Annotated in this window: 47 protein-coding genes and 4 tRNA genes (1 of these 51 running past the window's edge); 34 read left to right on the forward strand and 17 right to left on the reverse strand. The window is 41.8% G+C overall.

Annotated elements, in window-relative coordinates; translation table 11 throughout:
- The 6 genes from FTU09_RS02635 to FTU09_RS02660 form a co-directional block, all read left to right on the forward strand.
- On the forward strand, positions 1 to 218 hold a 218-nt coding region (locus FTU09_RS02635), incomplete at its 5' end, for a zinc ribbon domain-containing protein (protein WP_179991410.1).
- A gap of 362 nt (positions 219 to 580) precedes the next feature.
- Positions 581 to 656, forward strand: a tRNA-Phe gene (locus FTU09_RS02640).
- 134 nt (positions 657 to 790) lie between these two features.
- Positions 791 to 866 (forward strand) — tRNA-Phe (locus FTU09_RS02645).
- Between the two features lie 331 nt (positions 867 to 1,197).
- Positions 1,198 to 1,698, forward strand: a complete 501-nt coding sequence (locus FTU09_RS02650; RefSeq protein WP_256732317.1) for a hypothetical protein — start codon at positions 1,198 to 1,200, stop codon at positions 1,696 to 1,698.
- A 325-nt stretch (positions 1,699 to 2,023) separates the two neighbouring features.
- Entirely contained in the window at positions 2,024 to 2,758 is a 735-nt protein-coding gene (locus FTU09_RS02655; protein ID WP_154320240.1) for a class I SAM-dependent methyltransferase, read from the forward strand.
- Between the two features lie 98 nt (positions 2,759 to 2,856).
- Positions 2,857 to 3,252 (forward strand): hypothetical protein, encoded by a 396-nt coding sequence (locus tag FTU09_RS02660; protein WP_004974410.1) that lies wholly within the window; start codon positions 2,857 to 2,859, stop codon positions 3,250 to 3,252.
- A gap of 105 nt (positions 3,253 to 3,357) precedes the next feature.
- Here the strand turns inward: FTU09_RS02660 and FTU09_RS02665 are convergent, their stop codons facing one another.
- From FTU09_RS02665 to ompR, 3 genes are all read right to left on the reverse strand, one after another.
- Positions 3,358 to 4,881: an acetyl-CoA hydrolase/transferase family protein gene (locus tag FTU09_RS02665; protein WP_004974412.1), complete on the reverse strand. Its 1,524-nt coding sequence runs from the start codon at positions 4,879 to 4,881 to the stop codon at positions 3,358 to 3,360.
- 308 nt (positions 4,882 to 5,189) lie between these two features.
- Entirely contained in the window at positions 5,190 to 6,650 is a 1,461-nt protein-coding gene (locus FTU09_RS02670) for an ATP-binding protein (protein WP_004974413.1), read from the reverse strand.
- 168 nt (positions 6,651 to 6,818) lie between these two features.
- Entirely contained in the window at positions 6,819 to 7,583 is a 765-nt protein-coding gene (gene ompR, locus FTU09_RS02675) for a two-component system response regulator OmpR (RefSeq protein WP_104852661.1), read from the reverse strand.
- Positions 7,584 to 7,930: 347 nt separating this feature from the next.
- Here ompR and FTU09_RS02680 point away from each other — a divergent pair, with 347 nt between their 5' ends.
- The gene (locus FTU09_RS02680; RefSeq protein WP_096901295.1) at positions 7,931 to 10,282 is read left to right on the forward strand and encodes a Tex family protein; all 2,352 of its coding nucleotides are present in this window, start codon (positions 7,931 to 7,933) and stop codon (positions 10,280 to 10,282) included.
- 88 nt (positions 10,283 to 10,370) lie between these two features.
- Here FTU09_RS02680 and FTU09_RS02685 read toward each other — a convergent pair whose 3' ends face one another.
- The 4 genes from FTU09_RS02685 to FTU09_RS02700 form a co-directional block, all read right to left on the reverse strand.
- Positions 10,371 to 10,682, reverse strand: coding sequence for a hypothetical protein (locus FTU09_RS02685; RefSeq protein WP_019838218.1), 312 nt, complete (start codon positions 10,680 to 10,682; stop codon positions 10,371 to 10,373).
- A 99-nt stretch (positions 10,683 to 10,781) separates the two neighbouring features.
- Positions 10,782 to 11,078, reverse strand: coding sequence for a hypothetical protein (locus FTU09_RS02690; RefSeq protein WP_004974421.1), 297 nt, complete (start codon positions 11,076 to 11,078; stop codon positions 10,782 to 10,784).
- A 199-nt stretch (positions 11,079 to 11,277) separates the two neighbouring features.
- Positions 11,278 to 12,165, reverse strand: a complete 888-nt coding sequence (locus tag FTU09_RS02695; protein ID WP_004974423.1) for an SDR family NAD(P)-dependent oxidoreductase — start codon at positions 12,163 to 12,165, stop codon at positions 11,278 to 11,280.
- Positions 12,166 to 12,472: 307 nt separating this feature from the next.
- Positions 12,473 to 13,750: an O-acetylhomoserine aminocarboxypropyltransferase/cysteine synthase family protein gene (locus FTU09_RS02700; protein WP_004974425.1), complete on the reverse strand. Its 1,278-nt coding sequence runs from the start codon at positions 13,748 to 13,750 to the stop codon at positions 12,473 to 12,475.
- A gap of 281 nt (positions 13,751 to 14,031) precedes the next feature.
- Here FTU09_RS02700 and ettA point away from each other — a divergent pair, with 281 nt between their 5' ends.
- Positions 14,032 to 15,693: an energy-dependent translational throttle protein EttA gene (gene ettA / locus FTU09_RS02705; RefSeq protein ID WP_004974427.1), complete on the forward strand. Its 1,662-nt coding sequence runs from the start codon at positions 14,032 to 14,034 to the stop codon at positions 15,691 to 15,693.
- Between the two features lie 128 nt (positions 15,694 to 15,821).
- On the opposite strand, the gene FTU09_RS02710 is transcribed toward ettA, so the two are convergent.
- From FTU09_RS02710 to FTU09_RS02730, 5 genes are all read right to left on the reverse strand, one after another.
- Entirely contained in the window at positions 15,822 to 16,163 is a 342-nt protein-coding gene (locus FTU09_RS02710; RefSeq protein WP_004974430.1) for a hypothetical protein, read from the reverse strand.
- 154 nt (positions 16,164 to 16,317) lie between these two features.
- Positions 16,318 to 16,393, reverse strand: a tRNA-Glu gene (locus FTU09_RS02715).
- A gap of 36 nt (positions 16,394 to 16,429) precedes the next feature.
- Positions 16,430 to 16,505, reverse strand: a tRNA-Ala gene (locus tag FTU09_RS02720).
- A gap of 57 nt (positions 16,506 to 16,562) precedes the next feature.
- Positions 16,563 to 18,071, reverse strand: coding sequence for a glutamate--tRNA ligase (gene gltX / locus FTU09_RS02725; protein WP_179989021.1), 1,509 nt, complete (start codon positions 18,069 to 18,071; stop codon positions 16,563 to 16,565).
- A 141-nt stretch (positions 18,072 to 18,212) separates the two neighbouring features.
- Positions 18,213 to 18,500: a hypothetical protein gene (locus tag FTU09_RS02730; RefSeq protein ID WP_154320244.1), complete on the reverse strand. Its 288-nt coding sequence runs from the start codon at positions 18,498 to 18,500 to the stop codon at positions 18,213 to 18,215.
- 504 nt (positions 18,501 to 19,004) lie between these two features.
- Between FTU09_RS02730 and FTU09_RS02735 the strand changes: the two genes are divergently transcribed.
- The 8 genes from FTU09_RS02735 to FTU09_RS02770 all read left to right on the forward strand — a co-directional run bounded on the left by FTU09_RS02735 (position 19,005) and on the right by FTU09_RS02770 (position 28,221).
- Entirely contained in the window at positions 19,005 to 20,018 is a 1,014-nt protein-coding gene (locus tag FTU09_RS02735) for a sulfate ABC transporter substrate-binding protein (RefSeq protein ID WP_070153561.1), read from the forward strand.
- Positions 20,019 to 20,215: 197 nt separating this feature from the next.
- Positions 20,216 to 21,127, forward strand: a complete 912-nt coding sequence (rsmH, locus tag FTU09_RS02740) for a 16S rRNA (cytosine(1402)-N(4))-methyltransferase RsmH (RefSeq protein WP_004974437.1) — start codon at positions 20,216 to 20,218, stop codon at positions 21,125 to 21,127.
- Positions 21,128 to 21,138: 11 nt separating this feature from the next.
- Entirely contained in the window at positions 21,139 to 21,468 is a 330-nt protein-coding gene (gene ftsL / locus FTU09_RS02745; RefSeq protein WP_104852659.1) for a cell division protein FtsL, read from the forward strand.
- 12 nt (positions 21,469 to 21,480) lie between these two features.
- A complete protein-coding gene (gene ftsI / locus FTU09_RS02750) occupies positions 21,481 to 23,304 on the forward strand; it encodes a penicillin-binding protein PBP3 (RefSeq protein WP_180051794.1) in 1,824 nt (607 codons plus the stop codon).
- 10 nt (positions 23,305 to 23,314) lie between these two features.
- Positions 23,315 to 24,808, forward strand: coding sequence for a UDP-N-acetylmuramoyl-L-alanyl-D-glutamate--2,6-diaminopimelate ligase (locus tag FTU09_RS02755; RefSeq protein WP_180079491.1), 1,494 nt, complete (start codon positions 23,315 to 23,317; stop codon positions 24,806 to 24,808).
- A 9-nt stretch (positions 24,809 to 24,817) separates the two neighbouring features.
- Positions 24,818 to 26,227, forward strand: a complete 1,410-nt coding sequence (gene murF, locus FTU09_RS02760) for a UDP-N-acetylmuramoyl-tripeptide--D-alanyl-D-alanine ligase (protein ID WP_180072750.1) — start codon at positions 24,818 to 24,820, stop codon at positions 26,225 to 26,227.
- Complete coding sequence (gene mraY, locus FTU09_RS02765) at positions 26,228 to 27,346, forward strand: phospho-N-acetylmuramoyl-pentapeptide-transferase (RefSeq protein ID WP_019836136.1); 1,119 nt, start codon at positions 26,228 to 26,230, stop codon at positions 27,344 to 27,346.
- Positions 27,347 to 27,417: 71 nt separating this feature from the next.
- Positions 27,418 to 28,221 (forward strand): putative RNA methyltransferase, encoded by an 804-nt coding sequence (locus FTU09_RS02770; protein WP_131260646.1) that lies wholly within the window; start codon positions 27,418 to 27,420, stop codon positions 28,219 to 28,221.
- A gap of 69 nt (positions 28,222 to 28,290) precedes the next feature.
- On the opposite strand, the gene ponA is transcribed toward FTU09_RS02770, so the two are convergent.
- Positions 28,291 to 30,843 carry a penicillin-binding protein PBP1a gene (ponA, locus tag FTU09_RS02775; protein ID WP_180079492.1) on the reverse strand — a complete coding sequence of 851 codons (2,553 nt, stop codon included), beginning with the start codon at positions 30,841 to 30,843 and terminating at the stop codon, positions 28,291 to 28,293.
- Between the two features lie 169 nt (positions 30,844 to 31,012).
- Between ponA and FTU09_RS02780 the strand changes: the two genes are divergently transcribed.
- The 15 genes from FTU09_RS02780 to FTU09_RS02850 all read left to right on the forward strand — a co-directional run bounded on the left by FTU09_RS02780 (position 31,013) and on the right by FTU09_RS02850 (position 49,565).
- The gene (locus tag FTU09_RS02780) at positions 31,013 to 32,071 is read left to right on the forward strand and encodes a pilus assembly protein PilM (protein ID WP_004974460.1); all 1,059 of its coding nucleotides are present in this window, start codon (positions 31,013 to 31,015) and stop codon (positions 32,069 to 32,071) included.
- Positions 32,071 to 32,706: a PilN domain-containing protein gene (locus FTU09_RS02785; RefSeq protein WP_004974461.1), complete on the forward strand. Its 636-nt coding sequence runs from the start codon at positions 32,071 to 32,073 to the stop codon at positions 32,704 to 32,706. The genes FTU09_RS02780 and FTU09_RS02785 overlap by 1 nt, the downstream gene beginning before the upstream one ends.
- Positions 32,703 to 33,410 carry a type 4a pilus biogenesis protein PilO gene (locus tag FTU09_RS02790; RefSeq protein WP_004974463.1) on the forward strand — a complete coding sequence of 236 codons (708 nt, stop codon included), beginning with the start codon at positions 32,703 to 32,705 and terminating at the stop codon, positions 33,408 to 33,410. The genes FTU09_RS02785 and FTU09_RS02790 overlap by 4 nt, the downstream gene beginning before the upstream one ends.
- Positions 33,410 to 33,934 (forward strand): pilus assembly protein PilP, encoded by a 525-nt coding sequence (locus FTU09_RS02795; protein ID WP_004974465.1) that lies wholly within the window; start codon positions 33,410 to 33,412, stop codon positions 33,932 to 33,934. The genes FTU09_RS02790 and FTU09_RS02795 overlap by 1 nt, the downstream gene beginning before the upstream one ends.
- Positions 33,935 to 33,994: 60 nt before the next feature.
- Positions 33,995 to 36,136 carry a type IV pilus secretin PilQ gene (locus tag FTU09_RS02800; RefSeq protein WP_180079573.1) on the forward strand — a complete coding sequence of 714 codons (2,142 nt, stop codon included), beginning with the start codon at positions 33,995 to 33,997 and terminating at the stop codon, positions 36,134 to 36,136.
- Positions 36,137 to 36,173: 37 nt separating this feature from the next.
- Positions 36,174 to 36,704, forward strand: a complete 531-nt coding sequence (gene aroK / locus FTU09_RS02805; protein WP_104852648.1) for a shikimate kinase AroK — start codon at positions 36,174 to 36,176, stop codon at positions 36,702 to 36,704.
- A gap of 30 nt (positions 36,705 to 36,734) precedes the next feature.
- Positions 36,735 to 37,814, forward strand: a complete 1,080-nt coding sequence (gene aroB / locus FTU09_RS02810) for a 3-dehydroquinate synthase (protein WP_179995889.1) — start codon at positions 36,735 to 36,737, stop codon at positions 37,812 to 37,814.
- A 10-nt stretch (positions 37,815 to 37,824) separates the two neighbouring features.
- Complete coding sequence (locus tag FTU09_RS02815) at positions 37,825 to 38,670, forward strand: hypothetical protein (protein ID WP_180079493.1); 846 nt, start codon at positions 37,825 to 37,827, stop codon at positions 38,668 to 38,670.
- Between the two features lie 593 nt (positions 38,671 to 39,263).
- Positions 39,264 to 43,739, forward strand: coding sequence for a glutamate synthase large subunit (gene gltB / locus FTU09_RS02820; protein ID WP_180079494.1), 4,476 nt, complete (start codon positions 39,264 to 39,266; stop codon positions 43,737 to 43,739).
- Positions 43,740 to 43,830: 91 nt separating this feature from the next.
- Positions 43,831 to 45,252, forward strand: coding sequence for an FAD-dependent oxidoreductase (locus FTU09_RS02825; protein WP_180079495.1), 1,422 nt, complete (start codon positions 43,831 to 43,833; stop codon positions 45,250 to 45,252).
- Positions 45,253 to 45,543: 291 nt separating this feature from the next.
- Positions 45,544 to 46,134: a LemA family protein gene (locus FTU09_RS02830; RefSeq protein WP_019836149.1), complete on the forward strand. Its 591-nt coding sequence runs from the start codon at positions 45,544 to 45,546 to the stop codon at positions 46,132 to 46,134.
- Between the two features lie 19 nt (positions 46,135 to 46,153).
- Positions 46,154 to 47,260, forward strand: a complete 1,107-nt coding sequence (locus FTU09_RS02835) for a YgcG family protein (RefSeq protein ID WP_180079496.1) — start codon at positions 46,154 to 46,156, stop codon at positions 47,258 to 47,260.
- Complete coding sequence (locus FTU09_RS02840; protein ID WP_180079497.1) at positions 47,254 to 47,814, forward strand: TPM domain-containing protein; 561 nt, start codon at positions 47,254 to 47,256, stop codon at positions 47,812 to 47,814. The genes FTU09_RS02835 and FTU09_RS02840 overlap by 7 nt, the downstream gene beginning before the upstream one ends.
- A 562-nt stretch (positions 47,815 to 48,376) precedes the next feature.
- Positions 48,377 to 48,889, forward strand: coding sequence for a hypothetical protein (locus tag FTU09_RS02845; RefSeq protein WP_180079498.1), 513 nt, complete (start codon positions 48,377 to 48,379; stop codon positions 48,887 to 48,889).
- A gap of 316 nt (positions 48,890 to 49,205) precedes the next feature.
- Positions 49,206 to 49,565: an antitoxin Xre/MbcA/ParS toxin-binding domain-containing protein gene (locus FTU09_RS02850; RefSeq protein WP_180079499.1), complete on the forward strand. Its 360-nt coding sequence runs from the start codon at positions 49,206 to 49,208 to the stop codon at positions 49,563 to 49,565.
- A 233-nt stretch (positions 49,566 to 49,798) separates the two neighbouring features.
- On the opposite strand, the gene FTU09_RS13900 is transcribed toward FTU09_RS02850, so the two are convergent.
- Positions 49,799 to 50,374, reverse strand: coding sequence for a pilin (locus FTU09_RS13900; protein WP_306670076.1), 576 nt, complete (start codon positions 50,372 to 50,374; stop codon positions 49,799 to 49,801).
- Between the two features lie 65 nt (positions 50,375 to 50,439).
- Here FTU09_RS13900 and FTU09_RS02860 point away from each other — a divergent pair, with 65 nt between their 5' ends.
- From FTU09_RS02860 to FTU09_RS02870, 3 genes are all read left to right on the forward strand, one after another.
- Positions 50,440 to 52,359: an acyltransferase family protein gene (locus FTU09_RS02860; RefSeq protein ID WP_180079500.1), complete on the forward strand. Its 1,920-nt coding sequence runs from the start codon at positions 50,440 to 50,442 to the stop codon at positions 52,357 to 52,359.
- Positions 52,349 to 53,497: a glycosyltransferase family 4 protein gene (locus FTU09_RS02865; RefSeq protein WP_257226847.1), complete on the forward strand. Its 1,149-nt coding sequence runs from the start codon at positions 52,349 to 52,351 to the stop codon at positions 53,495 to 53,497. The genes FTU09_RS02860 and FTU09_RS02865 overlap by 11 nt, the downstream gene beginning before the upstream one ends.
- Positions 53,498 to 53,652: 155 nt before the next feature.
- On the forward strand, positions 53,653 to 54,675 hold the full coding sequence (locus FTU09_RS02870) for a glycosyltransferase family 4 protein (protein WP_180079501.1): 1,023 nt from the start codon (positions 53,653 to 53,655) through the stop codon (positions 54,673 to 54,675).
- Here the strand turns inward: FTU09_RS02870 and FTU09_RS02875 are convergent.
- The 3 genes in view from FTU09_RS02875 to FTU09_RS02885 are tightly spaced (at most 8 nt apart) and all read right to left on the reverse strand, a layout consistent with a single transcriptional unit that may run on beyond the window.
- The gene (locus tag FTU09_RS02875) at positions 54,672 to 55,931 is read right to left on the reverse strand and encodes a CDP-glycerol glycerophosphotransferase family protein (protein WP_180079502.1); all 1,260 of its coding nucleotides are present in this window, start codon (positions 55,929 to 55,931) and stop codon (positions 54,672 to 54,674) included. The genes FTU09_RS02870 and FTU09_RS02875 overlap by 4 nt on opposite strands.
- Positions 55,918 to 57,264 (reverse strand): 2-C-methyl-D-erythritol 4-phosphate cytidylyltransferase, encoded by a 1,347-nt coding sequence (gene ispD, locus FTU09_RS02880; RefSeq protein WP_180079503.1) that lies wholly within the window; start codon positions 57,262 to 57,264, stop codon positions 55,918 to 55,920. The genes FTU09_RS02875 and ispD overlap by 14 nt, the downstream gene beginning before the upstream one ends.
- A gap of 8 nt (positions 57,265 to 57,272) precedes the next feature.
- On the reverse strand, positions 57,273 to 57,671 hold the final stretch of the coding sequence (locus tag FTU09_RS02885; protein ID WP_180079504.1) for a methyltransferase domain-containing protein. 486 nt of this gene lie beyond the right edge of the window; only the last 399 of its 885 coding nucleotides appear in the window; its start codon lies beyond the right edge, outside the window; it ends in the stop codon at positions 57,273 to 57,275.

A 57,671-nucleotide genomic window follows, 5' to 3' on the forward strand; every position in this document is an offset into this window, starting at 1 on the left:
CAGGGGTATGTTATGAAGAAGTCAATGAAGCCTATACCACCCAAATTTGTTCGTGCTGTGGCTCACGCTCCAGTAGTCCGGAAGGTAGAGCAGGACTTGGAATAAGAGAATGGCAGTGTGTGGAGTGTGGTACGCTCCATGATCGGGATGTAAATTCCGCACTGAATATTCTTGCGCTCGGGCATGAGCGTCTAGCAGTAGGAATCTCCGTCCTTTAGGTCGGGGAGGATGTCAACTAAATCCTATATTGTTTTTTGTGCTTGCACAGCCACAATTTTTAGCTAAGGTTTAAATAGCTTTGCGTAGGCATCTTCCTACTTTGGCAAGACCCAAAGTAGGCAAAAGTCTTTTGTTACCCATACACGACATCCTTGTCGTGATGGGTAACGTGGGGCATCCGTGCCCCACATTCGCGTATCGGAAGTTTGTCAAAATTTAATTGGAAAAGAACTCATTTTTAAATTTTTGGGTGATATTTCAGCAGAAATAGAATGAGGTTGCTGTAAAAGTAAACATTTGCACTGAAAAGCGAAAAAGACTATTGACGATTTACAGCTGAAACTGTTTAATACGCGTCATTGGCGTGATAGCTCAGTCGGTAGAGCAACGGATTGAAAATCCGTGTGTCCCCAGTTCGATCCTGGGTCTCGCCACCATATTCAAAACGGTTAAACGTTTTCAATCCCTGATCCCATCAGGGATTTTTTTTGCATAAAATTTATGCGATCAAATAAAAAAGTGATGATTTTTATTGACTATTCAGCCGAGATACGGCTTAATACACGGCATTGGCGTGATAGCTCAGTCGGTAGAGCAACGGATTGAAAATCCGTGTGTCCCCAGTTCGATCCTGGGTCTCGCCACCATATTCAAAAAGCCTCAAACACTGTTTGAGGTTTTTTTTTCGCCTCTAGGTTGGTCATAGAGAATTATAATTACATGCAAAGCGCATTAAAATTCCAAGAAAAATTGCATACCCATAATAGATTTAAGAAAGTGAAAAAGACCGTTTATCCGAGTCAAGGTGAGCCAAAATTGATTTTCAGGTAGGCTATAAAACGTATACGGTTGCAGTGAAAAATTTTTTTCTTGCATGGTGTAAAACTGCATTGTCCTGAAATTACATTGCGAGACAAGTTTATGAAATTTATAAAAATATATCCTTTGCTGCTGATATTGGGCTGTCCATGGAGCATGATGGTCCACGCGGATGACGCGGTGACCTTACCCACCCTGCACGTACTGGCCGAGCCAGAGTTACGTACAGAAACCGGGATTGTGCCGTATCAGAATGATGAAAAAAATCTCCGTGCTTTACAGCATCAAGTTATTCGTAATTCACGTGAAGCACAAAACTTTATGATCGACAGCTATGTGGTTGCCAATCTGGAAATTCAGCCCTTACAAGCACAACCCGACCTAAATTCGTTATCGCCCTTTCTACAACAGTATGTATTGAGTATTGCTCAGGGTTTACAGTCGAGTGATCCTACACAAGGCTTGTATATTATGTTGCAACCCTTTGGTATAAACCGTAGCAACAGTATGCAGCATATTGATCGTAGCAATAGCAACAGTATGCAGCCCATCGATCGTGATATGCATATACAGCTCGACCTGAAAAATGTCAGCATTGGTACGATTGAACCTTCTATAAATAATTTTTCTGTACCTGAGCTACCGACACCGAAAAAGTAATCATTTTTCTTTTGAAAAAATCCTTAGCTTTGCCAGCGAAGCCTATATTTGCCGCCGCGAGAAAGTGGCAAATGCCTGCGCAGTTGAAAATTGGGGCTGTTTTCAGCCTGTGAGCTAGTCATGTTCTTCAGAGATCATTACTCCGTTATATGCTCAGCCAGTCGGGAACCACCGGGTCAGTTTTAATCCTGCCCAGAGCTGGAAATTGGCTCCATACGATGTTAAATATTATCAATTGAATGATCAGCGGGTGCTCATTGCCCAGACCAGTTTTAGAATTGATCAGGTCATTGATTAAATTTATAAATATTATGAGCATCGTTAAATGAAAGATCTGTTTTCTGATGACAGCTTGCGCTATAAACAGGCCCGTCCGGCTTATTCTGCAGAAATTGTCCAGGAAATTTTAAAGCATGTACCTGAACGAACTTTTGCCTGGGATTGTGGTGCCGGTTCGGGGCAGTTTACCCAGTTATTGGTACCACATTTTCAGCAGATTTTAGCCACAGATTTAAGTCAAGCACAGTTGGATTTGGCACCGCAGTGGGCAAATGTGAGTTATCGTATCTGCTTGGCGCAAGACAGCGGATTGGCAGATGCGAGTGTGGATTTAATTACCGTTGCACAAGCGATTCACTGGTTCAATTTTGATGCCTTTTATGCCGAAGTGCATCGGGTGCTAAAACCGAGTGGAATATTTGCTGCGGTGGGCTACGGTCTGATTCAAGCTGTAGATCCTGAGGTGAATACCGCAATTCAACGCTTGTATTTTCAGACCTTAAAAGGTTGTTGGGATGCTGAACGTCGTTATATTGATGACTTATATCGCACGATTCCTTTCCCATTTCAAGAAATCGTGACACCCGAACTTTGCCTGAAATATCGTTGGTCGGCAGCACAATTGCTGAATTATTTAAACACTTGGTCGGGACTGCAGCATTATTTAAAGCAACATACTGATACGCCCTTGCTTGAATTACAACAATTGTTGCAGCAGCAACCTGCTCAGGGCTTGGAAATTCAGTTTCCAGTTTTGCTGCGTTTAGGTCGCTTGGTATAAAAAGTCAATGTATTGAGTGATTTTTGAACTTAAAATATAAGTTGGTGAAAAAAGGATGTTTCTCCACAGGTGTAATTTACCTATGTGCGAGGTGTCCAATGTTAAAATTTTCTCTCCCTATTTTATTCAGTCTTGCGCTGAGTCTCCCTGCGACTGCTTTTGCCAATCTTGATCAGCCTTTACAGGTCTTGGATGATTGTGCATTAAGTGCAGAATATGGGCAATCCAACAGCTTAAATTTGCTGCATGATCAATACCGTTTTACCGCGCAAGATGTGGTGAATCAAGTTCGAGCTGAACAAAACCTAGACTTAGCAAGCAAATTTGCAACTTTGGGTTCTCGTTTTTATATCAACCCGCAAGGTCAAACTGTGCTGCAAATTCAACGTGATGTGGTGTCTTTGGGTGTGATTGAAACCACACTCAGTGTGGATGGTTTACGCCAGTTAGGGCAGCATTTTATAGATGAATTTAAAGCTTTGGCATTTGAGTAAAATGGAGTGCGTTGTCGCAAATGACCTTGTGACAATCTAAGACATAAAAACTTAAGACATAAAAAAACGCCCTGAAAAATCAGGGCGTTTTTTATTGCACGCGAATTATGCTGGTTGCGCAGATTCTTGTTGTGCAGGAGTCAACATGTGACCGTGTTCTTCGAAGTTTGCATGCCAAGATAATGCTTCACGAAGTAGGTGAGGAGTGTGACCACCTTTTGCACATGCACGCTCAAAGTAATCATTCAATGCATTGCGGTACATTGGGTGTACACAGTTGTCGATAATCGCACGAGCGCGTTCACGTGGTGCAAGACCGCGTAAATCTGCTAAACCTTGCTCAGTGACTAAGATGTCAACGTCGTGTTCGTTGTGGTCTACATGCGCAGCCATTGGAACGATAGATGAAATGTCACCGCCTTTCGCAATCGATTTAGTCACGAAAATCGCCAAGTGTGCGTTACGCGCGAAGTCACCTGAACCACCAATACCGTTCATCATTTTGGTACCGCATACGTGGGTTGAGTTCACGTTACCGTAAATATCAAACTCAAGTGCAGTGTTAATACCAATGATGCCTAAACGACGTACTAACTCAGGGAAGTTAGAAATTTCTTGTGGACGTAAAATGAATTTGTCTTTGTAGTGTGCAAGATTACCAAATACGCGATCGCCACATTTTTCAGACAAAGTCATTGAACAGCCAGAAGCGAACTTCATTTTGCCTGCATCAATCAATTCAAACGTACAGTCTTGGAGTACTTCTGAGTACATCACCAAGTCTTCAAAGTTAGAGTGTTTGAAGCCTGTTAATACTGCATTTGCAATTGAACCGATACCTGCTTGTAAAGGTGCCAAGTTTTTCGGTAAACGACCTTGTGCTACTTCGTTTTCAAAGAATGCGATCAAGTGATCTGCAATTGCTTGAGTTTCGTCATCTGGATCGGTCACGTTAGATGGAGAGTCAAGCAAGGTATCGTTAAATACAATACCCACAACTTTTGCAGGGTCTAACTGAATACCTTTGGTTCCAATACGTTGTTCAACGTGAGTTAATGGCACTGGACCACGTGTTGGACGTGCTTCAGGAATATAAATGTCGTGTAGGCCTTCAAATTCTGTGCTTACAGTGGTGTTGATTTCGATAATGACTTTATCTGCATATTCAACAAAGCTTGCAGAGTTACCTACAGAAGTTGTTGGAATAATTAGGCTGTCTTCAGTAATTGCAACTGCTTCAACAATCGCGATGTCTGGGCGTTTTAGCGTGTTGTTACGCATTTGCTCAACAGTTTCAGACAAGTGTTGGTCAATGAACATAACTTGACCTTGGTTAATTGCTTTACGCAAGGTGTTGTCTACTTGGAACGGCATACGACGAGCCAAAACACCTGCTTCAGTCAATTGCTTGTCTAAATCATTACCAAGACTTGCGCCAGTAATTAAGTCAATTTTTAAAGGGTTGGTTTTAGCGCGTGCCACCAATGCAAGTGGAACAGCTTTTGCTTCACCCGCACGAGTAAAGCCACTCATACCTACGGTCATACCATCTTGAACGAATTCAGCAGCTTGTTCTGCGCTGATTACTTTGTCGTGGAGGGAGGCTAAACGGATGCGATCTAAAGACATGGCGAACTCTCGTAAAATACTAGACTGATACCGATTGTACCGATCAAAAAAGGTATTTTGCATAGGTGTTAGGCTAAGGTCTAATTTTTTGCCTAAATGGTGGTATAAAAATATAAAATAATACATAAATAATTGAATTTAATCGTTTATTTATATATCAAAAGGTAAATATTATAATTTGTTTGATATATTTTTATACAATTTTGATATGCACCATCTGAACTTTTTACTTTGATCGTCCATCCGATTTGCTGTTGGTCTGAAATTGGTATATAGCAAGCCAGATAGAGATCAAAAGCGTCAGCCGTTTAGAAGTGTTCACTCAAACTTTGTTTGATTTTTTCCAGCGTGCCAACATTATTTTTTTCTTCAACGATTTCAGGTTGTAACGGCAGGGTAATGATGGCTTCAAGACCACCGTGTTCACGGTTTTGAATGGTGAGCTCGCCCTGATGAATATCGACAATACGTTTTACAATTGCCAAACCTAAGCCACTGCCTTGTACAGTACGTGCTTCATTGCCGCGTACAAAAGGCTGCATTAAATCGGCAATTTGGTCTTCTGGAATGCCTGTACCGTTGTCTGCCACGCTAATCCGAATGTGTTCATCCAGCACTTCTGCAGACAACTCAATTGGCTCTGCACCATAGCGTTTCGAGTTATTAATCAGGTTGCCAATCAGACGTTTCAGCGACAAACTGCGCGCCTGAATTAAAGGTAATTCTTGTGCGTTAAAGCGAATATCCAACGGTTTAAATTGAATAATCAATTCCTGCAGCAAAACATTTAAATCGGTTTCTTGTAATTCTTCATCGGAACCATCACGCATATAAGAAATGAATTGATTTAAAATCGCATCCATATCTTCTACATCGTAAATTAAGCCTTCTTTTAAAAAATCATCATCGGGCATCATTTCGGCACTTAAACGAATCCGTGTCAGTGGCGTGCGCAGGTCGTGTGAAATACCTGCCAACATGATACGACGGTCACGTTCAGTCTGTTCCAAGGTATAAATCATGTGATTAAAGGCTTGGTTGACCTCACGAATTTCCTGCGGACCGTGATTGGTTTCTAAATAAGGTGCTTTGCCTGTTTTACTGTAGCTATTGGCGGCATTTTGCAGACGACGCAAAGGACGATTCAGCTGACGTACTAGAGTTAAAATAATTGCTGCAGCTAACAGTGGAATACCCAAAAGCCAGCCAAAGACCAATTCAGGGCTGTAGTTGGCATAGGTTTTAAGGGGTTCACGTACCCAGTTGCCATTCATTTCTGGGGTTTGAATCCAAATACGCGGGCTTGGTTTGAACTGGAAATAGACCGTGACATCCTGCATTTTTAATTCAGTTGCCAGTTTCTTTTCTATTTGTTGGGTAAAAAACTCTGCAATGACTTTTTCCCGTACATTAGGAAACTCACGTGGATCGGTTACATATTCAATGCCGACCCGATTTTTAAGCCACGCATCGACATCGACTTCGGCTTCATTGTGAAAAATGCGCAAATCTGGATTGTTTAAAATTTCCAGTTCAACCGCTAAATAGCGGGCGTGTTGTTGAATTTCAGGTAAATACAAGGTGCGCCAAAAGAACCACAACGACATAAACAGGCTAAACAACACCACAAAAACCACCAGTACCGTGGTGCGCATGGCTGCAGAGCGTGGTTTGATTTTGTCTAGAAAACGCTCCCAGCGGGTACGTTTCTTTTCAGAATACGCCACATAGTCGGTAAATTCTTGTGGGTCGATGGGTTCGAGTTTCACATCTTGTCCTGTGGCAGAGGTTGTAAAGCGAATTTAGTGAGTGAAATTTTATGATGAATATACTTGTTATTGGAATGTCTGTTCTTTAAATCTAGCACAATGATCGGTGTGCATAAATGTTGATCATTGCATGAAGATGTGAGGCTGAAGCCTCACATCATTTTCAACTTATTCCGCGCCATCTGGAACAAATACATAACCTACACCCCAAACCGTTTGAATATAACGCGCACGGGCAGGGTTTTCTTCAATTAAACGACGTAAACGTGAAACCTGAACATCAATCGAACGCTCCATAGCACCCCATTCACGACCACGTGCCAAATTCATTAACTTGTCACGAGTTAAAGGCTCACGAGGATGTTGTACCAAGGCTTTGAGTACTGCAAATTCACCTGTAGTCAGTGTCACGACCTGACCTTCACGTGTCAAAGTACGGGTCGATAAATCTAGTGACCATGGGCCAAAACCAACCACTTCCATTTGCTGACTTGGTGCGCCCGGTACTTCGCGCACTTGACGACGCAATACAGCACGAATACGCGCTAACAGCTCATTTGGATTAAATGGTTTTGGTAAATAATCATCTGCACCTGCTTCAAGTCCTGCAATACGGTCTGAGTCACTACCGCGAGCCGTCAGCATAATAATGGGCGTGTCGATGTTAGATTGACGTAAACGACGGCAAATACTTAAACCATCTTCTACAGGCAGCATAAAATCCAGCACGATTAAAGAGAACAGTTCACGCTGTAACAAACGATCCATTTGCGTTGCATCGTGGGCAGTTTTGACCACAAAGCCCTTATCTTCCAAGAAACGCTGTAACAGGGTACGTAAACGCACATCATCATCGACAACGAGAATGCGTTCAACGCGGTCAGTTTCGCTGTGTACGGCATCTGTTTTTTCAGCAGGTACAACTAAACTCATGATGTGCTCCTTTATTCTTTATTGTCATCGTAAACAAAAAGTTGAGTTGGCTTTGAGTATACGATTCATTGGTATCTATTGCCTATGCTCTAAAGCAACAAATATTGCAGATAAAATCAAGACATAGATACCAAATATATACAGCATTCCCATGCGAAAAACTGACATATTTGCCCATTTGAGTCTAACATAAGCCTGAATTTTATTTAGATTTATAAAATTTTGCCGAATTGGCAAAAATCGCCAAAAAACCACCATTTATAAAATTCATAAAACAATTGTGGATTTTATAGTCTTGGTCTTTATAATCATGGCTTTTAGTACTTATCCTTGTAGGATCACACACGATGACTGACTTAGTTCAGCAGTTAGCAAAAGAACTTGCCGTACGACCAAATCAAGTAGAAGCTGCCATCAAACTGATTGATGAAGGTGCTAGCGTTCCATTTATTGCACGTTACCGTAAAGAAGTGACGCAAGGTTTAGATGACACGCAGCTACGTCAGCTCGATACACGTTTATCGTATTTACGTGATTTATATGAGCGTCGCGAAAAAGTAATAGAATCACTCAAAGAACAAGATAAATTATCTGATGATTTATTGGCACGGGTTAACGCTGCTGAAACCAAAAATGCTTTAGAAGAAATTTACGCGCCTTACCGTCCAAAACGCACCAGTAAATCGTTTAAAGCTAAAGAAGCAGGTTTAGGCCCAATTGCAGCGCAAATTTTTGCAGAACAGGTTGAGCCAAGCGAAGCTTTAGCAGGCTTTAGTCATGCAGACTATCCTGATGCAGACAGTCAGCTAGATGCGGTACAACACATTCTGATTGATGAATGGGCACAAAATATTGCCTTAACCACAGAATTAAAAGAAATTTTTGCCAAAACAGCGGTATTAAAAAGCTTGGTTGCTTCTGAAGAGAAAAAAGAAGTGGGCAAAAAATTCCGTGATTACTTCGATTTTTCAGAAAACCTCAACAAAGTACCATCACATCGTCTATTGGCGATGTTGCGTGGTCGCCAAGAAAACGTCTTGGGCTTAAAAGTTGATGGTGAAGACAGTGCGCCTTTGGCACGTATTGAAACTGAATACAATTTAGATCAGATTCAGCCGCAAGCACGTCAGGACTTTTTAAAGCAAACGGCAAAATTGTTCTGGTTGGGCAAAGTGCGTCCACAAATCGAACATTCATTATTGACTGAAAAGCGTTTGGCTGCTGAAGCTGAAGCGATGGATGTCTTTGCAGAAAACTTGCGTCATTTATTGCTTTCTGCACCTGCAGGCGCACGTTGTACGCTGGGTGTAGACCCTGGTATCCGTACAGGTGTCAAACTGGCTGTGGTGAACCAATCTGGCGATGTGGTTGCACATAGCACGGTTTATCCATTTGCACCTAAAGAAGACAAAGCAGGCGCGATTGAAGAACTTGCACGTTTATGCCGTGAGCACAATGTTGATTTAATCGCGATTGGTAACGGGACTGCAAGCCGTGAAACTGAAGCGGTTGTGGCAGAAATGATGGCGGCGCACAGTGACTTGAAATTAACACGTGTGTCTGTATCTGAAGCGGGTGCATCTGTGTATTCAGCTTCTGAATTGGCATCGCAAGAGTTGCCAGAACTAGATGTGTCGATTCGTGGTGCAGTGTCGATTGCACGTCGTTTGCAAGACCCATTGGCAGAGTTGGTAAAAATTGATCCAAAATCAATCGGTGTGGGTCAGTATCAACATGACGTGAATCAGGCAGGTTTAGCAAAAACCTTAGAAGCTGTGGTAGAAGACTGTGTGAACTCGGTCGGTGTCGATGTCAACACGGCATCTTCAGCAATTTTGGGTTATATCGCAGGTTTGAATAAAGCCATTGCACAGCAAATTGTTGAATACCGTAAAGAACATGGCCGTTTTGACAATCGCCAAGCTTTGAAAAACGTACCGCGTTTAGGCGAACGTACTTTTGAACAAGCAGCAGGTTTCTTACGTATTCAGGCAGGTTCTGAGCCTTTGGATGCTTCTGCAGTGCACCCTGAATCTTATGGTTTAGTAGAAAAAATTGTGGCTGCCAAAGCGACCACGGTTAAAGATATTATTGGTAATACTGAAATTATCCGTTCGGTGAATGCTGAAGAATTTGTGGATGAGCAAGTCGGCTTACCAACTATTCAGGATGTTTTGTCTGAATTGGAAAAACCAGGTCGTGACCCACGTCCTGAATTCCGTACGGCTAAATTCCGTGAAGATATTACTGAAGTGGCACAGTTGACTGAAGGCATGCAGCTTGAAGGTGTTGTAACCAACGTGACCAACTTTGGTGCTTTCGTGGATGTGGGCGTACATCAGGATGGTTTGGTGCATATTTCTGAGTTGGCCAATGAATTTGTGGCTGATCCGCATAAAGTGGTGAAACCAGGTCAAATTGTTCAAGTGCGTGTGTTGCAGGTTGATGTAGAGCGTAACCGTGTGAATTTATCGATGCGTCCTGAAGGTTCGGCTGCACCTGCAAAAGCAGCGCGTGCACCACGTCGTGATCAAGAACAGCGTACAGAGCGTAAGCCACAAGCGAAACGTCCACAGCAGTCACGTCCTCAGACTGAGCGTCCACAAGCGAAAAAACCACAAGCCGCTAAACCACAAGAAAATAAAATTGGTGGTTTAGGCGCATTGTTGTTACAAGCAGGGATTAAAGGTTCGAAGTAAGTTTTAATTACGCAAACAAAAAGCTCCCGAAATTCGGGAGCTTTTTGTTTTGCAGGAACATTTTTATATACAGATTTTTTGATGGATTTTAAATCAACGGTACAATCCAACTCACCAAAATCAGCATAATTCCCAAATGTCCAAGTTTACGAGTCACTGCGACTAGTTTTGACGGTGGTGCTTCAAGTTGGCGAGCATATTCCTGAAGATTTAAACCTTGTGAGGCTTTGCTGCTAAATAAAAATACGCCCAAATCAATACAAATTAAAATCGTGCCGACATCGGCAACAACCTCTAAAAGTTCATATTCTTGCTGATAAAGCGCCGTTGCAACCTGATAACTCAGAAACAAGGCAAAGGCAAAACAGCCATACTGTAAAATGAGGGCCAGTGCTCGCATAATCCATTCAAAATACTTAAAACAGCTGTGTTATAGCATAAAAATGCGGTGCAATTGAATGTTTTGTTATGGTTGAGATTGTGGATCTTAAATAAGCAATTAACGGATTAAGCCTTGCAGAACAAAACTTGTGGCAATACTGCCTGCTGCCAATTTAGACATGAAATAACTGTAATTAGAAGAGGCAGAAACTTCGGACATCGCACCAGATGAATGCGACATGGACACGGCAAGTTGGCTGCGATAGCCCAATTCGACTAACAAGACCACCAGGCCTGTCAGTGTCATCACTTGAAATGTGTCTACATGATTGCGCGTAAGCTCAGTATATAAGTGATAAAAACTTAAGCCCGCAGCAGAAAAACAAAATAGCTTAAACAGATACAGAGTTTTCATGTGTTGTACCTTTCATTATTGTAATGTCATTTTGAATGCTATTTCTTAAACCAATATTAAAATCACATGAAAAGTTGCGGCTGCACAATTTAAAAATTGTTGAAGTGATGTTGTATTGTTGTGCGCTGTTCAACCTAAGCTGTAAAAACAAATAGGCGACCCGTAGGTCGCCTAAAGCAAAACTTGAATTGTGTATAAATTACCAGTGTTCACCTGGGAACAAGCGCGCATACGCTTTTTGTACCCAGTTCAGTTTTTGCTGCTCGCCCACAGACGCGGTAGAGCTTGGGAATAAGTTATAACCAATCGACATGAGTTTGTTGTTAATGTCTGGTGCAATCGCATAAGTGATTGAAGCCAAACGACCCAAATGTGTCGCAATTTTCTTCGGACGTTTCACAATCGCATAAGCAATTAAATCTGCCGCTTGCTCAGGTGAAAGGGTGGGCACGTACTTATAAATTTTGGTTGGTGCGATCATTGGGGTACGAACCAATGGCATATACACCGAAGTAATCGCAATTTTGTGTGTATGCGCTTCTGCAGATAGACAGCGACTAAACGCATCCAATGCGGCTTTAGATGCCACATAAGCCGAGAAACGCGTTGCGTTGGCTAATACACCAATCGAGCTGATGTTGATGATGTGACCATCTTTACGGTGCATCATCTGCGGCAAAATATTGAGTACCAAACGCACAGCACCAAAATAGTTGAGCTGCATGGTACGTTCAAAGTCGTGGAAACGATCAACCGACTCATGTACTGCACGACGGATTGAGCGGCCTGCGTTGTTAATTAAAATATCAATATGATCGACAGAGGCAAGAATTTGTTGCGATACAGCATCAATAGAGTCCATATCGTTTAGATCACAAGGGAAAACTGAAGCCTTGCCACCACGTGCTTCAATTTCAGCTTTGACTTGTTCGAGCGTTTCCTGAGTACGTGCCACCAAAAGCACATGCGCACCTGCATCGGCTAGCTTATGTGCCACGGTTAAACCAATACCACTCGATGCACCTGTAATAAGGGCAACTTTACCATTTACACGCTGTTGAAAAAGTTTCTCTAATTTTGGCTTCACGCTAATATTCCTGATTTAGATTCCTGAGTTGTCATTTTTATTGAGATTGACGATTCAAATTTCAGACTGAATTTGAACTGTTTTACTTGGCTTTATGATAGTCGATTGCACAAAAAAAGCTATGGAATAAGTGGTTGAATTTAAAAATGAATTTAGAGTAATTGCTCTATTTTTGTGAGCTGTATATCTTTATTTTTACCATGAAATAAAGCTAATGCAAAGACATACAAAGAAAAATTAAAATAAAAAAGCATCCTGTTGAAATTAATCAGCAGGATGCCAGTACAAAGTTTGAACTGATGAGTTTTTATACGGCTGCTAAAGCTTGCTCTAAATCGGCAATTAAGTCATCGGCATGTTCAATCCCGATGGATAAACGCACCATATCTTCACTCACACCAGCCGCTTTGAGTTCATCTGCACTCAACTGACGGTGAGTGGTGGTTGCAGGGTGGCAAGCCAGACTCTTGGCATCGCCAATATTGACCAAGCGTGTGAATAATTGCAGTGCATCAATAAAGCGGGTTCCGCCTTCACGGCCATCTTGCACACCAAAAGACAGAATTGCAGAAGGTTTGCCTTTCACATATTTTTGTGCCAACGCATGTTGCGGGTGATCTTTCAAACCTGCGTAATTGACCCATTTCACTTTTGGATGTGCCTGTAAATATTCCGCTACTTTTTGCGCGTTTTCAGTATGGCGTTCCATACGCAGGCTTAAGGTTTCTAAACCTTGTAAAATTAGGAATACGTTATGCGGGCTAATCGCTGCACCTGTATTGCGTAGTGGTACTACACGTGCACGTGCAATAAATGCTGCAGCGCCTAAGGCTTCTACATAGTTCACACCATGGTAACTTGGGTCAGGTGTATTTAAGGCTTTAAAACGCTCAGGATATTTGCCCCAAGGGAATTTACCGCTATCGACAATAATGCCGCCAATAGACGTACCGTGACCACCAATATATTTGGTCAGTGAGTGAATGATGATGTCTGCGCCAAAATCAAATGATTTTTGCAAGACAGGCGTGGCTACAGTGTTATCCACCACCACTGGAATGCCGTATTCGTGCGCAATTTTCGCAATCGCTTCAAGGTCAATAATATTGCCCAATGGGTTACCAATGGATTCTACAAAGACCAGTTTGGTTTTGTCATCAATCAGGTCGCGTAAGCTTTCAGGCTGTTGATAATCGAAGAAACGTACTTCAATGCCTTGTTTAGGCAAGGTGTGGGCAAATAAGTTGTAAGTACCGCCGTATAAAGTTGATACTGAAGCAATGTTATCGCCTGCTTCGGTAATGGTCTGAATTGCGTAGGTAATTGCAGCCATACCCGATGCTAAAGCCAATGCGCCAATCCCGCCTTCAAGTGCTGCAACACGTTGCTCCAATACTGCAGTGGTTGGGTTCATAATACGGGTGTAAATATTGCCTTGTACTTTTAAATCAAATAAATCGGCACCATGTTGCGTATTATCAAAGGCATAAGAAGTGGTTTGGTAAATAGGCACAGCCACGGCTTTGGTGGTTGGTTCTGGGCTATAGCCTGCATGAATGGCCAAAGTTTCGTCTTTATAGGTCATGTTTACTTCATCTTCGTGAGTTAAATTGGTTTGAGTCTAGCACTTTTAAATATGAAAGAAAGTGTAAAAATGCTGCAATATTTAGCTGTTAATTTGATATAGCAGGCAAAAAGTCCTGTGCTTATCCGCTGATCGCTAGAGTTGTAACAAAGCATGCAAGATGTTTGTGGTGTCTTATTTTTTCTCCGTATTCAGGTATAATACCCGATTATTTTTTCGCTCATTAGAGCAGGGGCTGCTCATCTGAGCCCCAGATTTGGTTTTCTATTGAGGAGTCCTACGTGGCCCAATATATTTATACGATGAACCGAGTGTCGAAAATGGTTCCGCCTAAGCGCGAAATCTTGAAAGACATCTCCTTATCATTTTTCCCAGGTGCGAAAATTGGTGTGCTTGGTTTAAACGGTGCAGGTAAATCGACTTTGCTCCGTATTATGGCGGGCGTAGATAAAGATTTCTCTGGTGAAGCTCGTGCACAGCCAGGCATCAAAATTGGTTATCTTGAGCAAGAACCACCACTAGACCCGAGCAAAGATGTACGCGGCAACGTGGAAGATGGTGTGCGTGAAGCTTTAGATGCTTTAGAGCGTTTAGACCAAGTTTTTGCAGAATATGCAGATCCAGATGCAGATTTCGACAAACTTGCAAAAGAGCAAGAGAAGTTAGAAGCGATTATCCAAACTTGGGATGCACACAACCTGAACAATCAGCTTGAACAAGCAGCGGCAGCATTAAATTTGCCAGCTTGGGATGCTGATGTTAACAAATTATCGGGTGGTGAGCGTCGTCGTGTGGCTTTATGCCGTTTGTTATTGTCTAAACCAGACATGCTGCTTCTAGACGAGCCGACGAACCACTTGGATGCAGAATCTGTATCTTGGTTAGAGCGTTTCTTAAAAGACTTCCCGGGTACGATTGTGGCAATTACCCACGACCGTTACTTCTTGGATAACGTTGCAGAATGGATTTTAGAACTTGACCGTGGACATGGTATTCCATATCAAGGTAACTACTCTTCATGGTTAGAGCAGAAAAATAACCGTTTAGAGCAAGAACAGAAGCAAGAAGAATCTTTTGCTAAAGCCTTGAAAAAAGAATTGGAATGGGTACGTTCCAATGCGAAAGGCCAGCAAAAGAAAAACAAAGCGCGTATGGAGCGTTTTGAAGAGCTTAACTCGCGTGAATTCCAACAGCGTAACGAAACTTCTGAAATTTATATTCCACCTGGCCCACGTTTAGGGAACAAAGTGGTGGAAGTGGAAAACATCAGCAAGTCATTTGGTGATCGCTTACTTTACGAAAACCTTTCCTTTACTGTGCCGCCTGCAGCGATTGTGGGGATTGTCGGTCCAAACGGTGCGGGTAAAACGACTTTATTCCGTATGATGACTGGCGAGCAGCAACCTGATACGGGCAGCGTGACTTTGGGTGACTCGGTAAAAGTGGCTTATGTCGGTCAGATTCGTGACACTCTAGATGATGACAAAACTGTTTGGGAAGAAGTTTCTGGCGGTTTAGACATTTTGAAAGTGGGCGATTATGAAATTGCATCGCGTGCTTATATTGGTCGCTTTAACTTTAAAGGTCAGGATCAGCAAAAACGCGTTGGTGAATTGTCGGGTGGTGAGCGTAACCGTTTACAACTGGCAAAAATTCTACAGCAGGGCGCAAACGTGATCTTGCTGGATGAGCCATCAAACGACTTGGATATTGAAACTTTACGTGCACTGGAAGATGCAATTTTAGTCTTCCCAGGTACAGTGATGGTGGTATCGCACGACCGTTGGTTCCTAGACCGTATTGCAACGCACATCTTGTCATTCGAAGATGAGCAACCAGAATTCTTTACAGGTAACTATACTGAGTTTGAAGAATATCGCCGTAAGAAATATGGTGATGATCTGGCAACCAAACGTAGCAAATACCGTAAAATTGGCGCTTAAGTCTAAAAACTTGAGTTCTCATTAAAAAAACCAGCCGAGAAGGCTGGTTTTTTTATATTTGCTCGATAATGTGGTCTTGTGATCAACCTAGCAACATTTTTCTTAATCTAGATGTAGACCAGTGAGGTTTAAACTTCCCACTCATGTGCACATTCACGGCACTTCCATTTTTTTTGTGACTGCATAAAGGCTTGCATAGAAATTTTGAAATCAGGCAAATCACGATAAAACAAGAAACCTGCAATTACACACAGCACAAATACCGCCACAGTAATGCTTTGTAAGGTTGTGCCTGCACCATCACCAAAAATCCACATGGCGATACTGATCAAGACAAGAAGTAATAAAACAAATACCGCTGGAATAAGCATCACCAAGCTTTTTGGCACCACAGGACGCGGTGTTGTTTGACCTGCCTGCGCAACAGGCATGATTTTTGGGCTTTGACATTTAGGGCATCGGTATTGCATTACAACTCCAAAATTCTAATCTGATCGTTATTCTAACCAAATGTACGGCAAATCAAAAACAGTCTGTCAGAAAACAGGGCAATAAAAAAGCCCAAGTCATTGCTTGAGCTTTATTATAAGATGAAGATAAGTGAATTTATATTCATCTTGAATATGGCGTCCCTACGGGGATTCGAACCCCGGTTACCGCCGTGAAAGGGCGATGTCCTAGGCCTCTAGACGATAGGGACTTGATGAGGCAACACAGGTAAAGCCTTATTTAAACTTGGTGGAGTCAAGCGGGATCGAACCGCTGACCTCTACAATGCCATTGTAGCGCTCTACCAACTGAGCTATGACCCCAGTCTGTGTGAGCGCAATATTAGGGCTATTGCGCGCACACGTCAACAAAAAAATGAATTAAGCTGGATCAATTGCATCATTTTTCGGCAATTTGATGCTTTCATTCAGTTTCTCCCAGACTTTCACTTCTTTTTTGCTTGGTCCACCAACTACTTCTAAGGCATGACGCAAACGTGCAAAAGTCAGATCAGGGCCAATGGTAACCATGGTTTGCATCACAGGGGTAGATGCAGTTGAACCTGCAATTGCAATAAAGAACGCAGGCATGAAATCACGCAATTTGATTTCCATTTGGTTCGCTAAATCCATCAGGGTTTGGCTCACCGTGTCGTTGTTCCAAGTAAATAGACTTTCTAAACGCCAAATTGCAAATTGCAAGCTTTGACGCACTTGTTCTTCAGACAGTTTTTTACTTTCAAACTGTTCCTTGCTTAAGCTTGGGAAATGGTTGAAGTAATGTGCTGACCAATTGACCGCTTCTGAGAGTAAATGAATACGTGGTTGAATTGCGGCAGCAATTTCTTCCAATTTGGCACGATCTGCTTTCCAAGCCAATAAGGTATCTAACAGCTCAGCAGGTGAAAGCGCTTTAATCCATTGACCATTCAGCCAATTGAGTTTTTCCACATCAAAGATAGGGCCGCCTAGTGAAACACGTTGAATATCAAAGTGTTCAATCATTTCGGCTAAGGTGAATTTTTCACTTTCATCTGGCATTGACCAACCCATGCGACCTAAATAGTTCAGCAAAGCTTCAGGTAATACGCCAATGTCTTTGTAGTAGTTGATTGAAGTTGGGTTTTTACGTTTAGATAATTTTGATTTGTCTGGGTTACGCAACAATGGCATGTGGCATAACACAGGCATATCCCAACCAAAATATTGATAAAGCAATTGGTGTTTCGGTGCCGATGGAATCCATTCTTCACCACGAATCACGTGAGTGATTTGCATCAAATGGTCATCGACCACGTTGGCCAAATGGTAAGTTGGCAAGCCATCTGTTTTCAGCAAAATTTGCATATCGACTTGCGCCCATGGAATTTCCACTTCACCGCGCAGCATGTCATTAAATTTACATACGCCTTCGGTTGGCACTTTCATACGAATAACATGCGCTTCGCCTGCCGCTAAACGACGCTGCACTTCATCTGCAGACAAGTTTAAACCACGACCATCGTAGCGCGGGCTTTCACCACGTGCTTGTTGTTCTGCACGCATTTGATCTAGTTCTTCGCTAGTAGCGAAGCAATAGAAAGCATGCCCTTGTTCAACCAATTGCAAGGCGTATTGCTTATAAATATCCATACGTTCAGATTGGCGATACGGTGCATGTGGGCCGCCGATATCTGGACCTTCTGCCCAATTTAAGCCTAACCAACGCAATGAATCCAAAATCATTTTTTCAGATTCAGGGGTTGAGCGCAGTTGGTCAGTATCTTCAATACGAAGAATAAATTCACCACCGTGTTGTTTGGCAAAACATAAGTTAAACAAGGCGATATACGCTGTTCCCACGTGCGGGAAACCAGTAGGAGAAGGCGCGATACGAGTACGAACAGTCATAAGCAAAAATTAATTCAAAATGTAAATTGCAACCATTATAACGAAAAAGCCCAAGTACTTAATGTTAAATTCAACATTCTGTACTTGGGCGTTTCAACTGCATTTGAAAAGGGGATCAAAGGCAGTGAATTTAATGCGGAGTTATGAGTTATCTTGCGGGAATAAGGCTTGTACAAAACGGCTAAAACGCTGATTTTGCAAGGCAAAGAAATTTTGAGTTGGAGCGACATGAATGGAAGTCAGCACTTTTAAATCATTATTTGATTCAAACTTTTGCTTGTCTGCCTGTTTTTGTTGGGTAAGGGCTTTTTCAATTAAAGACCCCTTTTCCGCAGTTAAATGGGTTTTACTTTCAGCAGATTTGATCACTGCACTGTGACCGACTGTACTTAAGCTGAGTAATACTGCGAACATGAGTTTAGATTTCATTTTGATTCCCCCTTTCCTTTATGAGTGAACTCACAATTTATAAATTGTTTTAATCACTTTAATATTTAATCACAAAAATCATAACAAAAGTAGATTTGCGTCACACTCTTAATAAGATCTTTATCATCATTTACTCACTATATACCGATTTTTCAGATGATCTTTGATTTAGAACATGTTGTAACAAACAACTGTGGAGATATCGTGAAGATTGTTACAAAAGTCACAATAAAATAGTTTTGAAGCGGGTTTGATTGCTGTGATGTCGCTTATTTTACCGTTGAGTCTAAAAACGGATCAAAGTTTTATTCACTTTTCATATATCTAATCCATAAAAAGGTATAAATTTGGAATAAACGCCGCATCTTGAATTAAATTGATTAAAAACAATTAATTAAAGCTAAATTATTTGAATTTAATCATTTTTTGCATGTTTTTTACAAATTGCGCAGCGCCTGAGCATTGCATATATTGAGCGACAGATTAAAGGTGATGTGTGCTGTAATGAAAACTCAATTGAAAGCTTTATTGGCTGCTGCGCTATTGGCAACAGGTTTTGCTGCAACGACTGCTCAGGCTGCAGATCGTCAGTTTTTAAATGTATCGTATGATGCGACCCGCGAATTTTATGATGAATTTAACAAGTCGTTTGGTCAGTACTGGAAAAAACGTACAGGTTTAGACGTCAACTTTAAACAATCGCATGGTGGTTCGGGTAAGCAAGCGCGTTCTGTGGTCGATGGTTTAAAGGGCGATGTTGTCACTTTGGCATTGGCGAATGACATTGAAGAAATTGTAAAGTCAGGTCAAATTCAAGCGGGTTGGCAAAAAGAATTTCCTCATAACTCTGCGCCTTATACCTCGACCATCGTCTTTATGGTGCGCAAAGGTAATCCGAAAAAGATTAAAGATTGGAATGATCTAACCAAACCGGGCGTACAAATTATTACCCCAAACCCGAAAACAGGTGGTTTGCCGCGTTGGGTGTATTTGTCGGCTTGGGGTTATGCAGAAAAGCAACCAGGCGGTTCTAAAGCTAAAGCGCAAGAATTTGTAGGTAAGATGTACCACAACGTGAAAGTGATGGACTCGGCAGCACGTGCATCGATGACCACATTCGCTGAACGTGGTATTGGTGATGTGTTGTTGACTTGGGAAAATGAAGCCCTTGTGACTTTAAAAACCTTAGGCAAAGACAAGTTTGATATTGTTTATCCATCTATTTCTATTTTGACTGAGCCTTCGGTGGCAATTGTAGATCGTACAGTAGAGAAAAATGGTAATAAATGGTTGGCGAAAGGTTATATCAACTATTTATATTCACCTTTAGGTCAGGAAATGGCAGCGAAGCATTTCTACCGTCCACGTAATGAAAAAGTCCTTGCAAAATATGCAGCGCAATTTCCGAAATTAAAAACTTTCACCATTGATGAAGTGTTCGGTGGTTGGGAAAATGCACAAAAAACCCATTTTGTGAATGGTGCGATTTTCGACCAAATTTATAATACTAAGCGTTAAACAGATATCCATTTTCGGCTAATCTTTTATTGGATTGGCACACAAAAAAATCTCTACGGAGATTTTTTTGTGCTTTAAAAAAGTCAAAAACGGTTTTCCCTATGGAAAGTAATATTTATCTACAAAAAGACGTTTGGAGCTTTGCCAAAACAAGGTAATAATGTGCAGTTACATTTTAGCTGTATTGATTGAACCTTATGTCGCATATTTCTGTATTACTTCATGAAACTGTTGATGCCGTGTTGGCAGATCGCAATACAGGAATTTATGTCGATGCCACCTTTGGACGAGGTGGACACACGCGTTTGTTGTTATCCAAATTGGATGCGCAGGCGCGAGTTTATGCCTTTGATAAAGATCCACAAGCTTTGGCCGTGGCAGCAGAATTGGCGCAGCAAGATTCGCGCTTTCAAATTATTCATGCCAGTTTTGCTGATATGCAGCAAGCGTTGAATGATTTGGGCGTCACTCAGGTCGATGGTGTGATGGCCGATTTAGGCGTGTCGTCACCACAGCTAGATCAGGCAGAACGCGGTTTTAGCTTTATGAAAGACGGCCCGCTTGATATGCGTATGGACAATTCACAAGGCCCGACTGCAGCAGAATGGCTGGTGGATATTGAAGAAGAAGCCTTAGCCAATGTGATTTTTCAATATGGTGAAGAGCGTTATAGCCGCCGTATTGCCAAAGCCATTAAACAGGCGGGTTATATTGAAACTACCGCACAATTGGCTGAAATTGTAAAAGTTGCCCATCCGAAGTGGGAAAAAAACAAACACGCTGCAACACGTACTTTTCAGGCAATTCGTATTGCGATTAATAAAGAATTAGAAGATATTGAAAACTTCTTGCCGCAAGCCGTTGAGGTGTTAAAACCCGAAGGTCGTTTGGCGGTAATTAGCTTCCATTCTTTGGAAGATCGTTTAATTAAACAGTTTATTCAAAAAGAATCGAGCCTGCCTGAAGATTCGGGTTGGGGCTTGCCACAACAGCAACAAGATACACGTCGATTGAAAAAAATATCACGTGTGCGTGCCAGTGATGAAGAAGTCAAAGCCAATCCACGCTCACGCAGCGCATGGCTACGTGTTGCAGAACGATTAGCTTGAAAAGGCCAATAATGAAAACTGAAACCGTTGAAAAAAATCAATCTCAAGTGCGACTGAAAAAAATGGTCGCCTATTTTATTTTATTGGCGCTGGTATTTATCAGCGCGATTATGGTGGTGTTTCAAGTGTTTGAATATCGCCATGATTATCGTGAGCTGAGTTCTTATATGCGCGAGCGAGATGACTTAAATGCCGAATGGGGGCGTTTGTTAATTGAACAGCAGACCTTTGGTGCAACTGCACAAATTGGCACCCGTGCGGTGACGCAACTGCGTATGTATTCACCGCCCGCACCGCAAACTGTGGTGATTTCTTTGCCTACAACCTCAGAACAACAATAAGGCGAGTTGCACATGGTCGATACGCGTAAAAAGCAAACCCGAAAGAAACAGCAATCGGTAACTGGAAAAAATGCCATTCATGTAGAAATGTGGCGTTTTTACTTAATGTGGGCTGTGGTACTGCTGGTGTTCGTGGCACTGGTGGGACGGGCATTCTATGTGCAAATTATCAACCATGATTTTTTACAAAACAAAGCCAATGCCAATATTTTAAGAACTGAAAAACTAAAAGCCATGCGTGGGGTGATTTATGATCGCAATGGCGTGCCTTTGGCAATTAGTACCCCAATTATGAAAGTGGTGATTGATCCACGTGATTATTTTGACAATAAAAAGCTGTTTGATGAAATTACCGCAGAGCTGGAAAAAAATCCGACCAGTCGTAAATTGCAGCGTCAATTGCCAGATAAAAACTTGAATTTAGATGAACTTGCCGATGCAGTTGGGATGGATCGCCAAGAACTGAAAAATAAAATGAACGAGCGTCCGCGTTCACGTTATTTGGTTTTACAAAAAGAAGTGCCGCCGCAACAGGCAGAGCTGATTCTAAAACGTAATTTCCAAGGGGTATATACCGAGAAAAACTATAAGCGTTATTACCCGCAGCCACAGCCGAATGCACAAATTATTGGTTTGACCAATAGTGAAGGCACAGGCATTGAAGGCTTGGAAATGCAGCTAAATACCCGCTTGGCAGGCGTGGATGGCGAACAGCAAATCGTGCGCGATAAAAAGGGTAACCGTGTCAAAGACCCAGAAGTGGTGAGAGAGGTTGAACCGGGCGAAAATATTACCCTGAGTATCGACTCACGTTTGCAATACATTATGTATCGTGAATTGACTGCAGCAGGGGTGGCAAATAATGCCCGTTCAGCCACAGCAATTGCGGTAGATGTGAAAACGGGTGAAATTTTGGCGATGACCAGTTGGCCGTCGTATAACCCGAATGACAAAAAAAGTTTGTCCAATAAAGATGCCATGCGTAACCGTGGTGCGGTGGATTCCTTTGAACCGGGTTCGACCATGAAGCCTATGACGGTGGCAATGGCACTGGAAAGTGGCAAATATTCACCGAATACCGTGGTCAATTTAAGTGGTGGTTCAATGCGGGTGGGTAATCACACCATTCGTGATACCCACAATTATGGCTCACTGACTTTGGCGGGAATTATCCAAAAATCGTCAAACGTGGGTGTGGCGAAAATTGCTTTATCTTTACCGTATGCAACCTTACCGACTTTTTATAAGCGTTTAGGGTTTGGTGCGCGTTCTGCAGTGAAATTTCCGGGTGAAAGCGCAGGTTTAATTTTGCCACCAAGCAAATGGAATGTGTCGGAAGTGGCGACCATGTCTTATGGTTATGGTTTGAACGCCACTGTGCTGCAATTGGCAGATGCCTATGCCATGCTTGCCAATAAAGGCGTAAAAATGCCGCTGAGTTTATACAAATTAGAAGAACAGCCTAAAGGCGAACAAATTGTTGATGCTAAAATTGCCGATCAAGTTCTACTGATGATGGAAGCCGTAACGTTACCCGGTGGTACGGCACGTCAAGCCAATATTCCAGGCTATCGGGTTGCAGGTAAAACGGGAACAGCGCATAAACTTCGTGCAGACCGCAAAGGCTATTCACAGACTGAATATCGTGCCTTGTTTGCTGGGGTTGCGCCAGTCAGTGATCCGCGTTTAGCCATGGTTGTCGTGGTGGAAAATCCAACAGGACAGTATTATGGTGGTTTGGTGGCGGCGCCTGTATTTGCCCGTGTGATGCAAGAATCTTTACGTTTAATGAACGTACCTTTAGATAAACCTTTAGAAACTCCCAACATCCAATAACAGGTGACGCATGTCTATCAGCTTTCAACATATTTATCGCAGTTCTCGCGTTGCAGATTGGATGACACAAGACTTTCAGGGCTTTCAACTTGACAGCCGCCATGTAACAGCAGGACAAATTTTTATTGCCCTGACCAGTTTGTCGCAGCCTGAAAAAACCGCACAATTTGCGCAAGCAGCTTTAGATCAAGGTGCTTTGGCGGTGATTTCGGAAACTGAATTGGCAGTTGCCAATAATTTGGTGGTGCCAGATGTGCGTCAGCGCATGGGGCAGTGGCAAAAACAATATTTACAAGCACGACAGCCTGTACCTTTGGCACGTGTGCTTGCAGTCACGGGTACCAATGGTAAAACCACCATTTCCCGCTTAATTGCTGAATTGTTGATGTTGCAAGCTCAACGCTGTGCAGTCATGGGCACCACAGGCAACGGAATTTTGCCCAATTTGGAAGCTTCAACACATACCACTTTAGATGCCTTGCAACTGCAAAATGCTTTATACAGCTATGCACAACAAGGGGCAAAATTTGCCGCAATTGAAGCCAGTTCACATGGCTTGGAGCAAGGGCGCTTAAATGGCTGCGATATTGAAATTGCGGTATATAGCAACCTGAGCCGTGATCATTTGGATTATCACGGTACTTTAGAGGCGTATGCTGCAGCCAAAGCCATGCTGTTTCAGTTTGCCAGTTTAAAAGTTGCAATTGTCAATTTAGATGATGAATATGCTGGGATCATGTTGCAAGCGGCGCAACAGAACCCTGCGCAACCGAAAATTTTGACTTATTCCACGCAGCAAGCGGCAGACTATCAAGTACAGCAGATTGAATACAGTCTGAATGGTGTACGTTTCCATCTACAAACTGCTACGGCAGCATATGTGGTGCAAAGTCCGTTGCTCGGACATTTTAATGTTGAAAACTTGGTCGCGAGTTTAATCGCAGCAGAGCAAGCAGGTTTTGCATTACAGGATTTAATACACACGACTGCACAACTCAAAGGCGCACCGGGGCGTATGCAAGTGTTGCGTGATGCAGAGCGTTTATTTGTGGTGGATTATGCACACACGCCAGATGCCCTAATTCAAGTGTTGCAAACCTTAAAACGCCATGTTAGCGCACAGCTTTGGGCGGTGTTTGGCTGCGGTGGAGATCGGGATCGTGGTAAACGCCCACTGATGACCCAAGCGGCATTGGACTATGCCAATGTTGTGCTTTTGACTTCTGATAACCCGCGTACAGAAGATCCTTTGCAAATTTTTGCCGATATGCAGACAGGTGTCGATTTGTCGGTGGCACAGAGCCATGAAATTCATGATCGTCGTGAAGCGATTAAATATGCAGTCAAACATGCACAGTCAGGCGATATTGTCTTGATTGCAGGCAAAGGTCATGAAAACTATCAAGAAATAGATGGAGTAAGACACTGGTTTGACGATGTGGTTGAAGTGCAATCTGCGATAGATGCACAGCATTGTTCACCTTCTGCTTATCCTGCCCAATAAGGAATTTGTATGCACACTTCCACCACCAGTACCGCAATTTTAGAACCTTGGACTGCCGAACAACTCAAACAGGCAACACAGGGTTATTGGTTCAATGGGCAAGCACCGCAAGGCGAGATTAAACGTATTTTAACCGATTCACGCCATGCTGAAGCAGGCGATGCCTTTTTGGCTTTAAAAGGTGAGCGTTTTGATGCGCATGATTTTGTGGCACAAGTAGCGACTCAGGGCTGTTCTATGGCAATTGTCAGCCAGCCTGTAGACGCAGATATTTGCCAATTGGTCGTGCCTGATACCCGTTTAGCTTTAGGACACTTGGGCGCATTTCGTCGTCAGCAACATCCTCAATTAAAAGTGATTGCGTTAACAGGCAGTAGCGGTAAAACCACCACCAAAGAAATGCTTGGTAGTATTTTGTCACGTTTGGCACCGACTTTAATTACCCGTGGCAACCTGAATAATGACTTGGGTGTGCCGATGATGTTATTGGAGTTGAATGCTAGCCATCAATATGCAGTGATGGAATTGGGCGCCAGTCATCAAGGTGAAATCGATTACACCTCAAACTTGGTGCAGCCGCAGGTGGCAGGCATTATCAATATTGGTACTGCGCATTTGGGTGAGTTTGGTGGGCGTGATGGTATTTGTCGGGCCAAGTCTGAAATTTATGCACATATTGCCTCGCAAGGTACAGCGATTGTCCCTGCTGCCGATGATTTTGCCGAACAGATTCAGCAAGCGGTTCAGTCAGAACAGCGTCTAAGTTTTGGTGAAGGCGGTGATGTGTTTGCGACAGACATTCAGTTGCAGCCACAATCGGCAAGTTTTTGTTTAAATACCACGCATGGTGTGCGTCAGATTCATTTGCCATTTGCAGGTGAACACAATGTACAAAATGCTATGGCTGCTGCTGCTTTTGCACTGGCAATTGGTGTGAGTTTAGATGATATTGTCGCAGGCTTGGAACAGGCACAGGGGGCAAAAGGCCGTTTGAACTTTATTCAGCAAGGCACACATTTATTCATTGATGACACCTATAATGCCAATCCAACCTCTATGCGTGCTGCAGGTGAAGTCCTTGCACAGCAAACAGGTGTGCGAGTTATGGTAATTGGTGATATTGGTGAGCTGGGCAATAGCGCAGCACAACAGCACTATATGTTGGGGCGTGATTTGGTGTCTATTCGTGGCATCAACTTTGTGGTGGCAGTCGGTGAATTTGCACCAGCGACCCAAGAAGGTGCACGTAGTACCCAATATGGAAAAAAATTACAGGCTTTTGTCACTCAAGAACAAGCCTTGCCGTTTTTAATTGATCTGGTAAAAACACATCAACCTCAGTCCATGAGTTTCCTATTTAAAGGTTCTCGTTATACCCATATGGAAACGTTGATGGCTGCATTGATGGAGAAAATTTAAATGCTGTTATGGTTATTTGAGCAGCTGGCGGGCTATAACAGCTCGTTTCAGGTGGTTCGTTATTTAACATTACGTTCATTACTGAGTGTATTGACTGCGCTTGGCATCGGTTTGGTGCTAGGCCCTGTGATGATTCGTAAACTGCAAGCATTAAAATACGGTCAGGCAGTCAGCTCTTATGCACCTGAAGGGCATGCCAAAAAAATGGGTACGCCAACCATGGGCGGGGTATTAATCCTGCTTTCCATTGGTATTTCGACCCTATTATGGGCAGATTTATCTAACCCTTACGTCTGGATTGTACTGGCGGTCATGGTCATTTTTGGCGCTGTAGGCTGGGCAGATGATTGGATTAAAATTCGCTACAAAGACAATGCGGGTTTGCCTGCGCGTAAAAAATTCTTCTGGACTTCGGTAGCATCATTGGGTGCGGGTATTGCGTTGTATGTGATTGCAACCCAACAGCCAAATCCTGCACAAACCGCAGATATGCTGGATGTGTTGATTCCATTCTTTAAAGATTTCAGCATTCCATTGTCGTTGATTCCACTCGGTATTGGCTTCATTATCTTTACCTATTTGGTAATTAACGGTGCCTCAAATGCGGTGAACCTGACTGATGGTTTAGATGGTTTGGCAATTATGCCAATCGTGTTGGTTGCGGCAGGTTTGGGCGTCTTTGCCTACTTAGCGGGGGATGTTCGTTTTGCCGATTATCTGCATATCCCTTATGTGAAATATGCGTCTGAGTTGGTGGTAATCTGTGCCGCGATGATTGGTGCGGGCTTGGCCTTCTTGTGGTATAACGCGCATCCTGCACAAGTCTTTATGGGCGATGTCGGTGCACTGTCTTTGGGGGCAATGCTGGGTACGATTGCCGTGATGGTACGTCAGGAAATCGTGTTTGCGATTATGGGCGGAGTGTTTGTGGTTGAAGCGATTTCGGTATTCCTGCAAATTGGCTCACTACGTATGCGCAATAAACGGGTATTCTTAATGGCGCCGTTGCATCACCACTATGAAAAGAAAGGCTGGCGTGAAACTCAAGTGGTGATTCGTTTCTGGATTATCACAATTATGCTGGTGGTTTTAGGTTTAATGACTTTAAAATTACGTTAAGCCTATCCAACCGAAAATTTTAAAAGTCGGCACTCGCCGACTTTTTTATGTCGTCCACTCTGGAGAAAATGATGAATTTGCTGATGTGTCCTGTATGTCGTCAGGTATTGCAACTGCATGATCGAACATGGCGTTGTGCCAGCAATCACAGTTATGATGTTGCGAAACAAGGCTACGTCAATTTACATGTGGTGCAACATAAGCACAGTAAAAATCCAGGGGATACACCTACTTCTGTGCAGGCACGCCGTGCATTTTTAAGTGCAGGGCATTATGCGCCCTTGCAACAGGCGGTGGTGCAAAAAATTCGTGCCTTACGCATCGAAAATTTGTTGGATATTGGTTGTGGTGAAGGTTATTACACTGCTGCCATGCAAGGCGAAGTGTTGCAGTGTGTCGGGGTGGATATTGCCAAGAATGCCGTACAAGTAGCGGCAAAATTGAATTCCGCAGTGACTTGGGTGGTGGGGACAGGAGCAACCTTGCCTGTTTTGGAGCATTGTATTGATTTATGTGCCAGTCTGTTTAGCCCAATCCCGCAACATGAAATTTTACGGGTTTTAAAACCACTAGGTTATTTGTTGGTGGTGACGCCTGCGCCTGAGCATTTATTGGCGATGCGTCAAGCGTTGTTCGAAGAGGTAAAGCCACATGAACCCGAAAAATTTATCACCCAATTACAAACTACTTTTGATTTGATTGATGCCAGCGTGGTGGAAACACCATTACAGCTCAATCAAAGCGATTTAATTCATTTAATTGCTATGACACCTTATGCCTATAAAGCCAAAGCAGAGCGCCGTCAGGCATTGGAACAGCGAACCCAGTTTGACGTGACAGCACAGCATCAAATTTATCTGTTTCAGAAAAAATAAGTTTGAATAGCCCATAAAAAAGCCCTCATCTTTGCATAAGAGGGCTTTTTTCTGACTGCTTGTCTGTGGTTATAAGACTTCGTCAATTAAGTTTTCTAAAGCATCGGGAGCAGGTTTAGGTGCTGCATTTGGTTTGGCAGGGCTGTTGTTTGGCGCGTGCATGGCAGGCGGTGCAGCGTTTTCAGGAATTAATACCTCATCGCCTGGTAAATCGTCAAAATCTCGCTCAGGCGCACGTGCTGGCGCAACAGGTGCAGGTCGATACAGTGGACGTGCCAATGGCGGTGAAGCACGATAATCCTGCTTCTGTTCTGCATTCATTTGATTGAGTTCACGTTGTGGCGCTTTGGCTTTGCTGTCTAAACTGACCCAAGCTTCAGGTGTGCCTTTGAGTGCATTACCCATAAAGTCTGTCCAAATTGGCAGCGCTGCGATACCACCGTATTCACGACGTCCTAAAGTTGTTGGTTGGTCAAAGCCCACCCAAGCCACAGTCACCAGTTTGCCGTTGAAACCTGCGAACCAAGCGTCTTTGGCATCGTTGGTGGTTCCTGTTTTACCACCAATATCACCACGACCAATTCTAAGTGCAGCACGTCCAGTACCGTGTTGAATCACGTCACGTAAAATATTGGACATATCATACGCCGAGCTAGATTTTAAAATACGTTGTGCCTGTTTGTACTGACTACGCTCTGCCAATAAGTTCGGATATTGTTCAGCTTGTGCCAGTTTTTTATTGGTGACTTCAATCACTTCATCATCTGGTGTAGTGGCTTCGGCACTTTCCAACGTTTGTTCTTTGGCATTAATACAAGCAATACACGCATATTCAGGATTAGCTTGATAAATCACTTTGCCATAAGCATCTTCAATACGGTTAATGAAGTGCGGTTGAATACGGTAACCACCGTTGGCAAAAGTGGCATAGCCCGTGGCCATTTGAATAGGCAAAACTTGTGGTGTACCCAATGCAATAGTGTAGTTACGTGGAATCTGATCTTCCTGCAAACCAAAATCCATGAATAGTTGGCGGGTACGCTCAATACCGACTTCTTGTAATAAGCGTACCGAAACCGTGTTACGAGATAAATAGAGAGCACGACGTAACGGAATCATGCCTAAATGGCGACCATCGGAGTTACGTGGTGACCATTTACCAATGGTGATTGGACTGTCATTGACCATGGTGTGTGGCGTCATACCACGCTCTAAAGCCAGAGCATACACAAAAGGTTTGATGGTGGAACCCGGTTGACGCCAACCTTGTAAAGTACGGTTGAACTTAGATTGATAGAAGTTGTATCCACCGACCAACGCTTCAATGGCGCCATTATTCGGGTTAATTGCGACCAATTGACCTTGCACTTTCGGTACTTGTACCAATGACCAAGCGGTTTTATTTTCATTTGGACGTAAACGGACAATATCTTTGACTTTTACAATCTGTGCCGCACGACTTGGCGCATTGCCTACACTGTTGGCATTGCGATAGGGGCGCGCCCAAGACATACCTGACCATGGTACAGTAACTGTTGTGCCATCTTGCATTAACGCTTCAAAAGAATTATTCAGCACTTTGCTGACTTGCGCAGGGTAGGTGTTGGCATAAGCACGAAACTCATTCAGCGGTTTGTCGTGTGCCTCTGCACCACGCCAGCCGTGGCGACGGTCATAGGCTTCTAAGCCTTCTTGTACCGCCTGTTCTGCGTACATTTGACGTTTGCTGTCTACCGTGGTGTAAACTTTATAGCCCGAATCAACCGCTTGTTCACCAAATTTACTGACCAGTTCAGCACGCACCATTTCACCAATATACGGATGTTTATTGCTGATGCTGCGGTCTGGCATATCTAAATTAATCGGTTCAGCAATGGCTTTTTGGTATTCATTTTGGTTGATATAGCCCAGTTGCAGCATACGTCCCAAAATCCAGTTGCGACGCTCCAAAGCACGCTCAGGATTTACCACGGGATTGTAGCGCGAAGGTGCTTTAGGTAGGCCTGCAATCATCGCCATTTGTGCAATCGACAGTTCTTCTAGGCTTTTGTTGTAATAAATTTTGGCAGCTGCCGCGATGCCATAGGCATTTTTACCCAAAAAGATTTTATTGACGTATAAGGTCAAAATTTCTTCTTTGCTCAGGTTTTGTTCAATTTTACGCGCTAAAAAGATTTCGGTGAGTTTACGCTTTAAAGTACGATCAGGGCTGAGATAATAGTTTTTTGCCACTTGCATGGTAATGGTCGAGCCGCCAGTTTGCACATTGGAGCCTGTTACCGCCTCGCTCACCGCGCGCCCCAAGCCTTTGAAGCTAATCCCACTGTGTTCAAAAAAAGCAGAATCTTCGGCTGCTAAGAACGCAAAAATGAATTTTTCAGGAATATGTTCGTAATCAACAGGTACAGAAAGTTTGCCACCGTACTCCGCAATCAGCTCATTATCGGCACTATAAACCTGCAATGGCTTTAGTAAAGGTGCTTTTTTTAAGGTGGTCATTTCTGGCAAAGATGGGGCAATATAGAGATACATGCCATAGAAACCCATCGGTATTGCGACCGAAATTATAATTATGATCAAAAAAAATGGATGAACACGACCCGAACAAGATAGCTTTTTCATAACAAGTGCGTTTTAATAAGCGCTAATAGCAAACTAATTGCTGGTCAGTATAGCGAGTAGATTTACGGATTGTTAGATGAATTATTGTATCCGTAAAAAATTATAGACCAGCGCGGATTAGTAGGTTAAATTTTTTTGGGGATAAAAAAATAATAGGAATGGTACTATTGTGCGTAGGTTATATCGTAAGCCAAGTAAGGGGTTAATAGGTGTAGATATTAGTTCTACTTCTGTTAAGTTATTAGAACTCTCTGTTAAGAATGGTAGATACTGGGTCGAGAGCTATGCGCTGGTCCCACTTCCAGAAGGCAGTGTGGTTGAAAAAAACATTCTCAATCCAGAAGCAGTCGGGGATGCGCTTGAACGTGCATTGAACTTAGCAAACACGCAATCTACATCTGCAGCATTAGCAATTCCAACCTCAATGGTGATTACCAAAATCATTGAAATGGATGCAGATATGACTAGCGATGAGCGTGAAGTTCAAATTCGTATGGACGCCGAGCAATATATTCCATTCCCATTAGATGAAGTCAGCCTAGACTTTGAAGTCCAACCAGACCGTTTAGCCAATCCAAACCGAGTCAATGTGTTACTGGTTGCAACACGTTTAGAAAACGTAGAAGCACGAGTAGAAGCATTGGAGTTGGGCGGCTTGACAGCCAAAATTGCCGATGTCGAAAGTTTTGCCATCGAAAATGCCTTTAAAGTGTTCTCCGATACCCTGCCAATGGGTGTGAACACCATTGGTATTTTGGATATTGGTCATACCATGACCACCTTGTCGGTACTGCAAAATAACAAAATTATTTATACCCGCGAGCAAACCTTTGGCGGTAAGCAGCTGACACAAGAAATTCAAAACCGTTATGGTTTGTCGTATGAAGAAGCAGGACGTGCGAAAAAAAGCCGTACTTTGCCAGATGACTACGATGTAGAGGTGCTCGAACCGTTCTTAGAAGCGGTGGTGCAACAAGCGGCACGTTCATTGCAGTTCTTTTTCTCATCTTCACAATTTAACGAAATTGATCACATTTTATTGGCAGGGGGGAATGCCAATATTCCAGGTCTTGCGAAGTTGTTGCAGCAAAAACTGGGCTACCGTGTGACCATTGCCAATCCATTCTTACAAATGGGCTTCTCTCCACAAATCGACATTAAAAGAATTGAAAGTGATGCGCCGTCATTGATGGTGGCATGTGGTTTAGCAATGAGGAGTTTTGATTAATGGCAAAGATTAACTTACTCCCTTGGCGCGATGAGCTAAGAGAAAAACGTAAAAAAGAATTTATTGTATTTTGTATTGCAGCGGCTGCTGTTGGGGTGTTATTGGTGGCTTTGGCGTGGTTCTTCTACAACGCGAAGTTACAAGATCAAGAACAAGCCAATCAATTGGTGATCAGTACCAACCAAAACCTAGATGTACAATTAAAATCTTTAGAAGGCTTGCAAGAACAGCGTAATGCTATTGTTGAGCGCATGAAGCTTATTCAGGGCTTACAAAGTCAGCGTCCAATTGCCGTGCGTTTGGTGGATGAATTGGTGCGTGTGACACCAAGCAATATGTACTTAACCAAAGTGAGCCGTACAGGCAATAAATTCACTTTTGAAGGCAAGGCTGAAAGTCCAAATACTGTGGCTGAATTCTTGCGTAATTTGGAAGCATCGCCGTGGTATCGCAATGCATTTATGAATTCATTCTTAGCCAAAGAAGAAAATAAAGATAAAGCACCAAGCTCTGTGGTTCCTCGTGTAGAGGAAAGTTACGGTACTTTTGTAGTAACTTCAGATTTAGAAGAAATTGCAATTCCAGTAACACCAACAGAATCTAATTCAACATCAGCAGCGGGGGCAGCACAATGAGTCTCGATGAATTTGATGAAGTAAATCAGGATGCTGCTGTTGCTCCGAAAAAGAAAATGACAGTTGAAAAGTTTTTTCAACAGTTCAATACCCTAGATCCTAACAATTATGGTGCTTGGCCACTTTCGGTCAAAATTACCTGCTGGATTTTTATTATTTTCCTGATTCTAGCTTTAGGTTACTTTGTCGTAATCAAGCCAAAGTTAGATGCCATTGCAGCAGCACATACACAAGAACAAAACTTGTTAAATGAGTTCCGTGAAAAAGATTCTAAATTGCGTAATTTGCAGCAATACCAAGCGCAATTACAAGAAATGGAAGCGAACTTTAACCAACAACTTGAACAATTGCCAAAAGAAACTGAAATTCCAGGTTTAGTTGAAGATATTAACGTCACAGGCGTGAATTCAGGTTTGAAGTTTAAAAACATTCGTTTAGAGAACGAAATTAAACAAGAGTTCTTTATTGAACAGCCAATTTCAATTGAAGCGACAGGCGATTATCATGCCTTTGGTTCATTCGTAAGCGGTACAGCAGCATTGCCACGTATTGTGACCATGCACGACTTTGAAATTGTGGCGACTGAAAATAAAGACAAGAAAACCGATATTCCGCAAGTGACCTATAAAGCACAAGCAAAAACTTATCGTTATGTCGGCAGTGCAGATGCACAAACCGCGGGTAATGCTGGAGGAGCGAAATAATGAAAATTGAAAAGCTTTCGTTGGCTCTGATGGTAACTTTGTTGATGGTGGGATGTGATTCACGGATTGATGCAGTCAATGCACAAATGGCTGAAATTCGTAATCAGCCACCACTACCCATTGAACCTGCACCTGTGTTTGAGCCTGCACCAACCTTTAACTATGCAGCACACCAGCTCAAAAGCCCATTTATGCCAAGTTCATTGGCGGCAGAGCTTAAAATTATGGCAGGGAAGCGCGTTTATCCGAACCTTGCTCGCCAGTTACAACCACTGGAAAATTACGCACTTGAGTCACTGACTATGAAAGGCAGTATGCGTCAAAATGGTCAAATTTTGGCATTGATTCAAACACCTGATGGTGAAATTGAGCGTATCCAGCGTGGTAGCTATATGGGGGTAAATCATGGTCGTGTGGTGAATATTACACCTACACAAATTGATTTAATCGAAATTATTCCAGATGGTCGTGAAGGTTATGTAGAACGTCCAAGAAGTTTAGTTTTAATTGGGCCTGCGCCATAAATTAAAGGAATAAAAATGAATAACAGTGTGAAAGATTTTATTTTTGGGGATGGTAATACAATGAACAATTTGTTCCGTCAGTTTTCAATGGGCGCAGTCGCAATGGCAGTGATGCAAGTTGCCAATGCCCAAGTCAGCATTACCAACATCGTACCCATGCAAATTCCGGGACAGGGCACCGAAATTCGTGTCATGTTTAATGGTTTGCCACCTCAACCTGCAGCATATCAGCTGGAACAACCTTCCCGCTTGATTTTAGATTTTGATAAAGCGCAACAAACGCTTAAGCAAAACAGCGTTGCAGTCGCGACCAAAGAAGCCAGCTCTGTAGAGGTAAGCTCAGATGCACAGCGTTCACGTTTAACTGTGAACTTGGCCGATGCGGGCGCATTTACCACGCGTGTTGAAGGCAACACCTTTATTTTAAAAATCAACTCAACAACGGCAACCCCTGTGGCTGCCGTGACTGCCCAACGTAGTGCGCAAGGTGTATCCAATATTGGTTTCCAGCGTGGCGGTGAAGGCGAAGGTCAGGTGGTGATTGATCTACTCGGTAGCAATACGCCTGTAGATGTGCAGCAGCAAGGCAGCAAAATTGTGGTGCGTACTTTAGGCAATAAAGTACCAACACATTTGGCACGCCGTTTAAATGTAAATGATTTTGCAACACCTGTGTCGACCATTGATGCACACAATGATGGCAGCAATGGCGTGATTACCATTCAGGCTGCGGGCAGCTATGAATATATGGCATATCAGGCAGAAGACAAGCTAACCATCAGCTTAAAACGCCCTGTCGATAAAAACCCGTTTAAACCGCGTGCAGCGCAAAGCTATACAGGCAAAAAGATTTCACTGGATTTCCAAGACATCGAAGTGCGTCGTGTATTGCAGTTATTGGCTGATTTCACAGGCATTAACATGGTGGCAGCAGACACTGTGCAAGGCAACATTACCTTACGTTTAAAAGATGTACCTTGGGATCAGGCTTTAGATATTATCCTGAAAACCAAAAACTTAGATAAGCGTCGTAATGGCAACGTGATTTGGATTGCACCTGTTTCTGAATTGATTAAAGCCGAAGAAGAAGAAGCCAAAGCGATTGCACAAAGTGTCAAATTGGCACCACTTCAAACTGAATATATTCAATTGAATTATGCCAAAGCGGCAGACATTGAAAAGTTGATTACTGAAGGCAAAAATGCTTCAAATTCACGTACTGGTTCAAATACAGGCTCAGGTGCAGACCCATTAGGCGATAGCGTTGGTAGCTTGTTGAGTCCACGCGGTACAGTGTCGGTAGATCCACGTACCAATACCTTAATCATCAACGATACATCGGCAAAAATTGATCAGATTCGTCAGATGATAGATTTGCTTGATGTGTCTGTGAAGCAAGTGATGATTGAAGCACGTATCGTACGTGCAACCACAGATTTCACCAAGGAAATGGGTGTGAAGTGGGGCATCTTGTCTCAAGGGATCACTAACAATAATCACTTGTTGGTGGGTGGTAGTGATACCACTCTGTGGAACTTGCGTGAACCAGAAAAAGATAGTGATACGGGTGGTTGGAAGTACGAAATTGAACGTCCACAAAACCTGAATGTCGATTTGGGTGTGACCAGTCCAGGTGCCAGCCGTATTGCATTTGGTTTAATCAGCTTGTCTGACTTTATGCTCGATTTGGAGTTGTCGGCATTACAAGCAGATGGTTACGGTGAAGTGATTTCGACACCAAAAGTTCTGACTGCAGATAAGCAAAATGCCAAAGTGGCATCGGGTACGCAAATTCCGTATCAATCTTCTGAAGGTGGTGGTGTCAATGCCGTATCTACTACAGAATTCATTGATGCGACTTTAAGTTTGGATGTGACGCCAAGTATCACGCCTGACGGTAAAGTCCAAATGCAATTAAATATCACCAGTGACTCACCAGGTGCACCTACACCTACAGGTCAGCTCACCATTAACAAGAACGCGGTGAATACCAACGTTTTGGTAGATAATGGTGAAACTGTGGTCTTGGGTGGTATTTTTGAGCAACAAACGGCTAACTCACAAACCAAAGTTCCATTCTTGGGCGATATTCCTTATATCGGACGTTTATTCCGTAAAGATATCAAGTCGGACAACAAACGTGAGTTGCTGATTTTTGTTACACCACGAATTGTTAATGACAGTGTTTCAAGAAATCATTAATATATTTTCAATTTAAACAAAATTTATAGGTGACTCCTTGCTAAGCAAAGAGTTTGACACCCTACCAAATATCTATTTGGTAGGGCCGATGGGGGCAGGCAAGACCACTGTAGGACGCCATTTGGCGGAATTGTTAGGGCGTGAATTTCTAGACAGTGATCATGAAATTGAACGCAAAACTGGCGCTACGATTCCTTGGATCTTTGAAAAAGAAGGCGAACAAGGGTTTCGTAGTCGTGAAACAGCGGTTATTGATGAGTTAACCACACGGCATAAACTTGTACTTGCTACAGGTGGCGGTGCGGTGACTCAAGCCCCGAATCGAGACTTCTTAAAACAACGTGGTATTGTTGTTTATCTATATACCCCTGTCGAAATTCAACTTCAGCGAACCTATCGCGATAAAAACCGTCCTTTACTTCAAGTCGAAAACCCCGAACAAAGATTACGTGATTTGCTTGCAGTGCGTGATCCGTTGTATCGTGAGGTGGCACATTATATTATTGAAACCAATCAGGGTGCTGCGCGTGATTTGGCGCAAAAAATCTTAAATACGATTGTTTCATAGCAAATATCTTAGGTAGAAAGCGACTTTTTCATGCAGACTTTACACGTTGAACTTGGCGATCGCCGTTACCCAATTTTTATTGGCAGTGATCTTCAGCCCCAAGAATTACTTGCACCTTATATTAAAGGTCAGCAAGTCATGATTGTGACCAATACCACGGTTGCACCTTTGTATTTAAATCACTATGTGACGGCTGTTGAAGCACTGGGCAAGAAAGTGGCAACCTGTATTTTGCCTGATGGAGAAAAATACAAAGATATTCAGCATCTCACCCTTATTTTTGATGCCTTGCTGGAAGCTGGTTTTAACCGTGATTGTACGGTGCTGGCTTTGGGCGGTGGCGTGATTGGAGATATGGCAGGTTTTGCTTCGGCAAGCTTTCAGCGTGGGGTGTACTTCGTTCAAGTACCAACTACTTTACTGTCACAAGTCGATTCCAGTGTCGGTGGCAAAACAGGGATTAATCATCCGCTGGGTAAAAACATGATTGGTGCATTTCAGCAGCCCCAAGTGGTGTTGGCAGATATGTCGCAACTGAATACTTTACCTGAGCGTGAGTTGTCTGCAGGCCTAGCCGAAGTCATTAAATATGCGCTTTTGGGTGATGTCGAGTTTCTAGAATGGCTTGAAACGCACATGGAAGCATTAGTGGCGCGTGATCCTGCTGTACTGGCAGAAGCGGTATATCGTTCATGTGCACATAAAGCACGTATTGTTGCTAATGATGAAAAAGAGCAAGGTGAACGCGCTTTATTGAATCTTGGGCACACCTTCGGACACGCGATTGAATCTTATTTGGGCTATGGTAAATGGTTACATGGTGAAGCTGTTGCGACAGGGATGGTGATGGCAGCCGATTTATCACAGCGTATGGGCTGGATTTCTGTCGCAGATGTAGAGCGTACAAAAAATATCATTTCTCGTGCCAATTTACCGATAGTATGTCCGCAAATTCCACTGGATCAGTTTTTGGCTTACATGGCACACGATAAAAAAGTGCTGAATGGTCAATTACGTTTGGTGCTCATGAAGCAATTGGGTCAAGCCATCATCACCAAAGAGTTTGACTTAGAATTGATGAAACAGGCGATTTTAGCCAATCAAGCATAAAAGGCAGCATATGACAGCACTGCGTACACACTGGCAAAAAATTCAACAGTCAATTTGGTTGCTGGGCGCGGTGCTGTGTTTATTGGCGGCACTGATTTTTTGGGCGGTGACAGACCGTGAAGAACTGGTTGAAATTGAAAAACAACCAGAGTCTGAAATTGAATTACAAATTCAACCCGAAAAGGTTGCTGCAACCACCTATTTGGGTGGTTTGCAAGAAGAAGTCCGCCCTTTGGAACTCACCACGCGTTTAACAGCTTCTGGTTTGCATGAGGCTGAATATCGCGGTACTAAATTTATTCAGGAACAAAAAAATAACAGCACGATTGAACTGTTTCGGGTCAATGATGAAAACATCATTAAAAGTTTTATTAAAAAGCAAACAGATCGGAGCAAGCTGTTTTATATTCGTTTAAGCGGTGAGGGGCAGGCTGAACAATATGTGATGTTATATGGCAGTTTTGGCAATAAACGCGAAGCCGCACAAACCTTGACCGCATTGCCATTTAAATTTCCTGAAACGATTCAGCCTGTTGTGGTACAATTTGCTGACTATCGTCCTTATGTCAATGATTTAGGGGCGGATGAAATGGGGCTGAGCACCAAGTTATATGCGGTAAATTTACGTCCTGCAGCTGTGCCTAAAATAGATGAAAGTGTTTTAGCGCGTCCACCTGCAACCACAACGACTGCACCGACTACGCAGGCTGTTGCCCCACAAAATAGTACCACCAGTACTACGATTACCCGCCGTGATCAGGAGGGTAATGTCGTGGATGTACAAAAATCACAAAGTGGTACTGCACCTGTTCAGCCAGATGCACCTGAACCTGAAGTGCGCGATCCTTTTAACTAATCATAAACATTTCCAATATTCTTTTAGCTTCATTTTAGTCATTCAAACCATCGCTTGCCTTTATTTGTTCTATTCTTTTTGTCTATGATTCGCATTGAGCTATTCTGGCTCAGTTGCACCAATTTGATCTAAAAATACTATTCTTCTCATACATAAATGCGTTCTAAAATGGCGCAGCATGGTGTATAAAAATAATGAAGTGCACAAAAACAGTGCGAATTTGACTTAAAAATGTGATTTTATTTTACATTTATGCGGTGAATGCTGAAATTTGGTTATGGTTGAATAAAAAAATAAAGTTGGCATTGTTTTTGCTTTTATTGGTGCGTGAATTGAGTTGTTGTCCCTATTTTGGCGCAAAAAAGATTCAATGATTGTGCGAAACTGTCAAATTTGCCTGCTACATTCAAGTGTAAAAGTTGCGTAAATGATGAATCGGTCACTCAGGCTTTTTAATCGGTATTGATTGAAATAAATGTGTGACATTTCATTTACCCAAGGTTGATGTTTAGAGTTGTAAATTGAGTTAAATCGCAAAAACAGATTGTTTAATTGGCCCAATTGGGCAAGTAAAAGAAGGGTACGCTATGCACATGCCATCGCCTAATACTGTAGCTCCCGCTCAAGGTTTATACCAACCGGATGAGTTTAAAGATAACTGTGGTTTCGGTTTAATTGCCCATATGCAGGGTGATGCAAGCCATGATCTCGTCAAGACTGCCATTCATAGTTTAAGTTGCATGACCCACCGTGGTGGTATTGCCGCAGACGGTAAAACGGGCGATGGATGTGGTTTGCTGTTGGCGATGCCAAAGCAATTTTTCCGCGAAGAAGCAAAACGCTTAAGTGACATTACTCTGAGCGAAATTTTTGCAGTGGGTACAGTATTTCTGAACCTCGACCCTGCCTTAGCGGCGCATGCAAAAAATATCCTGACCAAAGAAATTGAAGCAGAAGGCTGTAAAGTATTGGCTTGGCGTGTGGTGCCAACCAATAATGAGGCATTGGGCGAAATCGCCATGCAGTCTTTGCCTGCTTTTGAGCAAATTATTGTCAATTGCCCATTGGGGGTGACTGAAGTTGAATTTAACCGCAAACTATTTTTGGCGCGCCGTCGTGCCGAGCAGCAATTGACTGCCGATCCATATTTTTATGTGACCACGCTATGCTCAACCGTGATCAGCTATAAAGGTTTGATGATGCCTGCAGCGATTGCAGACTTTTATACCGACCTTGCCGATGAACGTCTGGCATCACATATTGTGGTGTTCCATCAGCGCTTCTCGACCAACACTTTGCCACGTTGGCCGTTGGCACAGCCGTTCCGTTATTTAGCACACAATGGTGAAATCAACACCATTACCGCCAACCGTAACTGGGCGATGGCACGTACCCCAAAATTTGAAAATCCATTATTGCCAGGTTTGACAGAGCTAAACCCAATTGTAAACCGTACAGGTTCAGACTCCTCAAGCTTAGACAATATGCTGGAAATTCTGGTGGGTGGCGGAATGGATTTATTCCGTGCCTTGCGTATGTTGGTTCCGCCTGCATGGCAGAACGTCGAAACCATTGATGCCGATTTACGCGCTTTCTATGAATTTAACTCTAAACATATGGAAGCGTGGGATGGCCCTGCAGGTTTAGTGATTCAGGATGGTCGTCATGCCATCTGTATGTTAGACCGTAATGGCTTACGTCCTGCACGTTGGGTGATCACTAAAAATGGCTACATTACTTTGGCCTCTGAAATTGGGGTGTGGGGTTATGAGCCTGAAGATGTAATTTCTAAAGGACGTGTTGGTCCTGGTCAAATTTTGGTGGTGGATACCTTTACTGGCAAAGTGCTCGATACGCAGGATGTAAATAACCATCTGAAAAGAATGCGTCCTTACCGTGAATGGTTACGTGAAAATTCAATCCGTTTACAAGGTAGCCCAGAGCTTGAAGAATATTTGTGTGATCAGGGTTTAAAAGGTGATGCCTTAAAAGCCGCACAAAAAATGTTTATGGTGACCTTTGAAGAGCGTGATCAATTATTGCGTCCAATTGCAGAAAGTGGTCAAGAAGCCGTGGGTTCTATGGGTGATGATACGCCAATGGCAGTATTATCACGTCAGGTACGTCATGTGTCGGATTATTTCCGTCAGCAGTTTGCGCAGGTGACCAATCCACCGATTGATCCATTGCGTGAATCGATCGTGATGTCTTTGGAAACCTGTTTGGGTCGTGAACAAAACGTATTTGAGCAAGGCCCAGAACATGCCGACCGCTTGATTATTTCAAGTCCTGTGTTGACCAATTCCAAAATGCACCAAATTCGCACTTTGGGTCGTAAAGGCTATGAAATTGCCGACATCGACCTGAACTATGCTGAAAATGAAGGTTTGCAAGCTGCAATTCAACGGATTTGCGAAACTGCTGCACAAGCGGTGCGTGAGGGTAAAACTTTATTGGTACTCACCGATAAAAAAATCCGTGAAGGTTACTTGCCTGCGAATGCGGTCATGGCGACTGGTGCGGTGCATCACCACTTAATTCAAGTCGGTTTACGTACCGATGCCAACATTATTGTGGAAACTGGTTTTGCTCGTGATCCGCACCAATTTGCAGTATTGCTCGGTTTTGGTGCAACTGCGGTGTATCCATATTTGGCTTATGATGTGATCAATGATTTGATTGCCAAAGGCGAGTTATTGGGCGATCCAGTTTATGCGCAAAGCAATTTCCGCAAAGGCATTGAAAAAGGCTTGCTCAAAGTCTTATCCAAAATGGGGATTTCAACTGTCGCATCTTACCGTGGTGGTCAGTTGTTTGAGGCAGTCGGCTTATCAGCCGAAGTGGTGAATACTTGCTTTATTGGTGTACCAAGTCGTATTCAGGGGGCTACCTTTGCCGACCTTGAAAATGATCAGAAAAAACTAGCAGACACTGCATGGAAATCACGTAAGCCAATTGATCAGGGTGGTTTGCTGAAATTTGTATTTGGCAAGGAATACCATGCTTTTAACCCAGATGTGATCAATGCCTTACACAAAGCAGTGCGTTCAGGCAATTATGCAGATTTTAAAGAATATGCAGAAATCGTGAATAATCGCCCAATCGCAACCATTCGTGATCTATTCAAGTTAAAAACAGACAATTCCATTGCCTTAGATCAAGTGGAATCGGTTGAACAAATTTTACCGCGATTCGACTCTGCGGGCATGTCTTTGGGTGCGTTGTCACCAGAAGCGCATGAAGCGATTGCGATTGCCATGAACACTATTGGTGGACGTTCAAACTCAGGTGAGGGTGGTGAAGACCCTGCGCGTTACGGCACTATTCGTAACTCGAAAATTAAACAGATTGCTTCAGGGCGTTTTGGGGTAACTCCTGCTTACTTAACCTCTGCAGAAGTATTGCAGATTAAAGTGGCACAGGGTGCAAAACCAGGCGAGGGCGGTCAGTTACCAGGCGGTAAAGTGAATGGCTTGATTGCCCGTTTGCGTTACTCTGTACCGGGTGTGACTTTAATTTCTCCACCACCGCACCACGATATTTATTCGATTGAAGACTTGTCACAATTGATTTTCGATTTAAAGCAAGTCAATCCACAAGCCATGGTATCGGTCAAACTGGTGTCTGAACCGGGTGTAGGTACAATTGCAGCAGGTGTCGCTAAAGCCTATGCCGACTTCATTACCATCTCGGGTTATGATGGCGGTACCGCAGCATCGCCACTGTCATCTATTCACCATGCAGGTTCGCCATGGGAATTGGGTTTAAGTGAGGCGCATCAGGCATTACGTGTGAATGACTTGCGTGGCAAAGTTCGTGTGCAAACCGATGGTGGCTTAAAAACTGGTTTAGATGTGGTGAAAGCGGCAATTTTAGGTGCGGAAAGCTTCGGCTTTGGTTCAACCCCAATGATTGCCTTGGGTTGTAAATACTTACGTATTTGCCACTTAAATAACTGTGCAACTGGAGTAGCGACTCAACAAGATCATTTGCGTCAGGAACACTATATTGGTGAACCACAAATGCTGATCAACTTCTTCACTTTCATTGCGGAAGAAACCCGTGAATGGTTAGCTGCACTGGGTGTTGCTAGCTTGAAAGAATTGATTGGTCGTACTGACTTGCTAGAAATTTTACCGGGTGAAACCGAAAAACATGCGCATTTGGATTTAAGCGCCTTGTTGGAATCGCACCCTGCAGCAGAAGGCAAAGCGCAATACTGTCAGGTTGAAGGCAATGCACCGTTTGATAAAGGTATCTTGGCTGAAAAAATGATTGCAGAAATGTTGCCTGCAATTGAAGCAGGTACAGGGGGCGAATATTACTTTAATGTGAGCAACTGTGACCGTTCAATTGGTGCGCGTATTTCAGGTGAAATTGCGCGTCGTTATGGTAACTTGAGCATGGAACATCATCCTGTCAAATTGAACCTTACGGGTACTGCGGGTCAATCTTTAGGTGTTTGGAATGCAGGTGGTTTGCATATCAAACTTGAAGGCGATGCCAATGACTATGTGGGTAAAGGTATGGCGGGTGGACGTATTTCCATCTTCCCACCAAAAGGTTCGCCTTTCCAAACTCAAAACACAGCGATAATTGGTAATACCTGTCTCTATGGTGCAACCGGTGGTAAATTATTTGCTGCAGGTACGGCAGGTGAGCGCTTTGCGGTGCGTAACTCAGGTGCCTTCGCTGTGATTGAAGGGGCAGGCGACCACTGCTGTGAATATATGACTGGCGGAATTGTCACGGTATTGGGCAAAGTGGGTCATAACTTCGGTGCGGGTATGACAGGCGGTTTTGCCTATGTACTGGACTTAGATAATGACTTTGTAGACCGTTACAACCACGAACTGATTGAGCTGAATCGTATTTCAACGGAAGCGATGGAAGAACATAAAGCATTCTTAGGACGTATTTTAGATGAACACATTGCCGAAACAGGCAGTGCGTGGGCATATAAAATCCGCCATGAGTTTGATTTCTATAGCCGTAAATTCTGGTTGGTAAAACCAAAAGCTGCCAACTTGCAGACTTTGTTGAAAACTACCCAAGCAGATCCACAATAATCCACGACTCAGCATTCGGCAGGTGTGGATAACTTTCGACTTATACCCAGCGTAAAAGTGAAGTTATCTACACCCACCTACGGAGAAAGACATGGCAGAACGCCTACATAATGACTTTCAATTTCTGGATGTAGCACGCCAAGATCCAGAGAAAAAAGATCTCGATGTCCGCAAAAATGAGTTTGTGGAAATTTATAAACCGTTTACTGCTGAAGTGGCGGCCAATCAGACCCATCGTTGTTTGGGTTGTGGTAACCCATACTGTGAATGGAAATGCCCTGTGCATAACTACATTCCGAACTGGCTTAAACTAATTGCGGAAGGCCGTATTTTTCAGGCAGCAGAACTGTGTCATCAAACCAATACCTTGCCTGAAGTTTGTGGACGTGTTTGTCCGCAAGACCGTTTGTGTGAAGGCGCATGTACCTTAAATGATGGTTTTGGTGCAGTGACCATTGGCAATGCCGAAAAGTACATCAACGATACAGCTTTTGCCTTGGGCTGGCGTCCAGACATGTCGCATGTGAAATGGACCGATAAAAAAGTTGCAATTATTGGTGCAGGCCCTGCAGGTTTAGGCTGTGCCGATATCTTGGTGCGTAATGGCGTCAAACCGGTAGTCTTTGACAAACGCCCTGAAATTGGTGGCTTACTCACCTTTGGTATTCCAGAATTTAAAATGGAAAAAGACGTGATGAAACGCCGCCGAGAAATTTTTTCTGGCATGGGGGTTGAATTCCGTTTAAATACCGAAATTGGTACAGATATCACGATTGAACAATTGCTTGCAGATTACGATGCCGTGTTCATGGGCATGGGCACTTATACCTATATGAAAGGTGGATTTGCTGGTGAAGATTTAGATGGTGTTTATGATGCGCTGGATTTCTTGATTGCCAATGTCAACCGTTGCCAAGGCTGGGAAAAAGACCCTGCAGAATACATCAGTGTTGAAGGCAAAAAAGTGATTGTACTGGGTGGTGGGGATACTGCCATGGACTGTAACCGTACTTCTATTCGTCAAGGTGCGCAGCAAGTCACTTGTGCCTATCGTCGTGATGAAGCCAATATGCCAGGTTCACGTCGTGAAGTGACCAACGCCTGTGAAGAAGGGGTGAATTTCTTATTTAATCGTCAACCCATTGAAATTGTTGGTGAAAGTGGTAAAGTCACAGGTGTGAAAGTGGTAACGACTCAATTGGGTGAGCCTGACAGTCGTGGTCGTCGCAGCCCAGAGCCTGTTCCAGGTTCCGAAGAAGTTTTAGCTGCAGATGCCGTTTTGCTTGCTTTTGGTTTCCGTGCCAGCCCTGCAGATTGGTTTGCCTCTGCCAATGTTGGGGTTGACGGTTCAGGTCGTGTAGTGGCAGCAGAACAGCAAACATTTAAGTTCCAAACAACTAACCCGAAAATTTTTGCAGGGGGCGATATGGTGCGTGGTTCTGATTTGGTCGTGACTGCAATTTGGGAAGGTCGTCAGGCGGCAGAAGGTATTTTAGATTATTTAGAGCTCTAAACGAGTTTGCTTTGCTTAGATCTAGAAAGGGCTGAGTTTTAAGGAATTCAGTCCTTTTTTAATGGATATTTTATCCAGCTCATCTTCATGTGGAATGTATTGCCATTTCTGATTCATATAAGGTTTAAGAGCTGAAACTTCAATATTAATTCAATCTGCTGTACAAGGTTATTGTTGGATGTAATCAGTTTGGTGATTCGCTCGATTAAACAAAATACACAAACAGGTCAGAATTTCACGTTAGAATGAAATCATTTCAAACAAATACAAAGATAAGTAAGAGGTTAATGTATGAATTTCACAAAAAAAACCATGCTCGCGGTGGCTTTAACCAGTACTTTGACATTAAGCGGCTGTGGCTATAACACCTTACAAGTGAAAGATGAAGCCGTAACAGCATCTTGGTCAGAAGTCCAAAACCAATATCAACGCCGTGCCGATTTAGTGCCAAACTTGGTGAATGTGGTTAAAGGCTATGCCAAACATGAAGAACAAGTCTTGACTGAAGTCACTCAGGCACGTGCCAATGTCGCAGGCTTAAAAGTGGATAAGTCGGTATTGGAAGACCCTGCGTTATTCCAGAAATATCAGGAAGCACAGGCACAAATGACCAGTGCCTTATCACGTTTAATTGCGGTGTCTGAAAATTATCCAGACTTAAAAGCCAATGAGCAATTCCGTGATTTACAAGTACAACTAGAAGGCACAGAAAACCGTATTGCCGTGGCACGTAACCGTTACATCAGTACAGTGCAAGACTTTAACAGCTATGCACGCCAATTCCCGCAAGTGATGACCGCAAAAGTCATTGGTATGGACACCAAACCAAACTTCAGTGCCGAACAAAGCGCACAAACAGCACCGAAAGTTTCGTTTGAATAACGCCTAGGAGGATGTCTGGATGCTGCAATCGCACAGCAAGACCTGTATAAATCTAGTGCAGATGCTGCTGCTCATGGCAATTATGTGTTTCAGCTGCTTGGCATATAGTGAAGTTGCTACAGCAACCGATGAAACCGCCGAAGCTGTGGTGCTGGGTAAAATTGTGCAGCAACAGCATCCTCAAAATGCAAACCCCATCCCAGATCTTACAAATTCACGTCAGCCTACATCGAGCACTCAGCAAGCACCTATAGAAACACCCGTTCAGCAACCACAAATTGCGAATGATATGGCAGAGGGTGAATCCATCCGTACTTTGCCGACCTTAAATCAACCCGTGGTCGATCAAGCCAATTTGCTGACTGCCGCAGAAAAACAGCAAATCAGCCAGCGAATTTTAAATTTACATCAACACGCCAAAGCACAAATCGGTGTGGTGATTGTTCCGACTACAGGGCAGGAAGATATTTTTGATTTTGCCATGCGTGTCGCAGAGCAATGGAAGCTTGGTTCTGCCAAGCAAGACAATGGTTTGTTGATGGCTATTGCGGTCAATGACCGTCGAATTCAGATTTTAACGGGATATGGTTTAGAAGGCGTACTGCCCGATATTGTGGTCAGTCGGATTATTAACCAGCGCATTACCCCCTATTTTAAACAAGCGCAATATGCACAAGGCATTGATGCAGGCTTGGCAGAAATCGAACGGATTTTAAACCTAGACCCTGAAGTTGCTGCACAGGCTGCAAAAGAGTTGAAACAACGTCAGGAACAAGCTTTACAAGAACAACACGCGCGTGAAAAAACCTTGAGTAGTGCCTTGTTTATTTTAATTGCAGGGGTAATTGGCTCACTAATTGTAGGAAAACGCCTCAGTGCTTCAACTGCTGCGGTTGCAGGCACAGTGGCAGGTTTGGTCAATGGCGCAGGCTTAATCACCAGTTTAATGATTGGTGCTGGGATTTTCTTTTTACTTATCACCGCTATTGCACAGACCATTTTTCAAATTTTCTTATCTTCTGCAGGTCGTGGAGGTGGACGTGGCGGTGGTGGTTTTGGTGGTGGAGGCGGCTATAGCGGTGGTGGTGGTGGCTTTGGTGGGGGAGGAGCATCAGGATCATGGTAACAACAACCGATACAACAGAAATTATTACTCAACCGAAAATGGACATTGCAGCCCGTCCGAGTGTAAAGCGTTGGCTGAAGCATTTCTTTTATTTACCTGCCACCAAGCGTTTTTTTAATGCGCAGGATCAACATGCGATTGCAGAAGCAGTGAGTGCTGCTGAACATGGGCATGTGGGTGAAATTCAGGTGGTGATTGAAGGCTGTTTGCCGTCGCGTATGGCTTATTATGTCGATACTCATGCCCGCGCCCGTCAGTTGTTTGCAGAATTAGGTGTTTGGGATACTGAACTAAACAGCGGCGTTTTGCTGTACCTGAATTTGTGTGAACGCAAAGTGGAAATTGTGATTGACCGTGGCATTAAAACAGCGACCACGCAACAGGTGTGGGATGAGGTCTGTGCGCATATAGTGCAGGGTTTGGCACAGCAGCAGTATCGCCAAGCGGTAATCACAGGCGTGCAAGAAATTGGTGAAATTTTGGATGCGTTTTACGACCGCCAGTGGGTAGATCGTGAGAATGAATTGGGCAATGCTCCAATTATTTTGGGGTGAGTGTTGCTAATGTTCTTTGCTTTTTTAATTTCTCGCTTTTTAAAGAGAGGCAAGGAGAGATTTTCAATATTGGCAGTTTTCATTACATTGACTCACTTTTTTCAAAGTGGGAAGCTGTGTGAGTACAAAAGATAATCACTGTACACAAGCTAAATTTGCTGAAATTTAGATTAAAAATGCAAGTAAATGTGTGACAGGTTAATTTTGAAATTAAAAATGCGACCTATTGCTCGAAAATTGACAAAATTTGTTAAATTTTTAATTTACACCTGACAATAATTGTCACTTTTTAACAAAAATACACAGCCAAATTAAAAGTTCTAAATTTTTTATGTGTAAGGTGCTGTTTTTTTGTGAGAATTGTCTATAATAAAAGTTGGCATGTTTAGTGCTAAGTATAAAATAGCTTACAAAGCTTATAATTAAATTAACAAACATTTGTGGAGAATGTTTATGAACACTATGCAAAAAGGTTTTACCCTTATCGATACTCCATAAGTGTCCATATAAAATGAACAATCCATAAGTAAGTCAATATGGACATAAAAATAATAAATTTGATATGAAGAATCACTATTATCTTTTTCTACTTTTTTCAATCTCCGTTTTTACTCATGCTCAAGAACTAGACTTCATTCAATATTCAGATATTTCATCAATTCCTCAAATTGTTTTGAATCCAAAAATCCAAACAGAACTTCAAACATTGTTAAAGCATGATTATCTAAAATTTCAATCTAATTTTGACAAGTACTCAGCGCCATATTTACTGAAAACAGATGAGGCGCTGTATTATGAAGGTCGGTCTGGAAGCACTTTAGATGCTTCATCCGCGATTGTGTTTAAAGATGGGCGATTGTTTGCTGCAATATATTTTTCCAATACCAAGACTTTAAAATACTTTAGCAACGATGCCAGTTGCTCAGAACAGTTACATCCTGCGATTCAAGTTTTTGCTCAGCAGCGTGAAATTCAAGGTATTGAATATGCAACAGCTAGAGCCAATACCGCTTTAAAATATAATTTTGGCCCCGCTTCAAAATGTGAAACCTATTTTAAAAAATTAGGAAGATAGCTGTGTTAGCGGCAGTGTAAAAATGCCCCCCTAGCGGCATTTAAAAACTGCCCCCCTTGGTTAATATAGTGGTCGATTTATTGTTCGTGTTCCATCATTATTCATCAAAAACTTGCCTTGGAAGCAGCAGGGCGTGGTGTAAGTATGAATCATCAGGTGTTGGCAAAATTAGCTTATGTGACTATTTCTGGTCGTCTAACAAGTAAGAATAACTGGTATGCTACGAACAGTAATAGGTGATCGTTTTATCTAGTAATTTGTATGATATTGTTAGATTTAAGGCTTGATCAGTAAAATTAGAGCTTGAGGTGATGCTATGACGTTATTGGAACAGCAGGTAGTACCAGCAGCTGTATTGGGAAAGTCAGTACTTAGGGCTGCTAAACTGCTTTCCCTTAGTCAGTCTCAGCTCGCAATAGTGCTAGATATGGATGTTGAGGCAATCACTCAATTGCAAAACCAACCTGAATTAGATCCAAATTCTAAACAGGGGAAATTAGCACTGTTGCTGATTCGTCTATACCAGGCTTTACATGCTTTGACAGGTGATGATCAGGCTGCGATGAAGATTTTTTTAACGTCCGAAAATAGAGTCACTAGCGGTATCCCAATTCATCAAATAGAAACGATGAGTGGCTTGATTTCTGTTCTTAATTTTGTTGAAACCCTTGTGTGACAATATGCTCCTATGGACTAACTTACACTGAACTTTCACAAATTATGTTGTGTAACGTAAGTACCAAGTTGAAATTATTAAAAATAGGATAAATAAAAATGCAACCAACTGAATTAAAACAATTACCAGACTGGTTGTTAGAACAGTTACCCCAAATAACTGAACCAGCAATTTTATCACTGCGAGATACGAAACTTGTCGTCACTTACCCTGATATATTTTACGGTAAAAAATTATATGCCTTTACAAATAGTTGGCAAATATCGTTGTCTAATTTGGCTAGAAGCACACTCCCAACGCGCTGCACCATTTCCAGCATAATTCATCATGGCAAAAGTGAGGGTTTTTCCTGTAACACCTGCATTCATACCTACTGTATTAAACGTAAAATCAAATGCACATAATGCACCAGAATACGTTGTATTTATGCTAACACTTTGAACATATTTTGAATTAATTGTACCAGATGAGTTTAGTCCAAAATCTACGGGTGATGTTGGACAAGTACCACTTGTACCATAGACGGCAAGTAAGTCTGCTTTAAATACACTTGCCATGCCTAGTGCCTCAGGAACCTGCGCCCGAGTGGTATAATTTTGGTAGGCTGGAATTGCGATTGCAGCCAAAACCCCAATAATGACGATAACAATCATTAATTCAACAAGTGTAAACCCTTTGATATTGATCATGGGGATGATCTCCGAATATAATCTTCCCAGAAGATAGTCAAGAAACATGCCAATATTTAATTTAATATATTTCAATAGCTTAGTTTGGTATGGTGTTTTGGGTTTGACAAATAATGTCATTGATTTACAAAAATGATGACTTTATTGTTAAAACTTTTATAAAAATTTCAAATGGTTAGATTTGCATGAGACATGAATACTTATCTCATATTGATATTTTAAGGGCGTTGGCAGTATTACTGGTTATTTTTAATCATCTCGAACTTCCTTACTTCAATGGGGGGTTTATTGGAGTTGATATATTCTTAGTTATTTCTGGTTATCTAATTACTAAAAATATTGAGTCTGAGGTAAAAAATACATCACGATTTTCTTTTAAAAAATTTTACCAACGTCGAGTGATTAGATTAGCACCTACTTTTTTTACAGTTATGATCAGTTGCTGTTTGGCTTTTTATTTTGTCTTAACTACTGATGAATGGATTAACTTTTTAAAAACACTCGTTTCTTCGGTAACATTAACCTCTAATATTTATTATTGGACATTACTTGGTGATTACTTCAGCATCAATGCAAAATCTACACCTTTATTACATATTTGGTCACTGAGTCTGGAAGAGCAGTTTTATTTAATCTGGCCTTTATTTTTGTTCCTTATTTTGAAAATAAAGTCCAAATTCTATTCAATTCTACTATTACTATTCATTATATTAGTTTCAGTTAGTGTATCACATGTTTTTGTTTTATCAGACCCAATAGCAGCATATTATTTATTGCCATCTCGTATATTTGAGTTCTGCATAGGCAGTTTGATTGTATTCTTACCTAAAAAAGATTTCTCAAAAAATATATCTTATATATTTACTGCAATCTCAATGATTATTATTTTATTTGCAAGTGTATATATTAATAAAGCGACTATTTTTCCCTCATATATTGCATTAATTCCATGTGTAGGGGCAGCTTTATTTATTTACTTTTCTAGTGCTATTGGTGATTTTAATTTTCTTAGCCAAATAAAATATCTTGGAAAAATATCATACCCAATGTATTTATGGCACTGGCCCATCATTGTTTATTTAAATATTAATTCTATTCAATTAAATTTATTTATCTCAATTGCTGTAATTTTATTTGTTATTGCATTGTCAGTTATAAGTTATGAGAAAATTGAAAAAACTATAAAAAATTATTATGCCCAAAAACCTAAAAATACGATTAAAACTTTTTTCATACTTCCGAGTTTAATAATAATTTTTATATCACTCATCATCATGCAGCGCGATAGTTCACAGGAAGGTGAAATTAAAAAACTATATCAATCAAAAGAAAACCCATGTCTTGATTCAAATCTTTTCCAAGAATGCTTATTCGGTCTAAAGGAAAATAAGGTTAATATTGATCTTCTACTCATTGGTGATTCACATGCAAATGCACAATCCCCAATAGTTGATATTCTAAGTACAGATGCAGAAATTTTGGGTTATGAGTTCACACAATCCACGACAATATTTTTACCAGATACAGATTGTGTTAGGAGTGATAAATCTGAAAATGAAAGAGACTATTGGGTTAAGCGATTTAGAGAAAGAAATGATTTAATCCAACATATGATTAAAAAAAATAATTATCGCTTTGTTGTTATGGGAGGATATTTTACAATGAATTATTGTATGTATAGCAATGAAAAACAGAAAGATTCAAAAAAAGCATTCTTTGAGGGTATAGATCAGGCAATAAGTTTAGTTTTAAAAGCTGGTGCAGTACCCGTAATTATCCAAGATAATCCATTACTTAAAAATATAGATATTAATTGTAATATAAGAAGTGATAAACCAAAACAAGTTTGTCGCTATGATTCTGCTCTACATTTTGATCACATAAAAAGCTGGAATTTACAGTTATTACATTTAAAGCAAAAATATCCTAAGTTATTAATTATTGATTTTACAGATATTATATGCCCCGATGGTTTTTGCTATTCCTATTTCAATCATACACCTTTGTACAGAGATACGCATCATTTAACCTATACAGGGGCAACTGAAATTGGCGTACAATATCTTAAGAAGTATAGAAATCCATTCAAACCTCATGACCAATAAAAACTCTATCTTAATCGTGACACGTAACCTCCCCCCACTCATTGGGGGGATGGAACGACTCAACTGGCATATCGCAGATGAACTGAGCCAATCGCACGACGTCTACCTCTTCAGTCATTCTCAGGCTAAAACATCTGCACCTCAAAATTGTAAATTTTATGGAGTAAGACTCAATCCTTTACCATTATTTTTAATACTCGCTTTTATCAAAACATTTTGGATTTGCGTAACTCAACGCCCAGATATTTTATTTGCAGGCAGTGGCCTAACTGCACCTATTACAACATTTTGGGCAAAAGTCTTTGGCAAAAAAAGTATTGTATATATTCATGGCTTGGATATTGGTACAAGTAATAAATTATATAATTTGTTATGGATTCCTTTCATCAAATTTTCTAGCAAAGTAATTGCAAATAGTTCTCCAACTTATGATATTTGTCTGAAAAAAGGAATAAGTGAAAAAAAATTAAGCATTATTCACCCAGGGGTTAGTTTTCCTCCAAAACCTAGAAATGAACAACTTATTCAACAATTAAAGAGCCAATATAATTTACAGAATAAAAAAATTCTTATTTCTGTGGGTAGATTGACAGAACGCAAAGGTTTGAATGAGTTTATTGATTTCAGTTTTTCTAAAATTGTAAAAGCAATACCGAATACTGTACTTGTCATTATTGGGGATACACCAAATCAGTCTTTAAATAAAAATCTGCAATCTAAAGAGTTAATTTTAGCAACCGCAAAAAAATATGATGCTGAAAATAATATTATCTTTACTGGAAATATTAGTGATGATGAAGTCTTATCAAGTTTTTATTATTTAGCTGATTTACATATTTTCCCAGTCAAGCATATTCCAGAAGATCCTGAAGGTTTTGGCATGGTCGCAATTGAGGCAGCAGCACATGGTTTACCTACAGTAGCTTTTGCTACGGGTGGTATTGTGGATGCAGTAAAACAAAATGAATCGGGTTGGCTGGTTGAAAGAGATAACTATGAAGCGTTGGCTAAACAAACGATCACAGCATTAAGGCATTCTAAACGCACCGATCAGTGTCAGAGCTTTGCGAAGCAGTTTGAGTGGAAAAGTTTTGGCTGTAATTTAGACTATATATTAAATATGCAAAAATATGACTAACAAAAAATATATTAAATATCGGCCAGATATTGATGGTTTACGCGCAGTCGCTGTTTTGGCTGTTATTCTTTTTCATTTTTCTCCAAGGTTTCCAGGTGGTTTTGTTGGGGTTGATATTTTTACAGTTTGGAAAACTCGTAGGGAGCAGAACTAAAATGTTATCTTCCACTAAGAAATTAGGTGTGTGGTTCCCAACAGTACGATGTGGCACAGGAACAGATGTTTTTACTATTAATTTGGTAGAAGAACTTAATAAAAGAGGAATTCGCGCTGAAATTACATGGTTACCCTTACGTGCCGAATATGCCCCATGGTCAGTCCCAATTCCAAAGCCTCCCAACTGGGCAACTGTGATTCATGTAAATACCTGGCTACATAGCCGATTTTTACCTAAAAATATACCTATAGTGGCAACAATTCATCACTCAATACATGATCCAGAACTGCAACCGTACAAAGGTTTTTTGAGAACCCAATACCATAATTATTGGATTAAGAATATAGAACGTAAAACAATGCAACGTGCAAATAAGGTGACCGCAGTTAGCCAGTTTGCAGCTCTAATAGCTCACCAAAAAGTAATTAATATCCCCATTGAAGTTATTTATAATGGTGTTGATACAGACTTATTCAAACTTAGTAATCAACTCAAAGAAAAAGAAGCACCTTTTCGTTTATTATATATAGGGAGTTGGATGGCTCGAAAAGGTGTTGATCTGTTAACACCAATCATGAAGGAACTAGGTAATGATTTTGAACTATACTATACTGGAGGGGAAGCGGCAGCAAAAGATAGATATAAAATGCCAAAAAATATGCATGATTTAGGGCGATTGGATAAAGCACAAGTAATCAATGCTATGCAAGAAGCTGATGCATTATTATTTACATCACGGAGTGAGGGGCTGCCGCTTACTGTGCTAGAAGCAATGGCATGTGGGTTACCTGTTATCACAACAAATGGTTCAGCTTTGCCCGAAGTTATCCAGCATAGGGAAACGGGTTTCTTATGCGATAAAAATAATATCCAAAGTTTTGTTGAAGCAATTAGAATACTAAAAGAAACTTCTAGATTACAGAAAGAACTATCATTGAACGCTCGCTCATATATCGAGGATAATTTTAAAATCGATAAAATGATTAAGCTGTATATAGAAGCCTATCAGGCACTGCATTAGTTAATTACACGAATAATGTCGTTAACAGCTTTATTTTGAGTAACTTTATCAAATGCTTTTTGTTTTAGCCGCTGCCTATCATCTTTGAAATTATCCTCGCCAATTTCAGCTAACAATCCGCTGATTAGCTCGTTAACATTTTTAGAAATTAAACCCGGCATCATAGTTTTAGGATCAAACTGAAGCTGCCGGTCTCTTTCAATATATGTGTCGTTTTCTGGAATAAAAAAAAGGATTGGTTTATCGCAATGTAAAAAATCCATTGTAATGGAAGAGTAATCAGAAATAAGAGCATCAAAATATGGAAATAACGGGTAAATATCAGCATTTCGTTGATAAATATGAAAATGTTTACTCTTCAAAAAATCCTTACTGGTATCTGATGGATGTAGTTTAAAGATAAATTCATAATTATTTTCAACAGCAAATTCATTTAGAAGTAATAGGTCTTGGCTAGTTATTTGCATTGGCATTGTTCCTGAGTCTCGAAAAGTTGGAGCGATTAGAACGAGAGTTTTATTTTTGCTTTTCCAATCAGTAAGTTTTTGCGAGATGTCAGTGTCTATATTGCTCCATGCTAAATCTTTATATTTTCCTGTAAGGTTGAGACCAAAATTATTTCTAGGGTAGCCAGTAATCAGGAATCTTTTTGAGAGAAAAGCAGGTTGAAACACTTCTTTCTTGTAGAACTCAGATGTAGCAACAACAACATCATAAGTCATTCGTCTACCAGTTAATCGGTATAAAAAAAGTCGTAATTTAAGCAGAAACTTTGCAGAACTCCACGAGACATTCCCTTGTTCATGTTGCCACTTTGAAAGTTCAATATATTTACACCAAATACCATGCCAAAGTTGAACTGAGGTTACACCGTACAAAAAAAAGAACCTTAACTTGCTAAACCAAGCAGCTTCATCAACTACAAATATTCTGCAACGAAGCAAGAATATAATTGATTTAAAGCTTGGATAAGGAAGAGCTTCCAAGCCATAGCTGTTAATGAGGGCAACAACTGCCTTATCTTCACTGATGAAAACAAAACGCTTGTTAGGGTAATCTTGACTCGCTTGAAGAAAGAAATACTTAGCATTATCTAGAAATTTACCTTCTTGTCTTCCTATGACTGCCACCCAATTTTTTTTACGAGGTAACAATAGAGCAATCGGTACGATAAAAATCCATGCAAATATACATATTAAAGCATAGATAGGAAGTTTCATATAAGAGGTTAGCTGTTTTAGCTTAGCGTCGAACATCTACTACCTCACCACTAATCGAGCGCAGTAGTGTTGCTAATGTGTCTTTAGCAACCGCTTCAGCATCAAGCAAGGTTTCTTCTGGTTCATTACCAAAATTTTCGGTACGCATTGGCGTGGCTGTACGCTCAGGATTGATAGCATTAATACGCACATTAAATGGATGAAATTCATGCGCTAGCCCTTGAGTTAAATTCACGACGGCAGCTTTCGTTGCTGAATATACAGCACTAAAAGCGCGACCTCTGGTGTATGAGCTTGAAGTAAACAGAGCAATGCTACCGCCTGTTTCTTTTAAACACTTAAAGCCCTCTTGTGCCACAATAATGCTGCCTTTTAGATTAATATCTAGTTGTTCATTAATCAGCTCATCTGTTTGTGTGGATACTGCTCCAGTACGCAAAACGCCAGCAGTGTTCACAATAAAATCAATACGACCATATTGTTCAACGATTTGCGAAAATAAACGGTTAATAGATGACCTATCACAAACATCAATACCAGTGTGACGAGATGCCTCTATGACAACTGCACCATGTTGTCGTGCGAGTTGAGCACAGGCCAGACCAATCCCACGACTAGCTCCTATTACAATCACTACTTTGTTCTTTAAATGGCGTAAATCAACCTGAGAGGTTGTAGCACTACGCAATTGAAATAGCCGATCAGCCAAGTAAATATCTGATGGGTGGGTGATTTTAATGTTACTGACGTTACCCTCCACCAGTACAACTGGCGCTAAGCCGTAATGGAGTACAATGCCACAGTCATCTGTTACTTTTAACTGGGAATCATGAAAGGCTAACTTATGCGCTTCACGCAATAAGCCAGAGCGAAACCCCTGCGGTGTTTGTCCCAAACGTAATATACTTCGATCAGGAATATTAGCAATTGTATTTTCAGCGGAAGCCTGAACAATGGTATCGGTGGGTGGAATGACGGTATCAATACAATCTGCAGTTTCCAAGGCAGCTAAGCAACGATCAATGGTAGCATGATCCAATAGTGGACGCACGGCATCATGCACCAACACTTTATGATTGTCACCAACAATGGCAGCAATACCAGCAGCAGTACTAGCTTGACGTGTTGCGCCGCCAATTATTATGCGACGTACTTTCTTATAGGCATTTTGAAGAATAATTTCTTCAACCAATGGTTTTTGGCTTTCGGCAGTTACTACTAGAATATCATCAATCGAAGCATGTTGCTCGAAACAATCCAAGGTATGTTCAATCACACGCTTGCCCGCAAGCTTAATAAACTGTTTAGGAGTTTCAGATCGGAAGCGTGTTCCAGTGCCAGAAGCGAGGATAATGCCGATGTTTTTCATAAAATTTTTTAAAGCCCACCCTTCAGGTTAAAATACTTCGATAATAATCTATTTAATCTATTAGCCCACTTTCTAGGATTTAGTGATTTTCCAGAGGGTTCACATGGAGCATATTTAAATTTGGAAAAATAGCAGGCAACACCTTGGATGCAGTTATTGTCCTTTGAAATCAACACGTACCTTTTATTTGTGCCTAATTTTTCAGGTGCTCGAAAGTCTATTATATAATCATCGCTGATAAACTTGATAATCCCTATCAAAGACTTTCCCGTGTAATAAGAAGTGTGTCCTAACATAAATGGATAGGTTGTTTTGGATATGTTATCTGCATGACTTTTTCTTATGTCAGTAGAGCAAATAAGCAAACCTTTAGGATTTAATTTGCTTAATAATAATACAAAATCTTC

Origin of the sequence: Acinetobacter sp. YH12058, assembly GCF_013419805.1 — a bacterium.
Lineage (GTDB): Bacteria > Pseudomonadota > Gammaproteobacteria > Pseudomonadales > Moraxellaceae > Acinetobacter > Acinetobacter towneri.

What these genes read in the sequence shown, in the direction of transcription:
- FTU09_RS02650 (WP_256732317.1), top strand. Translation starts at nt 1,198, where the DNA reads ATGGTCCACGCGGATGACGCGGTGACCTTACCCACCCTGCACGTACTG.
- FTU09_RS02655 (WP_154320240.1), top strand. Translation starts at nt 2,024, where the DNA reads ATGAAAGATCTGTTTTCTGATGACAGCTTGCGCTATAAACAGGCCCGT.
- FTU09_RS02660 (WP_004974410.1), top strand. Translation starts at nt 2,857, where the DNA reads ATGTTAAAATTTTCTCTCCCTATTTTATTCAGTCTTGCGCTGAGTCTC.
- FTU09_RS02665 (WP_004974412.1), bottom strand. Translation starts at nt 4,881, where the DNA reads ATGTCTTTAGATCGCATCCGTTTAGCCTCCCTCCACGACAAAGTAATC.
- ompR (WP_104852661.1), bottom strand. Translation starts at nt 7,583, where the DNA reads ATGAGTTTAGTTGTACCTGCTGAAAAAACAGATGCCGTACACAGCGAA.
- FTU09_RS02680 (WP_096901295.1), top strand. Translation starts at nt 7,931, where the DNA reads ATGACTGACTTAGTTCAGCAGTTAGCAAAAGAACTTGCCGTACGACCA.
- FTU09_RS02685 (WP_019838218.1), bottom strand. Translation starts at nt 10,682, where the DNA reads ATGCGAGCACTGGCCCTCATTTTACAGTATGGCTGTTTTGCCTTTGCC.
- FTU09_RS02690 (WP_004974421.1), bottom strand. Translation starts at nt 11,078, where the DNA reads ATGAAAACTCTGTATCTGTTTAAGCTATTTTGTTTTTCTGCTGCGGGC.
- FTU09_RS02700 (WP_004974425.1), bottom strand. Translation starts at nt 13,750, where the DNA reads ATGACCTATAAAGACGAAACTTTGGCCATTCATGCAGGCTATAGCCCA.
- FTU09_RS02710 (WP_004974430.1), bottom strand. Translation starts at nt 16,163, where the DNA reads ATGCAATACCGATGCCCTAAATGTCAAAGCCCAAAAATCATGCCTGTT.
- gltX (WP_179989021.1), bottom strand. Translation starts at nt 18,071, where the DNA reads ATGACTGTTCGTACTCGTATCGCGCCTTCTCCTACTGGTTTCCCGCAC.
- FTU09_RS02730 (WP_154320244.1), bottom strand. Translation starts at nt 18,500, where the DNA reads ATGAAATCTAAACTCATGTTCGCAGTATTACTCAGCTTAAGTACAGTC.
- FTU09_RS02735 (WP_070153561.1), top strand. Translation starts at nt 19,005, where the DNA reads ATGAAAACTCAATTGAAAGCTTTATTGGCTGCTGCGCTATTGGCAACA.
- rsmH (WP_004974437.1), top strand. Translation starts at nt 20,216, where the DNA reads ATGTCGCATATTTCTGTATTACTTCATGAAACTGTTGATGCCGTGTTG.
- ftsL (WP_104852659.1), top strand. Translation starts at nt 21,139, where the DNA reads ATGAAAACTGAAACCGTTGAAAAAAATCAATCTCAAGTGCGACTGAAA.
- ftsI (WP_180051794.1), top strand. Translation starts at nt 21,481, where the DNA reads ATGGTCGATACGCGTAAAAAGCAAACCCGAAAGAAACAGCAATCGGTA.
- FTU09_RS02755 (WP_180079491.1), top strand. Translation starts at nt 23,315, where the DNA reads ATGTCTATCAGCTTTCAACATATTTATCGCAGTTCTCGCGTTGCAGAT.
- murF (WP_180072750.1), top strand. Translation starts at nt 24,818, where the DNA reads ATGCACACTTCCACCACCAGTACCGCAATTTTAGAACCTTGGACTGCC.
- mraY (WP_019836136.1), top strand. Translation starts at nt 26,228, where the DNA reads ATGCTGTTATGGTTATTTGAGCAGCTGGCGGGCTATAACAGCTCGTTT.
- FTU09_RS02770 (WP_131260646.1), top strand. Translation starts at nt 27,418, where the DNA reads ATGAATTTGCTGATGTGTCCTGTATGTCGTCAGGTATTGCAACTGCAT.
- ponA (WP_180079492.1), bottom strand. Translation starts at nt 30,843, where the DNA reads ATGAAAAAGCTATCTTGTTCGGGTCGTGTTCATCCATTTTTTTTGATC.
- FTU09_RS02785 (WP_004974461.1), top strand. Translation starts at nt 32,071, where the DNA reads ATGGCAAAGATTAACTTACTCCCTTGGCGCGATGAGCTAAGAGAAAAA.
- FTU09_RS02790 (WP_004974463.1), top strand. Translation starts at nt 32,703, where the DNA reads ATGAGTCTCGATGAATTTGATGAAGTAAATCAGGATGCTGCTGTTGCT.
- FTU09_RS02795 (WP_004974465.1), top strand. Translation starts at nt 33,410, where the DNA reads ATGAAAATTGAAAAGCTTTCGTTGGCTCTGATGGTAACTTTGTTGATG.
- FTU09_RS02800 (WP_180079573.1), top strand. Translation starts at nt 33,995, where the DNA reads ATGAACAATTTGTTCCGTCAGTTTTCAATGGGCGCAGTCGCAATGGCA.
- aroB (WP_179995889.1), top strand. Translation starts at nt 36,735, where the DNA reads ATGCAGACTTTACACGTTGAACTTGGCGATCGCCGTTACCCAATTTTT.
- FTU09_RS02815 (WP_180079493.1), top strand. Translation starts at nt 37,825, where the DNA reads ATGACAGCACTGCGTACACACTGGCAAAAAATTCAACAGTCAATTTGG.
- gltB (WP_180079494.1), top strand. Translation starts at nt 39,264, where the DNA reads ATGCCATCGCCTAATACTGTAGCTCCCGCTCAAGGTTTATACCAACCG.
- FTU09_RS02825 (WP_180079495.1), top strand. Translation starts at nt 43,831, where the DNA reads ATGGCAGAACGCCTACATAATGACTTTCAATTTCTGGATGTAGCACGC.
- FTU09_RS02830 (WP_019836149.1), top strand. Translation starts at nt 45,544, where the DNA reads ATGAATTTCACAAAAAAAACCATGCTCGCGGTGGCTTTAACCAGTACT.
- FTU09_RS02835 (WP_180079496.1), top strand. Translation starts at nt 46,154, where the DNA reads ATGCTGCAATCGCACAGCAAGACCTGTATAAATCTAGTGCAGATGCTG.
- FTU09_RS02840 (WP_180079497.1), top strand. Translation starts at nt 47,254, where the DNA reads ATGGTAACAACAACCGATACAACAGAAATTATTACTCAACCGAAAATG.
- FTU09_RS02845 (WP_180079498.1), top strand. Translation starts at nt 48,377, where the DNA reads ATGAAGAATCACTATTATCTTTTTCTACTTTTTTCAATCTCCGTTTTT.
- FTU09_RS02850 (WP_180079499.1), top strand. Translation starts at nt 49,206, where the DNA reads ATGACGTTATTGGAACAGCAGGTAGTACCAGCAGCTGTATTGGGAAAG.
- FTU09_RS13900 (WP_306670076.1), bottom strand. Translation starts at nt 50,374, where the DNA reads ATGACATTATTTGTCAAACCCAAAACACCATACCAAACTAAGCTATTG.
- FTU09_RS02860 (WP_180079500.1), top strand. Translation starts at nt 50,440, where the DNA reads ATGAGACATGAATACTTATCTCATATTGATATTTTAAGGGCGTTGGCA.
- FTU09_RS02865 (WP_257226847.1), top strand. Translation starts at nt 52,349, where the DNA reads ATGACCAATAAAAACTCTATCTTAATCGTGACACGTAACCTCCCCCCA.
- FTU09_RS02870 (WP_180079501.1), top strand. Translation starts at nt 53,653, where the DNA reads ATGTTATCTTCCACTAAGAAATTAGGTGTGTGGTTCCCAACAGTACGA.
- FTU09_RS02875 (WP_180079502.1), bottom strand. Translation starts at nt 55,931, where the DNA reads ATGTTCGACGCTAAGCTAAAACAGCTAACCTCTTATATGAAACTTCCT.
- ispD (WP_180079503.1), bottom strand. Translation starts at nt 57,264, where the DNA reads ATGAAAAACATCGGCATTATCCTCGCTTCTGGCACTGGAACACGCTTC.